General features: G+C 54.8%; 48 protein-coding genes. 25 read left to right on the forward strand and 23 right to left on the reverse strand.

The annotated features are described in order from the left end of the window. The first annotated feature begins 323 nt into the window (after positions 1-323). Together V8L70_RS18455 and V8L70_RS18460 are read left to right on the forward strand one after the other, a co-directional pair. Positions 324-482 carry a hypothetical protein gene (locus tag V8L70_RS18455; protein ID WP_336270327.1) on the forward strand — a complete coding sequence of 53 codons (159 nt, stop codon included), beginning with the start codon at positions 324-326 and terminating at the stop codon, positions 480-482. After that, complete coding sequence (locus tag V8L70_RS18460; protein WP_336270330.1) at positions 479-1,771, forward strand: GGDEF domain-containing protein; 1,293 nt, start codon at positions 479-481, stop codon at positions 1,769-1,771. Before V8L70_RS18455 ends, V8L70_RS18460 begins: the two co-directional genes overlap by 4 nt. Positions 1,772-1,864: 93 nt before the next feature. On the opposite strand, the gene V8L70_RS18465 is transcribed toward V8L70_RS18460, so the two are convergent. Both V8L70_RS18465 and V8L70_RS18470 read right to left on the reverse strand, forming a co-directional pair. Continuing rightward, complete coding sequence (locus V8L70_RS18465; RefSeq protein ID WP_336270332.1) at positions 1,865-2,011, reverse strand: hypothetical protein; 147 nt, start codon at positions 2,009-2,011, stop codon at positions 1,865-1,867. A gap of 78 nt (positions 2,012-2,089) precedes the next feature. Beyond that, on the reverse strand, positions 2,090-3,715 hold the full coding sequence (locus tag V8L70_RS18470) for a BCCT family transporter (protein WP_336270334.1): 1,626 nt from the start codon (positions 3,713-3,715) through the stop codon (positions 2,090-2,092). A 231-nt stretch (positions 3,716-3,946) separates the two neighbouring features. On the opposite strand from V8L70_RS18470, the gene V8L70_RS18475 reads away from it, so the two are divergent. Beyond that, on the forward strand, positions 3,947-4,321 hold the full coding sequence (locus V8L70_RS18475) for a hypothetical protein (RefSeq protein ID WP_176302311.1): 375 nt from the start codon (positions 3,947-3,949) through the stop codon (positions 4,319-4,321). 28 nt (positions 4,322-4,349) lie between these two features. Here V8L70_RS18475 and V8L70_RS18480 read toward each other — a convergent pair whose 3' ends face one another. The 6 genes from V8L70_RS18480 to trmB all read right to left on the reverse strand — a co-directional run bounded on the left by V8L70_RS18480 (position 4,350) and on the right by trmB (position 11,227). Beyond that, positions 4,350-5,243, reverse strand: coding sequence for an AEC family transporter (locus V8L70_RS18480; protein WP_336270338.1), 894 nt, complete (start codon positions 5,241-5,243; stop codon positions 4,350-4,352). A 67-nt stretch (positions 5,244-5,310) separates the two neighbouring features. Then, positions 5,311-8,283 (reverse strand): bifunctional [glutamate--ammonia ligase]-adenylyl-L-tyrosine phosphorylase/[glutamate--ammonia-ligase] adenylyltransferase, encoded by a 2,973-nt coding sequence (glnE, locus tag V8L70_RS18485; protein WP_101147582.1) that lies wholly within the window; start codon positions 8,281-8,283, stop codon positions 5,311-5,313. 49 nt (positions 8,284-8,332) lie between these two features. Continuing rightward, positions 8,333-8,704, reverse strand: a complete 372-nt coding sequence (locus V8L70_RS18490; RefSeq protein WP_008957571.1) for a diacylglycerol kinase — start codon at positions 8,702-8,704, stop codon at positions 8,333-8,335. A gap of 34 nt (positions 8,705-8,738) precedes the next feature. Then, positions 8,739-10,226 (reverse strand): D-alanyl-D-alanine carboxypeptidase/D-alanyl-D-alanine endopeptidase, encoded by a 1,488-nt coding sequence (gene dacB / locus V8L70_RS18495; RefSeq protein ID WP_101147583.1) that lies wholly within the window; start codon positions 10,224-10,226, stop codon positions 8,739-8,741. Between the two features lie 9 nt (positions 10,227-10,235). After that, on the reverse strand, positions 10,236-10,565 hold the full coding sequence (locus V8L70_RS18500) for a DMT family transporter (protein ID WP_101147584.1): 330 nt from the start codon (positions 10,563-10,565) through the stop codon (positions 10,236-10,238). Beyond that, positions 10,562-11,227 (reverse strand): tRNA (guanine(46)-N(7))-methyltransferase TrmB, encoded by a 666-nt coding sequence (trmB, locus tag V8L70_RS18505; RefSeq protein ID WP_101147585.1) that lies wholly within the window; start codon positions 11,225-11,227, stop codon positions 10,562-10,564. Before trmB ends, V8L70_RS18500 begins: the two co-directional genes overlap by 4 nt. A 253-nt stretch (positions 11,228-11,480) precedes the next feature. On the opposite strand from trmB, the gene V8L70_RS18510 reads away from it, so the two are divergent. The 8 genes from V8L70_RS18510 (at position 11,481) to V8L70_RS18545 (ending at position 19,279) form a co-directional block, all read left to right on the forward strand. Beyond that, entirely contained in the window at positions 11,481-13,361 is a 1,881-nt protein-coding gene (locus V8L70_RS18510; RefSeq protein WP_101147616.1) for a beta-ketoacyl synthase, read from the forward strand. Further along, the gene (gene coaD / locus V8L70_RS18515) at positions 13,361-13,855 is read left to right on the forward strand and encodes a pantetheine-phosphate adenylyltransferase (RefSeq protein WP_101147586.1); all 495 of its coding nucleotides are present in this window, start codon (positions 13,361-13,363) and stop codon (positions 13,853-13,855) included. The genes V8L70_RS18510 and coaD overlap by 1 nt, the downstream gene beginning before the upstream one ends. A 72-nt stretch (positions 13,856-13,927) precedes the next feature. Beyond that, on the forward strand, positions 13,928-14,176 hold the full coding sequence (locus V8L70_RS18520) for a YfhL family 4Fe-4S dicluster ferredoxin (RefSeq protein ID WP_008957577.1): 249 nt from the start codon (positions 13,928-13,930) through the stop codon (positions 14,174-14,176). Positions 14,177-14,181: 5 nt separating this feature from the next. Further along, positions 14,182-15,486 (forward strand): MATE family efflux transporter, encoded by a 1,305-nt coding sequence (locus tag V8L70_RS18525; RefSeq protein ID WP_101147587.1) that lies wholly within the window; start codon positions 14,182-14,184, stop codon positions 15,484-15,486. 146 nt (positions 15,487-15,632) lie between these two features. Next, positions 15,633-16,943, forward strand: coding sequence for a short-chain fatty acid transporter (locus V8L70_RS18530; protein WP_101147588.1), 1,311 nt, complete (start codon positions 15,633-15,635; stop codon positions 16,941-16,943). Between the two features lie 93 nt (positions 16,944-17,036). Further along, positions 17,037-17,576 (forward strand): acyl-CoA thioesterase, encoded by a 540-nt coding sequence (locus V8L70_RS18535; protein WP_101147589.1) that lies wholly within the window; start codon positions 17,037-17,039, stop codon positions 17,574-17,576. 34 nt (positions 17,577-17,610) lie between these two features. Continuing rightward, on the forward strand, positions 17,611-18,615 hold the full coding sequence (locus tag V8L70_RS18540) for a hypothetical protein (protein WP_008957581.1): 1,005 nt from the start codon (positions 17,611-17,613) through the stop codon (positions 18,613-18,615). 58 nt (positions 18,616-18,673) lie between these two features. After that, positions 18,674-19,279 (forward strand): LysE family translocator, encoded by a 606-nt coding sequence (locus V8L70_RS18545; RefSeq protein ID WP_008957582.1) that lies wholly within the window; start codon positions 18,674-18,676, stop codon positions 19,277-19,279. A 5-nt stretch (positions 19,280-19,284) separates the two neighbouring features. Here the strand turns inward: V8L70_RS18545 and V8L70_RS18550 are convergent, their stop codons facing one another. Next, a complete protein-coding gene (locus V8L70_RS18550) occupies positions 19,285-19,656 on the reverse strand; it encodes an I78 family peptidase inhibitor (RefSeq protein WP_101147590.1) in 372 nt (123 codons plus the stop codon). A 102-nt stretch (positions 19,657-19,758) separates the two neighbouring features. Then, entirely contained in the window at positions 19,759-19,890 is a 132-nt protein-coding gene (locus V8L70_RS18555) for an entericidin A/B family lipoprotein (protein ID WP_008957584.1), read from the reverse strand. A 174-nt stretch (positions 19,891-20,064) separates the two neighbouring features. On the opposite strand from V8L70_RS18555, the gene V8L70_RS18560 reads away from it, so the two are divergent. After that, positions 20,065-20,484: an HIT domain-containing protein gene (locus V8L70_RS18560; protein WP_101147591.1), complete on the forward strand. Its 420-nt coding sequence runs from the start codon at positions 20,065-20,067 to the stop codon at positions 20,482-20,484. Between the two features lie 8 nt (positions 20,485-20,492). Here V8L70_RS18560 and V8L70_RS18565 read toward each other — a convergent pair whose 3' ends face one another. Genes V8L70_RS18565 through V8L70_RS18580 form a run of 4 tightly spaced genes read right to left on the reverse strand, consistent with a single transcriptional unit; the run spans position 20,493 to position 23,107 of the window. Further along, positions 20,493-21,488, reverse strand: coding sequence for a nickel/cobalt transporter (locus V8L70_RS18565; protein WP_008957586.1), 996 nt, complete (start codon positions 21,486-21,488; stop codon positions 20,493-20,495). A 52-nt stretch (positions 21,489-21,540) separates the two neighbouring features. Further along, positions 21,541-22,200, reverse strand: a complete 660-nt coding sequence (locus tag V8L70_RS18570) for a DUF1007 family protein (RefSeq protein WP_101147592.1) — start codon at positions 22,198-22,200, stop codon at positions 21,541-21,543. Further along, positions 22,197-22,556 (reverse strand): hypothetical protein, encoded by a 360-nt coding sequence (locus tag V8L70_RS18575; RefSeq protein ID WP_008957588.1) that lies wholly within the window; start codon positions 22,554-22,556, stop codon positions 22,197-22,199. Before V8L70_RS18575 ends, V8L70_RS18570 begins: the two co-directional genes overlap by 4 nt. Next, a complete protein-coding gene (locus V8L70_RS18580; RefSeq protein ID WP_101147593.1) occupies positions 22,553-23,107 on the reverse strand; it encodes a hypothetical protein in 555 nt (184 codons plus the stop codon). Before V8L70_RS18580 ends, V8L70_RS18575 begins: the two co-directional genes overlap by 4 nt. Positions 23,108-23,253: 146 nt before the next feature. Here V8L70_RS18580 and V8L70_RS18585 point away from each other — a divergent pair, with 146 nt between their 5' ends. Continuing rightward, on the forward strand, positions 23,254-24,387 hold the full coding sequence (locus tag V8L70_RS18585) for a glycerate kinase (RefSeq protein WP_101147594.1): 1,134 nt from the start codon (positions 23,254-23,256) through the stop codon (positions 24,385-24,387). A gap of 268 nt (positions 24,388-24,655) precedes the next feature. Further along, positions 24,656-25,132: a Dps family protein gene (locus tag V8L70_RS18590; RefSeq protein WP_008957591.1), complete on the forward strand. Its 477-nt coding sequence runs from the start codon at positions 24,656-24,658 to the stop codon at positions 25,130-25,132. 92 nt (positions 25,133-25,224) lie between these two features. Here V8L70_RS18590 and V8L70_RS18595 read toward each other — a convergent pair whose 3' ends face one another. Together V8L70_RS18595 and V8L70_RS18600 are read right to left on the reverse strand one after the other, a co-directional pair. Then, the gene (locus V8L70_RS18595) at positions 25,225-26,691 is read right to left on the reverse strand and encodes an aminoacyl-histidine dipeptidase (protein WP_101147595.1); all 1,467 of its coding nucleotides are present in this window, start codon (positions 26,689-26,691) and stop codon (positions 25,225-25,227) included. A 28-nt stretch (positions 26,692-26,719) separates the two neighbouring features. Further along, the gene (locus V8L70_RS18600) at positions 26,720-28,918 is read right to left on the reverse strand and encodes a tRNA(Met) cytidine acetyltransferase TmcA (protein WP_431313234.1); all 2,199 of its coding nucleotides are present in this window, start codon (positions 28,916-28,918) and stop codon (positions 26,720-26,722) included. A gap of 352 nt (positions 28,919-29,270) precedes the next feature. Here V8L70_RS18600 and dctP point away from each other — a divergent pair, with 352 nt between their 5' ends. The 4 genes from dctP (at position 29,271) to V8L70_RS18620 (ending at position 34,184) form a co-directional block, all read left to right on the forward strand. Further along, positions 29,271-30,374 carry a TRAP transporter substrate-binding protein DctP gene (dctP, locus tag V8L70_RS18605; RefSeq protein ID WP_101147596.1) on the forward strand — a complete coding sequence of 368 codons (1,104 nt, stop codon included), beginning with the start codon at positions 29,271-29,273 and terminating at the stop codon, positions 30,372-30,374. A gap of 65 nt (positions 30,375-30,439) precedes the next feature. After that, positions 30,440-30,943: a TRAP transporter small permease subunit gene (locus V8L70_RS18610; RefSeq protein ID WP_101147597.1), complete on the forward strand. Its 504-nt coding sequence runs from the start codon at positions 30,440-30,442 to the stop codon at positions 30,941-30,943. Next, positions 30,940-32,274: a TRAP transporter large permease gene (locus tag V8L70_RS18615; RefSeq protein ID WP_101147598.1), complete on the forward strand. Its 1,335-nt coding sequence runs from the start codon at positions 30,940-30,942 to the stop codon at positions 32,272-32,274. The genes V8L70_RS18610 and V8L70_RS18615 overlap by 4 nt, the downstream gene beginning before the upstream one ends. 224 nt (positions 32,275-32,498) lie before the next feature. Continuing rightward, a complete protein-coding gene (locus V8L70_RS18620) occupies positions 32,499-34,184 on the forward strand; it encodes an ABC transporter permease (RefSeq protein ID WP_101147599.1) in 1,686 nt (561 codons plus the stop codon). Between the two features lie 17 nt (positions 34,185-34,201). Here the strand turns inward: V8L70_RS18620 and V8L70_RS18625 are convergent, their stop codons facing one another. Further along, positions 34,202-35,305: an ABC transporter ATP-binding protein gene (locus tag V8L70_RS18625; protein WP_101147600.1), complete on the reverse strand. Its 1,104-nt coding sequence runs from the start codon at positions 35,303-35,305 to the stop codon at positions 34,202-34,204. A gap of 229 nt (positions 35,306-35,534) precedes the next feature. On the opposite strand from V8L70_RS18625, the gene V8L70_RS18630 reads away from it, so the two are divergent. Further along, a complete protein-coding gene (locus V8L70_RS18630; protein ID WP_101147601.1) occupies positions 35,535-36,560 on the forward strand; it encodes a Fe(3+) ABC transporter substrate-binding protein in 1,026 nt (341 codons plus the stop codon). 79 nt (positions 36,561-36,639) lie between these two features. On the opposite strand, the gene polA is transcribed toward V8L70_RS18630, so the two are convergent. Then, positions 36,640-39,429, reverse strand: a complete 2,790-nt coding sequence (gene polA, locus V8L70_RS18635; protein ID WP_101147602.1) for a DNA polymerase I — start codon at positions 39,427-39,429, stop codon at positions 36,640-36,642. 196 nt (positions 39,430-39,625) lie between these two features. Here polA and V8L70_RS18640 point away from each other — a divergent pair, with 196 nt between their 5' ends. Together V8L70_RS18640 and speA are read left to right on the forward strand one after the other, a co-directional pair. After that, positions 39,626-40,585, forward strand: coding sequence for a homoserine kinase (locus V8L70_RS18640; protein ID WP_101147603.1), 960 nt, complete (start codon positions 39,626-39,628; stop codon positions 40,583-40,585). Next, on the forward strand, positions 40,582-42,522 hold the full coding sequence (gene speA, locus V8L70_RS18645) for a biosynthetic arginine decarboxylase (RefSeq protein ID WP_101147604.1): 1,941 nt from the start codon (positions 40,582-40,584) through the stop codon (positions 42,520-42,522). Before V8L70_RS18640 ends, speA begins: the two co-directional genes overlap by 4 nt. A gap of 177 nt (positions 42,523-42,699) precedes the next feature. On the opposite strand, the gene V8L70_RS18650 is transcribed toward speA, so the two are convergent. From V8L70_RS18650 to V8L70_RS18665, 4 genes are all read right to left on the reverse strand, one after another. Further along, complete coding sequence (locus tag V8L70_RS18650; RefSeq protein WP_101147605.1) at positions 42,700-43,365, reverse strand: fumarylacetoacetate hydrolase family protein; 666 nt, start codon at positions 43,363-43,365, stop codon at positions 42,700-42,702. Between the two features lie 118 nt (positions 43,366-43,483). Then, a complete protein-coding gene (thpD, locus tag V8L70_RS18655) occupies positions 43,484-44,497 on the reverse strand; it encodes an ectoine hydroxylase (RefSeq protein WP_101147606.1) in 1,014 nt (337 codons plus the stop codon). 172 nt (positions 44,498-44,669) lie between these two features. Continuing rightward, entirely contained in the window at positions 44,670-45,284 is a 615-nt protein-coding gene (locus V8L70_RS18660) for a hypothetical protein (protein WP_157826563.1), read from the reverse strand. A gap of 56 nt (positions 45,285-45,340) precedes the next feature. Then, on the reverse strand, positions 45,341-46,147 hold the full coding sequence (locus V8L70_RS18665; protein WP_101147608.1) for a Crp/Fnr family transcriptional regulator: 807 nt from the start codon (positions 46,145-46,147) through the stop codon (positions 45,341-45,343). A 409-nt stretch (positions 46,148-46,556) separates the two neighbouring features. Between V8L70_RS18665 and V8L70_RS18670 the strand changes: the two genes are divergently transcribed. Together V8L70_RS18670 and V8L70_RS18675 are read left to right on the forward strand one after the other, a co-directional pair. After that, the gene (locus V8L70_RS18670; RefSeq protein WP_101147609.1) at positions 46,557-47,849 is read left to right on the forward strand and encodes an ATP-grasp domain-containing protein; all 1,293 of its coding nucleotides are present in this window, start codon (positions 46,557-46,559) and stop codon (positions 47,847-47,849) included. Positions 47,850-47,866: 17 nt separating this feature from the next. Then, positions 47,867-49,909: a CocE/NonD family hydrolase gene (locus V8L70_RS18675; RefSeq protein WP_101147610.1), complete on the forward strand. Its 2,043-nt coding sequence runs from the start codon at positions 47,867-47,869 to the stop codon at positions 49,907-49,909. Positions 49,910-50,027: 118 nt separating this feature from the next. Here V8L70_RS18675 and V8L70_RS18680 read toward each other — a convergent pair whose 3' ends face one another. Continuing rightward, a complete protein-coding gene (locus tag V8L70_RS18680) occupies positions 50,028-50,375 on the reverse strand; it encodes a c-type cytochrome (protein ID WP_101147611.1) in 348 nt (115 codons plus the stop codon). 172 nt (positions 50,376-50,547) lie between these two features. Between V8L70_RS18680 and V8L70_RS18685 the strand changes: the two genes are divergently transcribed. Together V8L70_RS18685 and V8L70_RS18690 are read left to right on the forward strand one after the other, a co-directional pair. Then, the gene (locus tag V8L70_RS18685; RefSeq protein WP_101147612.1) at positions 50,548-51,387 is read left to right on the forward strand and encodes a cytochrome c oxidase assembly protein; all 840 of its coding nucleotides are present in this window, start codon (positions 50,548-50,550) and stop codon (positions 51,385-51,387) included. 4 nt (positions 51,388-51,391) lie between these two features. Next, on the forward strand, positions 51,392-51,796 hold the full coding sequence (locus V8L70_RS18690; RefSeq protein ID WP_336270348.1) for an SCO family protein: 405 nt from the start codon (positions 51,392-51,394) through the stop codon (positions 51,794-51,796). The last annotated feature ends 81 nt before the right edge of the window (positions 51,797-51,877 follow it).

Raw genomic sequence — 51,877 nt, forward strand, 5'->3', positions numbered from 1 at the left:
GGCGATTCCGGAAAACTGCCCAAAATCGGTCACGATAAAACGGAATGCGCGGTCACCATCATCCAGAACAGACGGTCACGTTCAAACGGAATGGGCGGTCACGATAGGGCGGAATACGCATAGCCGAACGCGAGCTAGATGTTACATCGCTTTCTGAGCTGCGCGACTGGCGTGTAGGAAGCTTTCGGGAAGATGCTGTAGGCGAGTACGTTGCTTCTAGCGGCAGTAATGTTCTACTTGCTCCCTCAGAGCGAGAAAATATCGCGCGCTTAAAGGCGGGCCTGCTTGATGTCATTGTGACAGGCAAAGCAACCGGTGAATTTATGGCACAAGAACAGAACATAGCGCTCGAACATTTGTTTACCTTTCACCGTGCACCGCTTTATCTCGCCTGCCATCCCAGCGTTTCTGAAGCGCTTCTGGCACGTTTGCAAACGCAATTAGATGCCCTGCATCGCGATAGACAGGAGGAGAGCCAGTGATAAGCCCTCGCCCGCGGTTTCCTCTCTCTGCCCCTGGCATCGCGCCTAAAAAAGGCAGCTTAACCACTAAGCAAGCGCTGCTCACCCTGCTGATTGCGTTACTGATTAGTAGCGTGGCGGGCAGTATTGAACTGTTCAGCCACGCCACCAATATGCGCCAAGAAGTGCAACTGCGTGTTGCCCAGCAACTGGCGATTGTTAATGGGGCAGCCGCCGAAGCCGCCTTCCAACTAAACCCCGACCTCGCCCACCAAATCGCTTACGGGCTGATTAGTGATGATGAGGTAGCGTGGGTCTCCATTCGCGACGATTTTGGCCGTGCGCTGGCTGAATTTAACACCCCCGAACAGGCGGATTCGACCTGGCTCAGCCAGTACCTGTTTGGCGATATACTGCATCACCAAACCGCCCTCCAATATTACATGGGCAGTGATATGCCGGAAGCCATTGTCGGCGAAATTGAGCTGATGCTATCAGAAGGCTATTTAACCCAGCAGTTTCTGACGCGGATTTATGCGGTGGTTGGCTTCAGTATTCTGGAAGCGTTTATTCTAAGCATTCTGGTCATCGCATTTTTCCACGTGTTTATTACCCGACCCCTGCTCAAAGTACATGCGGCGATTGCCCAAACCGATCCCAACCGCCCTGGTCAGTGGCCCAAACCAGCGTTACACGGCCACCGCCATGATGAACTGGGACACCTGGTAGATAGTTTGGATCATTTGTTGAAAGCCTTTCAGCAAGGCCTGGAACAACGCGACCAGTTACATCACTTATCCAATATGGATGGCCTAACAGGGGTAGCTAACCGCCGCCACTTCGATGAGTTTTATAAACAACACTGGCTCTTGGCGCAGCAAACGCAGCAGCCGCTATCAGTGATTTTTATCGATATCGATAACTTTAAAGAGTTTAACGACCACTATGGCCATGCCATGGGTGACGAGACGCTGCGTGCGGTCGCCAATGCACTCAATCAGTGTATTGACCCTGCACGGGATTTACTCGCCCGCTATGGCGGCGAGGAGTTTGTTTGTGTACTGCCAGACCAAGACCATGATGACGCGGTAGACGTTGCCAACTGTTTGCGCGAAGCCGTGCTGTCGCTGGCCATTCCTCACGCTTTTTCAAGCACTCATTCAGACCTCACCGTTAGCATGGGTGTTGCTAGTATGTCCGCGGGCGTTTTGATTAGCGCTGAAGCATTGGTTGAACACGCTGACCAGCACCTTTACCGCGCCAAACGGCTGGGCCGGAACCGGGTAGAGACACGCAAACGCCCGGCTTAAAAAAGCCGGGCGTTGTGATACGACCATTGCGAAAAGCTAACTTTGCGAAGAGCTGGCTTTGCAAAGAGCTAACTTAGCAAAGAGCTAGCAGCGTCAGAGCAACCAGTGCGCAGCCACCGCGGCCAAGCCAATGATCATGGCCGTCAGTACGGCTACGGTCACTACCCGGTCGAGCCAACGATCAAAGGCAACCCCTTTGGGCTGCCTTCGCGTTGCGCCATGGCGTCCTTGCCGAGCCATTAGCCTCTTCGCTCCATGTATCGTGCTCCTGAAATAGCAAGCTCCCGCAACACAAAAGCTTGCCTGTTCCTAGCATTGCTAGCTATTAATGCGCCGGTTGACCACATTGGGCGCACGACGAAGACGCTCTTCTTCCCCTAATAGCTCGGCTTCAAAGGCGTCAGCCCCCACTGGAGTTTCCCCATGGCGACGATAAAGCTGCGTCAGCATCGCCTTGCGGTCCGCGCGCAGTTCCTGCACTAAAACAAACACCATCATATACAGAATAAAGGTGAACGGTAGTGCCGATAGCACTGATGCGGACTGCAGCCCCGTTAAGCCACCGGATGCAATCAATGTCAGGCAGATGGCAGCGATCAGCACACCCCAAATGATGCGCTTATAGAGCGGCGGATTGATCGAACCATTATCGGTCATTTGCGCCACAATGTACGAGGCAGAGTCTGCTGAGGTGACCAGAAAAATAAAGATCAGCATCATGGCGACCACTGACAGCACGCCCGAAAATGGCATTAAGTCGAACATCTCGAACAGTGCCACCGTTATATTGTCCTGGGTCGCCGCTGCCAAGCCGACATCCGTACCGTTCAACTCCATCTGAAGTGCCGCCCCACCAAATACGCCAATCCATAAACAGGCGAGTAGCGGCGGTACGAACAGCACCCCAAACACATACTCTTGGATGGTACGTCCGCGGGAAACGCGGGCAATAAATGTACCCACAAACGGCGACCAAGCGATTACCCAGGCCCAGTAGAAAATCGTCCAGCTGCTCGCCCACTCATTATCACTGTACGGCGAAATACGCAGGCTCATACCGATGAAATTCTGCAGGTAATCACCAATCCCCACGGTAATCGTTTCGAGTATCGCAACGGTAGGGCCAGTGAACAGTACGTACAGCATTAACCCAATGCATAGCACCATGTTGAGATTAGAAAGGCGCTTGATGCCTTTGTCCAACCCCGACCAGGTGGATGCCATGTAAGCACAGAACATGACAAACAAAATAATAAACTGCCAAAGACCGTTTTCAGGAAGGCCAAACACGGCATTCAAACCGCCGTTCATTTGCAGGACACCCAAGCCGAGCGAAGTAGCCACCCCCATTACCGTGGCCACCACTGCAAACACGTCCAACCAAGAGGCATAGGGACGTACCTTAGGATTTTTAGCCGTTATTGACGACAACACCGAAGAAACAAGCCCCGCCTGCCCTTTGCGGAACTGAAAATAGGCAATGATCAGCCCCACAATGGAGAAGGCCGCCCACTGGTGTATGCCCCAGTTAAAATAGCTGTATTGAATAGCATAGCGTGCTGCCGCTTCGGATTCGGCGGTTCTATCCCCATAAGGAGGCTCAATATAATGAAACATGGGTTCCGCCATGCCATAGAACACCAGACCGACACCAAAGCCCGCGGCCAGCAGCATGCTTATCCACGAAAAAAATGTATAGCTGGGGCTACTATCCTGTGGCCCCAAGCGAACTTTACCGTATTTACTCAGCGCCAAGCCAAAGAGAAAAATCACAAACCCAAAAACAGAAAATAGATAAAACCACCCAAATAGCTCGGTAACGGTCGTCAGCGCCCCCTCTGCCGCGTTGGCAAATCCTTCAGGAAATGACGCCCCGACAACTACCAAGCCAAAAATAATCACCACTGATGCGATGAATACCGACTTGCCTCCATGATTAGCCATATAACCGTCCTGTTAGATGAGCTCTGTTTAGATAAGCACTGCGTACTAAGCGCATGCTTGTACAGCCAAACTTGTTTTGTACAGCTTAATGGTAACAGTTGGAAAACCTAATCGCACTGTCAGTAGTGCATGGCCCGGCGCCGCCGACGACGCATTGCGTCCTATTGCCATGCAGTGAACTTGCTAGACCAACTGTGTTCCAATGGGTGCGAATAACCGATGGAGGCTCTCATGCCACAGATGAATCGCGACCAACGCAACGCAGCATGGCAAGCGGCAAACCAATGGCGCGCCCGTGCAGCGCAAACCCAACCCACCGGCCTGGCAGGTAGTTTAAAGCTGCTGTTTACGTGGCTGGCCTTTGGCGCGTTGATGATAGTAGGTGTGGTACTCGGCCTGTTTTTCTTATTGATTGGCTGGGCGATGATGCCTTTTGTGCGGCATAAAATGAAAAAACGTATGGAGCAGCTACGTGCCCAGCAGGCGCAGGATATCGGCGGCGGTTATTCTCACTGGAATGCCTCTGCGAACAGCCGTCCAGGGCATCAGGACGCATTAGAAGGTCACTATAAAGTTAAAGACAGTGAAGTCAAAGATGATCGATAAGAACGCAGTCCCTCAATTGCAGCGCCTGTTAAAGAGGCGCATGTACCCAAGTGAATGCCGCGGCTAGCGTAAGCGGCATAACTACCAAGCTCCCCAGATTACCAATCAGTACCAGCGACGCCACTTTCTGTGGCGCAAGCTGGTACTGCTCTGCCACCAAATAATTCAATACCGCGGGGGGTAACGCTGCAAACACCAGCAGCACGGCCATCTGCATGTCATTAAGTGGCAGTAGCCACATTAATGGCAACGCAATCACTAACCCCGACAGCGGACAGAGCACCGCCCCCAGCATCCCCGTGCGCCAATCGCTAAAGTCAATTTCCAGCAGCCGCACCCCTAGCGCAAACAGCATTAAGGGGATACATACTTCACCCAGCATACGCATAGCCTCCAGCAGCCAGCCCGGTAGCGGCAGTCCACTGGTGTTCACTGAAAGCCCCGCCAAGCTCGCCAACACGATAGGCATGCGCAGCATCCGCCATAGCGAAGTACGCGGGTTTAGCATATAAAGCCCTACCGAGAAGTGCAGCAGCATCTCAACAATAAACACCACCACCGCGGCAGGTAGCGCGTCAGGGCCGAATGCGAGTACCAGTAGCGGCACCCCCATATTGCCTGAATTGTTGAACATCATAGGGGGAAGAAAGGTTTTAATATCCAGCTTAAGCCACCTAGCCAGCGGCCACAGCACAATCCCCGACCCCAGCACCACCGCAACAGCCGCTGTAGCAAGCCAGGCGTATTCGGCAAGTGGCGCCTGGCGGTCAGCCAGCACGGCGAATACCAATAGGGGAACGAACAGCTCCATATTGAGTGTATTCAGGCTGCGAATGTCTGGTGTCCGGTAGCGTCCATAGGCCGCGCCACAACCGGTGATTAAAAACACGGGCAATAGCGTGGCCAGGATATTTCCAATCATGCGGGCCACCCCGCCTGACTCCATGGCTTCATTGTTTCTTCCTAGTCAGAGTGCCCCGTTTGCCGGGCTAGTTATTATCAGTGGCTGGTGGCTCAAGAAAGCGCTGCCAGAGCGCGGTGACTATATCGCGATGTTCTCTAAACTCTTCACCATCGGTGAGCGCTTTTTCACCGGTGAGCGCCGCTCGATGGGTAGCGCTGCGATAGGCCAGGTAAGCTTGTCTCAGTCGCTCCGCTTCTTCATAAGGTAAGTGCCCACTCTCTGTCAGGCTCTCTAAAATACGGATATTGTCGCTATACGTCAGTAGCGCGGGGGTTTGGTGAGCAAGTGCTAACACCGCGTATTGGCAGAGAAACTCAATATCCACCATACCGCCCGCATCTTGCTTAATATTAAACGTATCACTGGTCGCTTTGCTGCCCAGATGGTCGCGCATTTTCTGACGCATCTTGACCACTTCTTCGCGCAGTGCGGCTTTATCGCGTTCATTGCCTAAAATATCGCCGCGCAGTTGGGCGAATTTTTCGGCCAGCACATCGCTACCCGCCACGACACGGGCGCGCACCAACGCTTGGTGTTCCCACGTCCAGGCGTTCTGCCGCTGATAGTCTGCAAAGGCTTTAAGCGATGTTACCAATAGCCCTGAATTCCCCGAAGGCCGTAGACGCATATCTACTTCATAGAGCGTGCCGGTGGGGGTTACCGCGGTAAGCAGGTGAATAATACGCTGGCCCAAGCGGGTGAAAAATACGGGTGTATCAATGGGCCGTGGGCCATCCGTCGCGCCTTGGCCATCGCTATCATGCAGGAAAACAAGATCTAAATCGGAACTGTAGCCCAGTTCAATGCCGCCCAGCTTGCCGTAGCCGACAATCAGAAAGGCTGCCTCGCGGGTATTCAGACCCTCAGGAACGCCATGCTTGCGGGTAATATGTTTCCACGCCATGGCCAGTACGGCATCAAGAATAACTTCAGCGATAAACGTTAAGTAATCACTTACTTTCATCAGGTGCCGAGTACCCATGATATCTGACGCCGCGACATGAAGCGTTTGCGCGTGCTTAAAGACACGCAGCGCCTCCAGTTGCGCCTCGTCATCATCCTCTGGCAAGCGGTTCAGCGTTTGGCGCAGCTCATCGGCCAGGCGCGCTTTATCAGCCGGGGTGTAGAGCGTTTCCGGCGTCAGCAGCTCGTCGAGTAGGATGGGATAACGCGCCAGCTGTTCGGCGATCCAGGGGCTGGAAGCACACAAACGCATCAGGTGTTCAAGCGCCTGAGGGTTTTCGCGCAGCAGGGCAAGGTAAGCGGTACGCCGTAAGACGGACTCAATCAGCGGCTGCACCCGCGCAAGCGCCGTATCAGGCGCCTCGTTGTCGGCCACGGCGTCCAGCAGTAGCGGCATCAACGCATCTAATCGTTCAAAGCCAATCCGCTGCATGCTTTGCACTTGCCGGGAGTGGTAAAGACTCTGCAGTCGCTTTAAGGCTTTTTCCGGCTCATTAAAGCCCGCCTCGGCAAGGTGCGCAGTGGCCTCCTCCGCCTCTAGCTCGCCGCGCCAAATCAGTCGCCACTGGGCCAAGCCAAGCTGGCTGTCATCGTTGGCCTCATCCACGTCCTCTTCAGGGTCCGCGATCACTGCATCAAAGTGCTGGCGCACGCGCTCGCGCACTTCATCAAGCTGGGCAATCAGCCCCGGCCAGTCTTCATGGCCCATGGCAAAGGCTACCCGCTCACGGTCGCTGTCATCGCTGGGTAGGGTTTGCGTCTGGCGGTCTTCCAGCGCTTGAAGGGCGTGTTCGACATCGCGCAGAAAAGCGTAATCGGGCAGCAGCTCATCAACCACTTCTTGCGGCAACAGGCCTAGCTCGGGCAAGCGGTTGAGCGCGGTTTTCAGCGATGTCACCTGCAGCTCGGTATCACGGCCGCCGCGAATCAGCTGGAACGCCTGTACCACAAACTCAACCTCGCGAATGCCGCCGGGGCCAAGCTTGATATTGCTCTGCATACCCTTGCGCTTCACTTCGCGGTTAATCATCGCTTTCAACTCACGCAGCGACTCAATCGCGCCGAAATCAAGATATTTGCGATACACAAAGGGGCGTAGCCCGGCGAGCAACTCATCGCCTGCGTCTAAATCACCTGCCACAGGACGCGCTTTCAGCATTGCGTAGCGCTCCCACTCACGGCCTTGATCCTGGTAGTAGCTGGAGAGCATGGAAAAACTGCCCACCAGCGGCCCGCCGTCGCCTAAAGGCCGCAAGCGCATATCAACGCGGAAGGCGAAACCGTCCGCCGTGATAGCATCTAGGGCGCCGATGAGCTTTTGACCAAGCTTGGTAAAGTACTCTTGATGCTCTAAGGGCTTGCGCCCGCCCTGGGTTTCGCCTTTTTCAGGAAAGGCAAAGATCAGATCAATATCGGAGGAGAGATTCAGCTCACCCGCACCCAGTTTGCCCATACCCAGCACAACCAAGCGCTGGGGCGAGCCGTCTTTGCGTGGCGCGGGCTCCCCCCAGCGCGGCGCGTAAAATTGCTCAAGCCAGCTCAACGCGGCTTCCAGGCAGATTTCGGCAAGCTCAGACACCGCCTTGGCGGTATCCCACATAACGTGGCCGGGCGCACGATTAAGGTCACGCCAGATAATGCCGACCATCCGCTTGCGGCGAAAACGTCGAATCACCCGCTGCATGGCCTCTTCGTCGTCGGCGCTCTCAAGCGACTCATTCAGCCAGCTAGCCAGTTCATCCCGCCCGGGGTTTATGTCCAATTCACCGGCAATATCCAACTCAGCCAACCACTGGGGGTAGCGGGCCAGGGCATCCAGCGCGAAGGTTGAAATGGCCAACACTTTAGCAAGCGCCTCACGGCGCTGCTCAGAAAGCCCCAGCCAACTGCTTGAAGGCAGTTCTTGCTGGGTCATCTCAGCAATATTATCGGCTTGGGTCAGCGCCTCAATTAAGCGCTGCCAAGCGGCCTGGGTAGCTTTTTGTAACGACGCTGGCAGCGTCGACAACGGTAAAAAATCGTCGTTCACTTGCATAATTACCTCGCTGTCCAGCGTGTTAAAAATATTTAGCTCTTAAATCAGCTTAGCTATAAAACTTTTCCCAACCTAATAGACCCCAAGTAAGGCCGGCCATCATCAGTGACAGCATAACAGCGGCGGAGCCAATATCCTTGGCCCGGCCAGAAAGCTCGTGATGCTCAGTACCAATGCGATCAACCACGTTTTCAATGGCACTATTAAGTAACTCTACGATCAGCACAAAAAACAGGCTACTTACCAATAGTAGCCAACTGATGATGCTGTCCCCTATCCACCAGGCGAAGGGGAGTAACAACGCAGTAATCACGACTTCTTGGCGAAAGGCTGCCTCGTTTCTAAACGCTGCCTTAAGCCCCTTCCACGAATAGCGCGTGGAGTGGACCAAATGGGTTAAACCGGTATGCCCTGGTTTCATGCAGGTCGCCTCACCTTGTGAGCGTAAAGGGAAATCAGTTCGCTAAAATCATGGCGTCCAGATCCAGTGATAAGGGATCCAGCACCTCAGACCAGCTTAAGTACGGCGTACTGCCGCTACCATTGACCATGACACTAAATACTCCCCAGCGTCCTTGCGCGGTGCGAAAATAGCCCGCCGCGGCGCGCACAGCAAAGGGTTGATTAAGGGTACCGGTTTTTAACATGACATTGTTTTGAAACGTGGTTGAACCACGCCGAATAAAGCGCATAACGCCGTTGGCTGGTGACTGAAAGGCGGCCACAAAGCTTGGAAACAGCGCGCTCTGCCGAAACATGTCTTCCAGCATCACATTAACCCCCTGAGCCGATGTGCGGTTTTCCGTGGTCAGCCCACTGCCGCTATACAACGTTAATGGCCCATGACCGGGAAGATGCTGCACATAAGACTCAATGGCTTGGCCTGCCTGGCGTAACTGCGCCTGGGGCGTCTCGACCAGATCAAGCGCCAGTACATCAGCCATGTAGTTATTGGAGTAGTTCATGATGCGCAGCAATATTTCTTGCAGGGGCTGACTGTCGACGGCGGCCAAGCGCTGCGCCGTGCTGGGCGGCTGGGTCGAACTGACGCGCCATGAGTCGCGCACCTGAATCCCCGCCTGATTTAGCATCCCCATCAGCACTTGTGCGGTTTTCTCGGCCGCATCGCCCGCGCCACGATAAACATCCCGGGCAGTGGCATTAGTCGAAATCTGTCCCGTCAGGCGCATCACATCACCACGTTCATCGGTGATACGTTCAGCGCTAATCTCTGTGCCGCTATTGGCTGGGCGAGTGACGACTTGATTATCAATGGTGATCAGCGAGGTCTGGCTATCGCACAGCCCCACCCGGGCTGGCTCACCTGCGCTAGCAGCGGGGGCGACATTGACACACCAACTGCCGAAATTAACGCCTGCTGACGAAAGCGGCGCGCTGTAGGCGTTGGCGACCCGCGTGAGGGCATCGCAGCGGTCGGTAGTAATACAGTCAACCGGCCCAAACCGCCACTGGCTGATCACCAAAGCGCCATCAATTTCACGCACCCCGGCTAAGTGCAAACGTTGCACCAAGCGCCATAGGTTTTCCGTGGTCAGGCCGGGGTCGCCACCGCCCTCAAACACTAAATCGCCACGCAGCACACCGCCTTCAGCTCTATCCTCAACCCTGCCCGAGCTAACTAGCTGGCTGGTAAAGCGATGCTGAGGACCAAAACGGTTCAGCGCCGCCGCCGCCAGGTATGCCTTGGTAACAGACGCGGGCGATAACTGGCGCTCTGGATTAATGCTGCCCAGCAGCGCATTGGCGCCTGTGTCGGCGTCAAGCAGGCGCGCTTCAGCACTGATCGAGAAACCTTTGTTCTGCAGTTGGCTCAGGCGGCTGAAATCAGCGAACAGGCTGGCACTGGCGCACAGGGCCAGCGAGGCAACCCCGGACACCAGCGACCAGCGCCGCAGACGCTTAACAGTAAAAAAACAACCCATTAAATTACCTCAATGCACGTTCATTTTGGAAAACACTTGCAGCAGAACCACACCCGCCACAATCAGGCTAATCCCCAGTACCGCCGGTAAATCGGGCTTTTCACCAAACACCACAATGCCGACCAAGGTGACCAGCACAATGCCCAGGCCCGCCCAAATCGCATAGGCGACCCCCACCGGCAGCGTGCGCAGCACCAGGCTGAGCAGATAAAAAGCGAGCCCGTAGCCAACCACCACCACAACGCTCGGCAATGGACGTGTAAAGCCCGTAGAAGCCTTTAATGCACTCGTAGCAATGACTTCGGCCACAATCGCCAACACTAAATAAACAAACGTCATTTTCGCTCCAAATCAACCCATAACCGCCACAGCGCTTGGCCACTTTGAGCATACTTCGCCTCAAACGGAGTTAAATAGTCACCTTCAGGTGCAAATTCAGCCACTATCGCCTGCTTGCCGGTTACCTGCGCCACCGCCAAGGCAAACTCTTCAACGTAAAGCGACCAATTTGAGCGCAGCTCAAGGTGCCCGCCAAGCGCCAACAGTGTGGGTAAAACCGCATGGCCATGCCAGCGCATTTTGAGATGCCCTGCTTTGGGGTAAGGATTGGGGTAAAGCAAATAGTGATACTCGGGCGCCCAGCCTGCCTGATAAGCCAAACGCCAGAAATCGACCAGATCCGCGCGCACTAGCAGCGCATTATGTGGCAGTTCGCCGTGATCACGCCCCAAACGATCCTCACTGCGATCAATGCCAATCACGGCATGGCCGGGGAACTGCACCGCCAGTTGGCGTGTCGATACCCCGACGCCACAGCCGGAATCAAGTATCAGCGGCGCCTGACGGCTCGCCAACCATTCGGCCGCCTGCGCAAAGTTGCGCTGCGTGTGTTCGGCGATCGGTTTACGTAATGGGTGCGTGAGCGCTCGGTTGACCCTGCGCGCCAAATCCTGATGCGGGCCTGGCTGATTAGACGTCACTGGTCGAGAATTATGCTGCATGCCATCTCTCGGCTGAAAAGCGTGATTCTATCAGTCTCGAGCGCTTGCGGCATGACGCCGTTGCGTGGCCGGTGCTATGATCACGCATTAGGTACGTATTAAGCGCATCGCTTTGGTCATCATAGAGCTAGTTATAATTGACTTGGTTATAATTTAATTAGCTATAATTGACTTAGAGCGTTGTCAATAATTGTTATTACCACCACCGCATCACGAGGAACCCGGCTTGTCACACTTACCGGTGATTGTCGGCATGGGCGGCATCAACCCTGCTGGCAGAACCTCTGGCCATCAGGCCTTCCGCCGCACTGTGCTTGATGCCCTCCCTGCTGACCAGCAACGCCAGACACTGGAAGGCTTGGCGGCGCTTATGCGCCTAGTAGAGCACTCCGAAAAGGGGTGGCAGGACAGTCAAGGCCAGCCCGTAGACGCCCCGGCTCAGTCGCTGCGTGATCAGGTATTGAACCATACCCTGATCCGTCGCAACGAAGACCCGCGTTTTCTCGCCCCCGGCCTACCGTCTAACCGCCAGGCCAGCATGCAGTTTGCTGAGCCGATGCGCTTTACCCTGCGCCGTCGTCAGCTGCCCGACAACCTGCCGGCCGACTGGCAAGTGCGCGAGATCGATGCCCGCGAGGTAGAGGTCAGCGTGCCCGCAGGCATACTAGAGGTATTGCTGCCCGACGCGCAGGTACCCAAGGTACGCGCAGCGGCGCAGTTGCCTAGCGGTTTTGACCCCGCCAGCCTTTATCGCAGCGTGCATCACCCGCGCGGTCTCTCGCTAGCGGTGTTTGGTGCCAGTGATTGCCTGGGCGCCAGCGGTTTCTCCTGGGAAACACTCCGCCAACAGCTGAATCCAGACCATATTGCCGTGTACGCTGGCAACTCCATCGGCCAGTTGGATGACCAAGGCTGGGGCGGCTTGCTCAAAAGCCTGGTGACCGGCCAGCGCGCTACCTCCAAGCAGATGCCGCTAGGCTATGGCCAGATGCCCGCCGACTTTTTGAATGCCTATGTACTCGGCAGCGTAGGCGGCACCGGCGCGGCGCTAGGCGCCTGCGCCAGCTTTCTCTACAACCTGCGCCTGGGTATTGACGACATTCGTGCAGGGCGTCGCCGCGTGGTGATGGTCGGCACGTCAGATGCGCCAATTACGCCGGAAATCATCGAAGGCTTCCGGGCGATGGGCGCACTGGCTGACGATGCTGGATTAAAAGCGCTGGACGCGCTTGAGCTACTGACTGACAGCGACTACCAGCGCGCCTGCCGCCCGTTTGCCCGCAACTGTGGCTTTACCATGGCGGAAGCCAGCCAGTTTGTACTACTGATGGACGACTCCCTGGCATTGGAGGTCGGTGCCGATATTCTGGGCGCGGTGCCTGAGGTGTTCGTCAACGCCGACGGCTATAAACGCTCGATTTCGGCGCCGGGTATCGGCAACTACATTACCCTCGGCAAGGCCGCCGCTCTGGTGCGCGATATGCTCGGTGAAAAAGCCCTCAAAGAGCGCAGCTTTTTGCACGCCCACGGCACCAGCACACCGAAAAACCGCATTACCGAGTCCCATGTATTCGATGAGATTGCCCGCGCCAACGGCATCAGCGACTGGCCAGTCGTGGCGATTAAAGCGTTTATCGGCCATTCGCAAGGTTCGGCGGCGGGCGATCAGTTGGCCAGTGCCCTGGGCAGCTTTGCCCACGACCTATTGCCGGGCATTCCTACGCTCGATGCCGTAGCCGACGATGTCTATGCCGAGCGGTTACGGTTTTCACAAACCACCCAGGCCTTCCGTGCTGATGCCTCTTTTATCAATGCCAAAGGGTTCGGCGGCAACAATGCCACCGGTGTTGTACTTTCGCCTGCGGTGACCGAACGCTTACTTGCCCAGCGCCATGGCGCAGCGGCGATCAGTGCCTGGAAAGCACGTCGTGAGGCCACCCGCGAAGCAGCGGCAAGCTACCTCGCTAAAGCTGACCATGGCCACTACGCGCCACGCTACCAGTTCGGTGAAGCAGTACTGGAAGGCCCAGAGTTGGATATTCATGCCGACCGGATTCATATACCCGGTTACGACCACGCGGTTTCGCTCACCAGTGACAATCCGTTTGGCCGTTTGGACGAGGAGACATCGTGATGAGCAGCGGCAAAATCAATATCGCCGTCTATCCAGGCACTTTCGACCCGATCACCAATGGCCACTTCGACCTCATTGAGCGAGGCGCGCGCATGTTCGACAAAATCGTTATCGCAGTGGCGGCGAGCCCTGGCAAAAGCCCCAATCTCGACCTGGAAACGCGCATGGAACTGGTCAAAAAGGTCTGTGCGTCGTTACCCAACGTGGAAGTCATCGGCTTTTCCACCCTGCTCACCACCATGATGCATGAGCAGGGGGCGACGATTATTCTGCGTGGCCTGCGCGCGGTCTCCGATTTTGAGTATGAGCTGCAGCTTGCCAACATGAACCGGGCGCAAAATCCAGAGCTGGAAAGCGTGTTTTTAACCCCGGCGGTCGAAAACTCATATATTTCTTCGACCATCGTGCGCGAGATTGCCAAGTTGGGTGGCGATGTTTCTCGCCTGGTGCATCCACAGGTCGCCGAAGCGCTACGTAAGCACTACACTAGCTAGCCAACGCCATTGTTGAGTAAAACACTCGGGTATTAGACAGCCCGAATGTGAACGTATACGCGAGGTATGCCCATGGCCCTGATGATTACCGACGAGTGCATTAACTGCGACGTCTGCGAGCCCGAATGCCCCAATGATGCGATCTCCCCCGGTGAGGAGATCTATGTCATCGACCCCAACCTATGCACCGAGTGCGTGGGCCACTATGACGAACCTCAGTGTCAGCAGGTTTGTCCGGTGGACTGTATCCCGCTTGACCCAGAGCGCCACGAAAGCCAAGAGCAGTTGATGAAGAAGTACCGCATCATCACGGCCGCTTAAGCCTAATGCGTATCTGGGCCCTCGCCTGGCCAATCATTCTTTCTAATATCACCGTTCCGCTACTTGGGTTGGTCGATACCGCCGTGGTCGGGCATCTGCCCGACTCTCGCTATCTGGCAGGCGTCACCCTGGGCGCGACTCTGTTCAGCTTTCTCTATTGGGGCTTTGGTTTCTTGCGCATGGGCACCACGGGATTAGTCGCACAAGCCATGGGCCGCGAGAGCGACACGGATGTGCGCAACCTGCTGGGGCAGTCGCTGATCATGGCGCTGGTGATTGGCTGCCTGCTGATTGTATTTGCCTCGCCGCTGATTACGTTAGGCTTGTGGCTATTGGATGGCAGTGAAGTAGCCACCGATTTAGCGCGTGAGTACGCCCACATCCGCCTCTGGTCTGCGCCCGCGGTACTCGCCAACTACGCCATTTTGGGCTGGTTTTTAGGCCAGCAAAATTCCCGCGTCACGCTAATGATTTTATTGCTGACTAACAGCGTTAATATCGTGCTGGATTTATGGTTTGTGGTGGGCCTGGGGATGACCAGTAACGGCGTGGCCTGGGCCAGCGTCATCGCCGACTACAGTGCATTAGCCTTCGGCAGCTATCTGGTACTGCGCCAATTAGCCAACCTGAACGGCCACTTTTTGCGCGAGCGCCTGCTGGCTCTGGCGGCCTACACCGCGCTGTTTAACGTCAACGCCAACCTCTTTGTGCGCACCCTCGGCCTGCTGTTTGCCATGGCTTTTTTTACCGCCCAGGGTGCCCGTCAGGGCGATACGGTGCTCGCCGCCAACGCTGTACTGCTGCAGTTCATTATGCTCACCAGCTATGCGCTAGATGGGTTTGCCCATGCCGCGGAATCACTGATCGGACGTGCTTATGGGCGCAAAGATTGGCGTGAGTTTGCGACCACCGTGCGCGCCGCTGCCGTTTTTTCATTCTGGACAGCGGGCGCAGCGGCTCTTCTGTTTGCGCTAGGCGGCAACGGCCTTATTGCCCTGCTCACCGGCCTTGAAGAGGTACGCGAGACCGCAGCGCACTATCTGCCGTGGATGGTGGCCATGCCGCTGTTTGCGGTATGGAGCTACCTGCTTGATGGGGTATTTATTGGCACCACCGCCGTGCGTGAAATGCGTAACAGCATCTTTATCGGCCTCGCCGTCTACCTGCCCGCTTGGTGGTTAACCCAGGGGCTGGGCAATCATGGCCTGTGGCTGGCGTTTATGCTCTTTACGCTGGTTCGCTCGGCGGTACTCATTCACTACTATCGTCTTTACTACCACCGCCGCTACCGGTTAAGCCACTGGCGCTAAAACAAACACGTTGAGTAGCAACTGAGCTAATGTGAAATTAAGCGGGAAGCTTCAACGTGAAAAACAGCGCGCTCACCCGTATATTAGCTACGCACCTCCTAGACACTGACTAGGCACTTTCTAATAATGAATAAAGAGAGCATCTCATGCTTAAAATGATCTCAAAACCGGCCGTAAAGCTGGTGGAGCGCTATCTACCCGACCCGTACATTTTCGTTCTGCTGCTGACGTTAATCGCGTCGGTTGCCGCGATCGCCATTGAACGCCAAACACCGCTGGCGGTGCTGCGCTTCTGGGGCGATGGCTTCTGGGGTTTACTTACGTTCTCTATGCAGATGCTGCTGGTGTTAGTTACCGGTTTTATGCTGGCTAGCTCCCCGCCGGTAAAACGTATTCTGCAAAAAATCGCTGGTACGGCTAAAACGCCCGGTGGCGCCATCATTCTGGTGACGCTGGTTTCCTTGGCGGCCAGCTGGATTAACTGGGGGTTTGGTCTTGTGGTCGGCGCGCTGTTTGCTAAAGAGCTGGCCCGGCTGATTCGCGTTGACTATCGGCTCCTCGTTGCCAGTGCCTACTCGGGTTTTGTGGTGTGGCACGGCGGCTTGGCAGGTTCGATACCCTTGACCATCGCCACCGAAGGCCATTTTACCGCTGACCAGATTGGCGTCATTAGCACCGGCTCAACGATTTTCGCTTTCTTCAACCTCGCCATTGTGGTCTGCCTGTTTATCGCCATCCCACTAGTGAACCGTATGATGCTGCCGGATGAGAAGGATAGCGTCTACGTCGACCCCAGTGTGCTGAATGACGAGCCAGAGCCGGTAGGACGTATTACTCGTCCGGCAGAACGTCTTGAAAATAGTCTGACCCTCTCCCTACTCGTAGGGGTGCCTGGGGTACTGTTCTTGCTTGATCACTTTTTGCTGCGCGGCGGCGGCTTGAACCTTAACGTCGTTAACTTCCTGTTTCTGTTCCTGGCTATTGTTCTACATCGTACGCCACGTAATCTTCTCACTAGTTTGAATGAAGCGATTAAAGGCGGCGCGGGGATTGTTATTCAGTTCCCCTTCTACGCTGGCATCATGGCCATCATGGTTCAATCAGGGCTGGCTGAAAGCATGTCTGAGTGGCTGATCTCATTTGCCACCGCCAACTCACTGCCCTTCTGGTCATTTATCAGCGCAGGGATTGTGAACCTGTTTGTCCCTTCTGGCGGCGGCCAATGGGCCGTACAAGCACCGGTGATGCTCCCTGCAGCTCAAGCGTTAGGTGCCGACATTTCACGGGTGGCCATGGCAGTCGCTTGGGGCGATGCCTGGACCAATTTGCTGCAACCCTTCTGGGCGCTACCGGTACTCGCTATTGCCGGGCTGAAGGCAAAAGACATCATGGGCTTCTGCCTTATTCAGCTATTCATTACCGGCATTATCATTTCAGTCGGCCTAGTGTGGTTTTAAAAAAGGTCTGGCTTTAAAAAACAGCCAAGACTGCCCGCCGCCCAGTTTGCCCAGCATCTGGGCGGCGGGCAGCGATAACAGAAGGAACACCGTATGTCCGAGACGGAAACCAGCGCGAGCACCGTTATCAATACTGCCCTGCCTGGGCAACACGAACTCTCCATGACGGTATTAATGACACCTGACATGGCGAATTTCAGCGGCAAAGTGCATGGTGGCGCTATTCTTAAAAAGCTCGATGAAGTCGCGTTTGCCTGTGCCAGCCGTTATTCAGGTCACTACGTGGTGACACTGTCGGTGGATCAAGTGCTGTTTAAACAGCCTATCCATGTAGGGGAACTGGTCACGTTCCTAGCCTGCGTCAATCATGTTGGCCGCTCATCAATGGAAATTGGTATTAAGGTGGTGGCCGAAGATATTCGCAATAAGCTAATCCGCCATACCAACAGCTGCTACCTCACCATGGTCGCGATTGATGCTGAGGGCAAGCCCGCCAGCGTACCGCCACTCACGTTGGCAACACCGCTGCAGAAACTACGCTTTGAAAAAGCAGCGCTGCGCAAAAAGTTACGCAAACAGGCGGAGCGAGAAGAGCTGTTGACCCAACAGCAGCATCAATCACAGGCCCAGTAACAGCTGTTGCAACGTCCCACCATAAGGAGTTCGCATGCCCGCCAGGGAACGCTACCCGCACCTGCCTAAAGCGGTCGAATACGCCCATATCGGTTGGGATTTTTTCATTTTAACGCTGGTGGTGATTAACCTCTCGCTACTGCTGTTTGATTCACTGTTTCTGCTTGGCCCTATCAACCAAGGTATCGCCAGCATCGCGCCTGGCTTTCACGCGTTCTACGATGACACCGTTCATAGCCGCTTTATCGCCATCGACTTGGTGTTTGTAAGCTTTTTTATTGTCGATGTACTGCTTGGCTGGTCCATTGCGATTGCCGAACGGCGCTACCACCGCTGGTTTTTTTACCCCTTCGTGCACTGGTATGACGTGCTGGGCTGTATTCCCCTGGCAGGCTTCCGCCTGTTGCGTATTCTGCGTGTCGTATCGCTGCTCCATCGCCTGCACCGGCTGGGCTTAATTGACGTCACCCGCTGGGATATTTACCTATTTTTTGCCAAGTATTACGACATCTTGCTTGAAGAGCTTTCTGACCGTATCGCCTTAAAACTGCTGGGAAATGTTCAGCACCAGATCCGCGCCAGTGACTCGCTCACCGAACGTGTCATCGACCGAGTGATCATGCCCCGCAAAGCACAGTTAATTCATGAGATCGCCCAGCGGTTAGAGAGCACGATTGGCAAAGCCTACCAGCATAACCGCCACTCTATCATGGCAGCGATCAGCGACTTAGTTAGTCGTACGCTAAGAGAAAGTCCCGAGATTCAGCGCTTGAACCGGCTACCCATGGGGCAGCAGGCCACGAGTGCAATGGAGGCCTCCCTAAGCGGTGTTGCCCAGCGACTAGTCGATGAACTACTGCTTGGCATTCACTCGGATGAGTTTAAGGAATTAGTTGAGCGCACCGCCGACAGCGGCTTTGACACCTGGCTAACGGTTGACGAAGGCAGCAATCGGGTTACCGAACAGATGCTGTATGACATTCTCGAAATGCTTAAGGAGCAGGTCAATCGCCAACGCTGGAAAGACCGCTATGATTAGTCATGGCGCGTTCATTACACAACCACTCAGCACAACCGCCTTGTACGGATACACTTAAATGAACAGCGAATGGTTAATCCTCGGTCCTGCCGCGCTCTATATGATCTCGATGACGCTGACGCCAGGGCCGAACAACGTGATGCTCACCGCCTCTGGCGCCAACTTTGGCTTTAAGCGCACGCTACCGCATATGTGGGGGATTTTAGGCGGCTGCTTTTTGCTGTTTGCGGGCATCGCACTGGGGTTAGGCGTACTGTTCGAGCGCTATCCCGCTATTCAAACTGCGCTTCGCTGGATAGGCAGCGCCTACTTGCTCTATCTGGCATGGAAAATTGCCAGCGCGCCACCGCCTAATTTGAAGGCACGCGAACATAGCGTACCGTTTACGTTTTGGCAGGCGGCAGCGTTTCAGTTTGCCAACCCTAAAGCGTGGGTGATGGGACTTGCGCTAATGGCGGGCTTTTTACCCGAAAGTGGTCAGCCGGTTTTCAATGCGCTGGTGCTCGCAGGCTTTGCTGAGCTGGTAGCACTGCCGTGTATTGCTTTATGGGCGGCCTTTGGCACGGCCATTGGGCAGTGGATCAAAAGCGACGGCGCATGGCGCGCGTTCAATATCACCATGGGAATATTAACCGCCGCCTGCGTCGTGCTGATTTTACGCTAGAGGCATTAGCCGCAGCGCAAGTCTTCAATAACATCTTGATCATCAAGGTGGATATTCAAACGATCCGGACGGTGATCCATCGTGGCTGCATCACCAGGGCTAAGCACACGCACTTGGCGCGCGCGGCTATCGCTTTGTAATTGCGATACCTTCGCATCATCGAATGGCTCGCCGATCGCGTGTTGAATAGCCTCCAGGTCACAGGCAGCCGCCAGCTCATCACTGGAGCCAGTCGGCGCTACCGTGGGCGGCGGTGGTGCTGCGTCTACATCGTCGCTAGCTGGGGAAATCGGCATCTGAGAACTGACGCAGGCGGTCAGCAACATCGTAGAAGCGCTAACTAGGGCGAATTTAGCCAGAGTCATACGGGGCTTCATCCTTGAATCTCCAAATAGCAGATTGTGAATAAATAAGTTCTAAACACCACCGGGCCGGGCGTTTGCCCGGCCCGGTGGAAAACAACACCATGCTAATGCAGCTTAATTGGCTGCATCCTGGACAGCTTGGCCGCCCTCTTCCACATCCTGGCCAGCGCCAGAAATGGTATTACAACCGGTAAGAACACCCGCGGTCATCAGCAGCATAAAGCTCATGGCTAATAATTTTTTCATTTTCCGTTCTCCTTAACGAGTCATTCAACATCGGGAAACTCCACTGGCAACTCTCATTGCCGCTTGGGAGTTTTTTCAGGGTAACAGCGTTTTCATGATCACGCTCGCTTTCCCTACTTCACTTTGCGGCTGCTATGCTAGCACTTATTTAAACTGCTGTCTGGAGCCCATGACTTGAACAATTTCGAGCTAGATGAACGCCTAGCGGCTGATACACTTCCCATCGCCGACCTTCCCCTCAGCCGCGTGCTACTGATGAACGATGCGCGCTATCCGTGGGTTATTCTGGTACCCCGCTACGGCTCTGTCAGCGAAGTGTTTGAGCTTTCCCTCGACGACCAGCAGCAGCTATGGCGGGAAGCCACTCAACTCGGCGACGCCATGAAAACAGCGCTAGAAGGTGACAAAATTAATATTGCCACGCTAGGTAATGTCGTCAGCCAACTGCATGTCCATGTCATTTTACGGCGCCACTCGGATGCCATCTGGCCTGCACCGGTATGGGGCAATGGCTCCCCCGAACCCTACGATCTGGATGGTCAAGCGCAGTTACGTCACCAACTTTTAGCCCTTATTGATGGGCTTGATGTATAGCCTGGGCGTTACCCCGTCAAAGGATGACTTTGCCGAGTGGGTGGCTCATTCAAAAGCGGCCCACTTGCGGGCTGCGCAACGCCCGCGACACTAAGCGAAATACCCAGCGTGACAATCAGCACACCACCGGCCAAGGCCAGCCAGCCGGTGGCCTTTTGTACACTGCGCTGGCTATGCTGTTGCTTGGACAAGCGTCGCTGCGCCCAACCACGGGCGAGAATACTTGCCAGCGCGAGCGCCGAAACGGTAATGCCTGTGCCCAGCGACATCGCCACCACGGATGCCACTCCCACCTCGAACTGGCCCAGCAGGCTAGCAGCCCCCAGCATCAATACCGCCCCGCTACAGGGGCGCATACCAATAGCACCGACCGTTATTATCGCCGTGCGCCAATCTAACGCCTGCTGCGGCTCAATATGATGAGCACCGCCACAACAGTGGCTATGGTCATGATCGTGGCTGTGGCTACGATCATGACCGTGGGCCTGATAGGCTGCGCGTAATTGCTTGACGGCTCGCCAACATAGCCACGCGCCTAATGCCGCTACCAGCAGAAAACTGGCTTGCTCTACCCAAACAACACTGCCCATGGCTTGTCGGGTTATCCAGCCTAGGCCGTATACCAACACCACGACTAATATTATGGCAGTCACACCCTGCAACAAGGAGGCGGCAAACGAGAGCCCTAAGGCACGCTTAACAGCTCCGCCATGCGTCGCCAAATAGGTCGCCAGTACGGCTTTACCATGCCCCGGCCCGGCGGCATGAAACACGCCATAGGCAAAGCTAACGCTCAGCAGAGTCGTCCATGTAGCCATACTGGGAGTACGGGAGAGTTCGGTAATCGCCAGCGTCAGCGAGCGATGCAGATCACGCTGCCAGCCAAGCAGTTGGTAACTAACACCCTGAAACCCACCTTGCCAAACAATGACGAGCACCACCGCGGCTAACAGAAGCCCCAGTATTAATCCTAAGTGGCGTGGAAAAGGCCGCGTTAAGGCCATTTAGTCGCTCCATTGTGTAAAGCTATAAATTAATATTGTTAACAAATAGCGCCTAGCGGCAATCTACTTGGCCGGTCTCGGCAAAGTAGCGCCCCAACCCTGGCTCACCGCTTTCATCTTTATCGAGCAGCGCGGCTTCCATCACCACTTCAGGATCGGGGTCCGCGGGCAGAATAGAGAGCTCACAGGCAGGCTCGCCGTTAAGTATCAGCGCATCATCCCGTGGCTGACCGCCCTCCTCTTCATGGACAACTTCGATGTAGTAGGTGGGGTCAAACACTTGATAGCGAAGCAGAGAATCTACCAACGGCTGGGGCGTCTCCAGCGGCAGAATAAACATAAAGGTCAGCCGACCATCGCGCTCCAGGGCAGTATATTCACTTACCTCGCCCAACGCCTGCGGCTCGTCGTTGATGCGTACTTCGGTTAAATAGTGCTGACCGGAAAGATTATCGCGAATCTCTTTACCAAGCTGATCAAGGCCCTGCTCAAGGCTGGCATTCTGTACCTGCTGCAGTTCTTCAAAAACCACCAGACTGTAAAAAGGGTCCATCCGCCACGTTTGATGCAAGCCACTTACCATGCCCTGGTCATCGGTGATGATCCGCACACTCACGTCGATCCAGCCATGAGGATGGGCACGCGCATCAGGGCTAACCAGCAAACTACTTCCCGCCAAGAAAAACGCCACCGCGATACCCGCCGCCCTCATGGCGCGACTCCCAACTTATGCTGCAAGGCGACAAGCCATGGGTCGAGTAAATAGGGTGGCAACGGCTGGCTACCACTCAAGGCCGATACGCTTACTCGACTACCGTTGCCCTCTTCACTCACCTGCAGTTGCAACCGATACCCCGGCCAGCGGGCAAGCGATGCTTCCGCGCGTCCCAGGGCAATATCTGCATGGCGCACCACATAGCCTTGCTCAACCATCAAGTCTATTGCTTCGCGAAACGTTTCCTCTGTCGGCGTTGTGTAAACTAACTCACGAGGTTCCAAAGGCGCTGTGGTGGCACAGCCAGCCAATCCCGCCAGTAGCCCTATTAATACCCAGTGGCGAAGATTCATAACGGGCTCCCGGCGGCAGGCACGCTCTGCTCGAAAGCGGTTTGAAAACGCTGACAGAAATCATCATTACTGGCGCTATAGGAGTCGCGTAAATCGCCCATATGATCAAAGCGGCGAATATCACGGGAGATGCGTATATGCGCGTCGTTCACAAAAATCGAGACACGTTCTACCTCCACAGGCTGCTGACCTATTCCGCCACCAAAACCTATCCCACCGCCAAAACCGATGCTGGAACCACCACCAATGCCCAAGCCACCGAACATACGCATGCCACTCCCATAGCCATACGCATTATCGTAAGGGTCATAATAACCGTGCAGTTCACGTTCACGACTGGCGCTAATTAAGCCCAATGTGGTATCGGTAGAGGTCAGAGTAAACCCCCACTCGGTCAGGATATCTACGCTGGTTTCAAGCGCCCGCGCATCCGTTGCAGGGAAATAGCACGCAGCAGCAGGCGCTGGTTCGGCTTTAGGCAGGCGACTTGGAGTCACTTGGCAGCCAGCAAGCGCTAACAGGCAGATTAAGCTTATGGGTATCGACTTCATGTTAGATCCTCTAACGGACGAGGCCGCTGGTTTGGCGCAGGCTAGCGCGCTAAGCTCGCCAACGGGGCATACTTAACTGACACTGTAGTGAAGACACTGTATTAAAGACATCGTATTGAAGACACCGTCTTGCGGAGATCGTGCTAATGAATGTTTTGCTTTGCCCCGACAGCTTTAAAGATGCGCTGAGCGCCCAAGACGCCGCCGCCGCCATGGCCCGGGGCGTCAAGCGCGCCATACCAAGTGCCCAAGTGCGGGCCTGCCCGTTGGCTGACGGAGGCGAAGGAAGCCTAGATGCACTGATCGCCGCGACAGGTGCCGAACGCCGCCAGCTGGATGTTCACGACGCCCTGGGGCGCCCGAGAAAAGCCACTTGGGGCTGGCTTAGCGACCAGCGTACCGCGTTTATTGAGCTGGCAGAAGCCAGCGGTTTACAGCACCTTACCGCCGATGAGCGCAATGCATTGCACACCTCCACCTTTGGGGTGGGTGAACTGCTGCTGGCAGCGTTGGATCAAGGCGCTGAAAAAGCGCTGCTGCTACTCGGAGGCAGCGCTACCAATGACGGTGGTGCCGGTATGCTGCAGGCCTTGGGTGCTCGCTTTTTGGATCAAAACGATAAACCGTTACCTCCTGGCGGTGCGGCGCTTAGCCAACTGACCCGTTTAACACTGGATGGGCTAGACCCGCGGTTGGCTGGGCTCGCCCTTGAGGCGGCCGTGGATGTTGATAACCCGTTACTGGGCGTGCGCGGTGCCACCGCAGTATTTGGTCCTCAGAAAGGCGCCTCACCTGAGGAAGTCGAACAGCTAGACCGCGCGCTGGGCCACTTTGCTGATATTAGCGCTCAGGTACTCGGCGAGGACTGCCGAACGCTACCGGGCGCCGGGGCGGCAGGTGGCATGGGGTTTGCGGCCAAGGCCTTTTTAAACGCCACGCTAAAACCCGGTATCGAAATGATTATGCAACAGGCTGACATGGCAACACTCTTGGCTAACGCGGACCTGGTGATTACAGGTGAAGGCCGCCTGGATGGCCAGAGCCTGGCGGGTAAAACGCCCATCGGCGTTTCCCGTGCCGCCAAGCGCCTTAACAAACCCGTTATCGTGCTGGCGGGCAGCCTCGGCGATGGCTGGCAAGCCTGTTTTGATGAAGGCGTCACGGCCGCCTTCGCGTTAGCCGACGGCCCCATGACGCTAGCTGATGCACTACCACGCACCGCCGAGCTACTCGAAGCACGCTGTGAAAATCTGCTGCGGCTGTGGGCGCTTAAACGTTGAGGTACATAAGCACTGAAAAGCATGCAGGCCTTGAAAAGAGCTCTCAGCGCCAGCATTTAAATAGCAGCCAAAGGGTAAGGGCAGGCATCTAATGTCTTAGCACTGTTTAATGTCTAAGCATTATTTAATGTCTCAGCGCTATGGCGGCAATGCAAAAAACTTGTTTTGCATTGCACCAAAGACGCCCTACTCTGTAACACTGTTATTAAGATTTGTGCTGGAAAACGCCTTAACCGCCGCTCATTGCGGCATAAAGAGGGAGCAGGATATGACTGACACTAATAGCATTGGCCTACACGAAGGTAGCGCTAGTCAACTCGCCGAAAAGCTCAACCACCTGCTAGCCAACTACCAAATTTTCTACATGAACGTGCGTGGCTACCACTGGAATGTACGCGGTAGCGACTTTTTTGAGCTGCACGCCAAGTTTGAAGAGTTCTACACCGACCTGCTGACCAAAGTGGACGAAGTGGCCGAGCGTATCCTAACCCTGGGGCACAAACCGGTACACGCTTACAGCGACTACGTCACGCTATCGCGCATTCAGGAAGATAAAGACGTTCACGACGGCACCACCTGCGTTAAAGGCGTGCTGAAAGGCTATCAAACGATCATTGAGCTACAGCGCGAACTACTGGCGCTCGCCTCTGACGCTGATGATGAAGGCACCGCGGCACAAGCCGGTGACTACATTCGCGAGCAGGAAAAAACCGTTTGGATGCTCAATGCCTACTTGAGCAAATAAGTGTTAAGCAGATAAAGGCGTTCGCTTAGTGTAAAAACGGCACCACTTGTTGGGTGCCGTTTTTTTATGCGCGGCCATTCACACGAGGAGGACTAGCGCTGATCGGCAAGATCCTCGATCAACGCCCGCAGCATCGCCCAAAACTCTTCAACCGATTCAAGCTCCACCCGCTCATCCGGCGAGTGAGCACCGCGAATTAGCGGGCCAAACGAGATCATGTCCAGGTGCGGATACTTGCTGCCCAGAATACCGCACTCCAGCCCGGCATGAACCACCTTCACCTCTGGCTCACGGCCCAGCAGCGCCGCATGGCGCGCTTTAAAGGTCGCCAATAACTCGCCATTGGGATTGGGCGCCCAACCTGGGTAGCTGTTTTCCACTTTTACCCGCGCGCCAATCAAGCCAAATAGCGCTTGAAAGCGATCCGCCATAGCGACCACGGCACTGTCGTGCAGCGAGCGAACCAATGCGCAGAGATGCAGCCGCCCATTTTCCAGGCTTAATACGCCCAAGTTATTGGACGTTTCCACCACGCCCGGCACATCGGCACTCATCCGCTCGACCCCGCATGGGGCAGCGTGAAGCGCGGCCAACAACATGACGCTTGCATCCAGCGTTAGCGGTTCTGCTTCAGGCACCTCAGTCAGCTGTTGGGCGCTGATTTTAAGGCCGCTATCGCCACTGCCCAGCTCTCTTAAAAGAATGGTTTCCAGCCCGGCGATGGCCACCAGCGCGGCGTCTACTTCATCGGCAGGCAGCGCCACCTGAGCAAAGGCTTCACGGGGGATTGCATTACGCAACGTGCCGCCGTGGTAGCTGATCAAGCGCGCATCAAAGGCTTCTAACGTCCTTAACACTCTAACCAGTAGCCGGTTGGCATTGCCCAGCGGCTTGTGGATATCGATACCCGAGTGACCGCCTTTCAGGCCAGTCAAGGCAATCTCAATGACCTGTTCGTGGTCGCCAGCAGCGGCGCTCGGCAGCTGGGCATCGACTTCTACATCAGCCCCGCCCGCGCAGCCAATATAGACCTGTCCCCGGTCTTCACTGTCCAGGTTGAGCAGCAACGAGCCTTCCAGCCAGTTCTCAGCCAGGTTCAGCGCGCCGCCCATGGAGGTCTCTTCTTCCAGGGTAAACAGCGCTTCCAGCGGCCCATGGCGCAGCTCCGGATCTTCCAATACGGCGAGAATCGCCGCCACACCTAATCCATTATCAGCCCCTAAGGTGGTGCCTTCGGCGTGCAGCCAACCGTCGGCGACATAGGTGCTGATCGGGTCGCGAGTAAAGTCGTGCGCGTGATCGCTATTAGCCTGGGCCACCATATCCAGGTGGCCCTGAAGCACCACGCCGGGTGCCTGCTCGCAGCCAGGAGAGGCTGGTTTACGGAGTCGTAAATTACCGAAGGTATCACGGTCGTGGGCAAGGCCCTGAGCATCAGCCCAGGCTTCGAGGATGGCGACGAGCGCCGCTTCATGCCCAGAGGGGCGCGGCGTATTACAAAGGGTTCGAAAGTGGCGCCAAACTAAGGAGGGCTCCAGCGCTTCAAGATGTGCGTTCATTAAAGACTCTTCGTTATCGGCAATCGGACTACTTTACCTCAATGAGGTTATTCACGGCGAGGCGCAAGGCCTTCAACGCGTCATTGTGGGCCGTCGCCAGGGGTATATTTTGAAACGCCCACGCCGCAACTTGTCGATGTGACTGCTGTTGCGCTTCCGTTAAGGGGCAGTGGCTGGCTTGCCGGGCCAAGGCTTGCAAGGCCGGGCGAGCGAGAACGGGATCGCGATGGGCGATCGCCACATCTTCAATATCCTGCCAATCGCGCGCACTAAGCGAAATGCTCGGCATCTTACCGAGCAACAGCACGACAACCGAAGCAGGCAACGCCTTCAATTCAAACGCCAACAGGCCCGCTAATGCCGCCTGAAAGCGCGCATTCAGGTCGGCAAGCACCGCTTCACCCTGCGCGTTTAACGCTTTCGCCACCATCACAGCAAACTCACCGGTGGAGGCTTCACGAGTAATACCTAAACGTACCGGCGTAAACCCCAGCGCCAGCCAAAACCGTAACAGCGACGCCTCCGCACCAAAGGTGGCGCCATACAGCGCGACACCCTGCTGCTTGGCGGCGGCCATATCATCATGCAGTAGCGCTTTCCCCAAGCCTTCGCGGCGACGCTCAGGGTGCGTCGCGATCCTCACCACCCGCCGCCAGCGGGCGGTCAACGCCTCACGGCTACCGGCGTGAGTGGCCAGCGACTGCGCCAACAAATGTCCCTGGGGCCGACGTTCACCGCGGGCGACTTGATGGGCAAGGGTGGCCTCAAAACCGCCCTCCTCTCGTGTCACCAAAACCGCCTGAGGCTCGCTCGCCTGCTCGATCACGCGCAATGCCGTACCGGGGCCGTCAAGCAGTTGGCGCAGGTCGTTGGGGGAAGTACGGTAGTGCGACTGCACCAGCAGTCCAAACAGCTTTTCCAATGCCGCGTCTTGCTCGGCAAGCCAGGCACGATCAACCACTTTTGTAGCTACGGCGCTGTCATTCGGTTGAGCCATGGGCAGCGCTGCTTTTAACAGCAGCAGTTGATTGACCAGCGCTTCCAGCGGGTCGCCACCTTGCCAGCGAATGGGCGACTCAAGCGCCAGCGCTTTCCACTGGGGCGTCAGCCGGTCAAGGGTGTCGCGAAAGCGCAGCGCGAATCCGCGACCGGAGCCCTCATAGCCGTGCACCGTCGTGGCAAAGGCAATGCGCGGAAAAGCCACCAGCCACTGCCCCAGAAGCGTAGCGGGAATTGCCGCCGCCTCATCCACCAATAAATAACTGCCATCGCCGCCCTGCACCTGCGCATTGACCTGTTCGGTCAAGTCGTCTGGGGGTAAAAAAATCAGCTCGCGGCCCTCGGCCAGCACAAAGTGATCTTGGGCGACCCGTAGACCTGCCGGGCAGAGCGCAGACAGCCGTTCAAAAACGCTCTCCACCGCACTTAGGTGCGGCGCGGTCAGCACGATGCGCTGGGCTTTGTCCATTAGCAGCCGGGCGCAAGCGATACCCAAGGCGGCGCTTTTGCCGCGCCCACGGTCGGCAGTTATTACCAGCGGGCGACGCCGCTTTAGGCCCACCAATTGCTTTACGGCGACGGCTTGATCTAAGGTCAGGCAGTCGCTATCACCAGCGCTGGGATCACCTGCTCCACGCGAAGCTAATTGAGGCAATTGAGGCAGCTGCAACGCCTGACCAGCACGCCAGCGCACTACCTGAGTTGAGGCCTGCAGTTGACGCGCCAAGCGCGTTAGGTAATGGCAGCTCAGTTGCGACCAGTGCCAGGGGTGATCAGCAAAACGCGCGTAGTCCGAGTCAGGCGCTTCACCCCACGGCTGGGGTGTGAGTAATATCAGTAAGCCACCCGCCGTGATCGTTCCCGCCAGCGCCCCCAGCGCTTCAGGGTCAAACCCTGTGCTGTGTGTATCGATCACGACCAGTTGATGCTCAGCCCCCAGGCGTGCCCGTGCCTTGCGCGGTGAGAGAATAGGCGCGGAAAACTGCAATGCGGTGCTCTCATTGGTCACCCACAGAGGCGCCTGCCAGGAGAAGGATTGCCATATGTCCTGGGCGATTGAGCGACACTGTTCTGCCTCACCGCTTAACCATACCAACTGGCGCCAGCCGCGGCGGTTGAGACGCTGCGCATGATGAACTAACGCTGCCACCCTTCGCGATGGGTGTTGGCTTTCTGACAGCTGATTATTCAGCAAATAATTGCCTACTCCGGCGCGCCTGTTTCCCATCACGTTACCCTATAAAGTGTGCCGCTGAGCCTCTTATGGCGAGCCTTCTGCTTACAACTTTGGTTGAACAATTTAACTACTTTCAACGTTTCTGTACTACTTAACGACTCATCTCAACATTCAAAAACCCTATAACTGTCTGTTTTACTTAAATATATATAATTTACTTAAGAAACTATGGAAGAGATTTCTTACATTACTGATATTGCGCTGCAGCGGGGTTGGTGTGCTAGTTTAGCTCTGTAGCGCTTAAATTAACTTGTTTACGTAAACGTAACGCTGTAGCACTGCACTTTCCTGACTTCAAGTATCCAACACTAACAACGTCACACGCCAAACCAGGAAACACACCATGAAAAAAACGACCAAATTTGCCCTCACTGGCCTTGCCGCTGGTGTTGCTTTCGCAGCCTTCGCGACCACCGCTCAAGCACAAGAAGAGTGGACAATGACCTCTACCTGGCCGGAGAATCTTGATCTTATCAAGATAGACCAGCACTGGGTGGAGCTGGTCAATAAGCTGGCGGGCGAAGAACTACAAATTAATTTCCGCGCGGGCGGCACGCTAATGCCCGGCACCGAAGTATTTGACGCCACAGAAACGGGCAGCATTGAAGCCGCAGGCGACTGGCCAGGCTACTGGGCCGGCTTGAATCCCGCGTTTTCACCACTGGCCACCACTACCAGCCTGTTCAATGGCGTTGACTACCTTAACTGGATTCAGCAGTGGGGTGGCCGCGAGCTGTACGAAGAGATCTACGGCCAGTTCAACATGGTGTATCTGCCCTACGGCATTACCAACAATGAATCGGGCTTTATGGGCCGCACCCCGATCGAAAGCATTGCCGATTTAGAAGGCAAGCGTCTGCGCCTTTCGGGTCGTGACCAGGGCCGCGTGCTTGAAGAGCTGGGCGGCTCCCAGGTCACTCTGGCGGGTGGTGAAGTCTACCAAGCCATTGAACGCGGCGTTATCGATGCGGGTGAGTTTTCAACCCCCGGTGTTGATTTTAACGCCGGTTTTGCCGAAGTGGCTGACTACTGGGCCACGCCGGGCTGGCACCAGTCGGCCAGCGTATTTGGCGTAATGATCAATAAAGATGCGTGGGACGCTCTCTCAGAAGAGACCCAAGAAACCCTGCGTATCGCGGCGGATGCCACCATGGCATGGTCGCTAGCCTGGTCTGAACGTCAGTCCACCGAAGCCACGCAGAAGTTTATTGACGCCGGTGTCACGATCAATCAGTTCTCTGAAGAGGACTTGGCGCGCATTCAGGAAGTCACCAATGACGTCATTCTGCGCGGTGCTTGCGAAGACCCTGACCACGCCAAGGTTTACCAATCCATGATTGCCTACCTTGAGCACTACGCGACGTGGCGCGATGTTTCCGCGCCTTACAACATGAGCCGCGTGATGGATAATCTGCCCTCACTGGAAGAGATCGAAGCCTGCCTGTAAGGCGCTTCTGTGCCGCCTCGGTTTTTACCGGGGCGGTTTTTTTGTGCTGACCGCGGAGATCTTCCATGAATGCGATTGCCAAGGCGATCGATGCTATCAATGAAGCTTTTGGGCGCATCATCGCGCCATTGATTGCCATCATTACCCTGATTGTTCTTTACGACATTGCGTCACGCTTTCTGTTTGGGCGCCCTAGCGACTGGGCGTTTGACGTGACCAAAATGCTGTTTGGCGCCCACTTTATGCTGATGGCGGCTTACGGACTCCGCCACCATGCCCACGTGGAAGTCGACGTATTGAAACGGCTGCTATCGCGTAGGAAGCAAGCCGTGCTTGAAGTGCTCGGTTATCTAATTTTCTTTGTGCCGTTTATCTGGATGCTGATCACCCTGGGCTGGAGCTTTTTTGAACGCGCGTGGAGCCGCGGTGAAACCACTTATGGCATGGTTTCTATCCCGGTCTACCCGATTAAAGGCGTAATTGTGGTCGCCGCTATCCTGATTCTGCTACAGGCAATTGCCATTGTGCTGCGTGCCATCATGCAGCTTCGCGAGGAGACATCAGCATGAACCTAAGTCCTGAAATGCTCACGCTGGTGATGTTTGGCGGCCTGATGGTGGGCCTGTTTATGGGCCATCCGCTGGCATTTGTGCTGGGTGGTGTCGCGGTTATCGGCGCTTTTCTCGGCCCGGGCGAGCGTATCCTCGGCACCCTGATTAACAATATTTTCGGTAACGCCATGGACAACTATGTCCTGGTGGCGATACCGCTGTTCATTTTGATGGCGCGGTTCTTAAACGACTCCGGCGTCACCGAGAAGATGTTTGATGCCATGCGGCTATTGCTGGCGAATCTGCGCGGCGGCCTGGCTCTTACCGTGGTCATCGTGTCGGTGCTGCTCGCCGCCACCACTGGTATTGTCGGTGCCTCAATTGCCGTCATGGGGATGATCGCCCTGGTGCCGATGCTCAAGTATGGCTACAACAAAGAACTGAGCGCGGGCGTCATTATGGCCAGCGGTTGTCTGGGCATTCTGATTCCGCCCAGCATTATGCTGATCCTAATGGCAAGCTATTCGCCGGTATCGGTTGGCGCACTGTTTGCGGGCGCGCTGATTCCCGGTCTGCTGCTTGGTGTTATGTATGCGCTCTACGTATTGATCATCTGCTATCTCAAACCCCACTACGGCCCCAAGGTGCCAGCGGAAGAGCGCGCCGAAGTCAGTACCAAACAGCTGCTGATCATGCTGGCCAAGTATGTGGTTCCCCCCATGTCGTTGATTCTGGGCGTGCTGGGTGCACTGTTTACCGGTATCGCCACGGCGACCGAGGCCTCGGCCATCGGCGTGTTTATCGCGTTCATTCTGTTTTTGATTTTTGGTGATCGCAAAATAAGCACCTGCTTCTGGACGATGATAGAAGCCGGCAAAACCACCACCATGGTCATGCTGGTATTAGTCGGCGCCACCGCCTTTACCGGCGTGTTCTCCCGCGGCGGCGGCATGACCGTGATCAGCGAGCTGGTGCTGGCGATGCCTGGTGGCACGGTGGGCGCGCTGATCCTAATGCTGTTCTTGGTGTTCGTGCTGGGTATGTTCCTGGACTGGACCGGCATCGTACTGCTGAGCTTTCCGATCATGCTGCCCATCGTCGAAACCATGGGCGTCGATATGCTCTGGTTCGTAGTGATGGTAGCAGTAATATTACAGACCTCGTTCCTCACCCCGCCCTTTGGCTATGCACTGTTCTACCTGAAAGGCGTGGCGCCACCGGGGGTAGAAATCGTCGATCTGTACAAAGCGGTCGTGCCTTTCGTCGCCCTGATTCTGCTGGCGTGTACGCTAATGGCGTTCTTCCCGTGGCTGATTACCGGCCTGCCGAGCATGATGCTGGGTTACTAGGCCTTTCCCACCCTAACGCTTAGTGCTTAACGTTCAACCATTATAAGCCCGCTTCGGCGGGCTTATTTTTGCATTGACGACTGGCCTGCAAAGCTGCAGTAGAACAGCGCCAATGCTACTATTCACGCCCGCCAGTGATTCGCATTAGATGTTTGCTGCGCTACTTTCCGGCTTTCCACTATTGCTTTCCGCTATTGCTTTCCACCAATGCAAGGAGTGTTCGCTTGTTCAGATCCAGCTATCGCGGGCTATCCGCTGCCACCTCTTCGCTTAGCCGTCGCGCCAGCCCCTGGTCGATAGCCTTGATCGCGGTGGCGTTCGTGGTTGCTCTGCCAGTGCTGGTGGTGTTTGCCCATATCGTGATGCCGACCGATGGCGTATGGCAGCACCTGGCCAGCACGGTACTGGGTCGCTACCTGAACAATACGTTCTGGCTGGTGGTGATCGTGGGCCTCGGCACGTTGGTCATCGGCACCGGTACCGCCTGGCTGGTGGTGATGTGTCGCTTCCCCGGCAAACGACTATTCGAGTGGGGGCTGCTGCTTCCACTGGCGGTGCCTACCTATGTCATCGCCTACGCCTATACCGACTTCCTCCAATTCGCTGGCCCATTACAGAGTCTGCTACGCGAGACGTTTGGCTGGGAGTATGGCGACTACTACTTTCCCAATGTGCGCTCGCTGGGCGGCGCGGCAACGGTCATTACCCTGGTGCTTTACCCCTACGTCTACCTGCTGGCTCGCGCCTCATTCCTGGAGCAGTCGGTATGTGTGCTGGATGTGGGCCGCACGCTTGGCCGCGGCCCTTGGCGGCTGTTTGCCAGCGTCGCCGTACCGCTGGCTCGTCCGGCGCTGGTGGGCGGAGTGTCACTGGTATTGATGGAGACACTGAACGAGTTTGGCGCCGTGCAGTTCTTTGGCGTCGATACCTTTACTACCGGCATTTACCGCACCTGGTTCGGCATGGGCGAACAAGTCGCGGCGGCGCAACTGGCAGCGTGTCTACTGACTTTCGTGATTGTTTTAGTGCTGCTGGAGCGCTGGTCGCGGGGCAAGCGCCGCTATTTCCATACCACCAACCGCTATCAGCAACTGCCTGAGTATGCGCTGCACGGCTGGCGCGCCGTGGCGGCGACGCTTGCGTGCCTGCTACCGGTGCTGGTGGGCTTCTTACTGCCCAGCGGCATTCTACTTAATCTAGCGCTGCAGGGGGGCGATTCGCTGTGGGGCTCGCGCTTTATCGGCTACGCCTGGAACAGCCTGGGATTGGCAACCGTCGCTGCGCTAATCGCCGTGGGCCTGGCAGTCGTACTGAGCTATGGCGTGCGCATGCACGATACGACGTTTGCGCGGGTGGCTTCCAGGGTCGCCTCCATGGGCTACGCGATTCCCGGCTCGGTTGTCGCAGTGGGTATTCTGATTCCGTTTACCTGGCTGGATAATGCACTGAATACCTGGCTGAATAATCACTACGGCTACATTATCGGCCTGGTGTTCAGTGGTTCGGCGTTTATTCTGCTGTACGCCTATGTGGTGCGCTTTTTGGCTGTCTCGTTCAATGCGGTTGAAGCCAGCTTGGGCAAGGTAACGCCGAGCATGGATGCCGCCTCACGCACCCTAGGCCAGACGGCAGGTGGCACGCTGCGCCATATTCATACGCCGATGATGCGTAGCAGCCTGCTGGCGGCGGGGATTCTGGTCTTTGTCGACGTGATGAAGGAGCTGCCAGCCACGATCATTCTGCGCCCCTTTAACTTCGACACGCTGGCGGTTCGGGCGCACAATTTGGCCTCTGACGAGCGGCTGGCCGAGGCATCGACATCGTCACTGGCGATTGTGGTTGTCGGCATCCTGCCGGTGATTCTGCTTAGCATGGCCATGCGACGTTCGCGCCCCGGCGCTAACTCCTGACGAAACCCTAGTTAGCCCTAGGTAGAGAGCGGAAAAACAAACACCTGGGAAAGATCGAGGTGGATATCCACCGGCTGCCCTTCTGCGGGTAGAAATACTCCCGGGACACGGGCGTGCAGGTGGGCTTCAAGGCCATTCTCGCCATGGGCACACAGGTGCAATAGGCTGGTGCGCCCCAGCAGCTTCGCCATGACCACATGGCTATGGCGATGAGCATCCGCCGGCAGATCGCGTTCCACAATACGTAGTGCCTCGGGGCGAATCATTACCTGAGCATCACTGCCTTCAGCTAGCCCCACCGCAGGCACCCGCCCTACCGGTGTGCTCACCATGCCGTTGTGTACCTTGCCCTGCAGCTCATTCACATCGCCGAAAAAGGTCACCACAAAGGGGTCTTGCGGCGCGCAGTAAAGCTCTCGCGGTGTTCCTGTCTGCACGATTCGCCCATCGCGCATCAGCGCGATGCGGTCTGCCATGAACATGGCCTCTTCAGGGTCATGGGTCACCAGCAGCGTCGCCGCCCCGACCTTTTTCAATACGTGCAGCGTATCGTCGCGGATACGGTCGCGCAGGCGCGCGTCCAGGCTTGAGAAGGGTTCATCCAACAGCATCAGACGCGGTGACGGCGCCAGCGCACGCGCCAGGGCTACCCGCTGCTGTTGGCCGCCCGAGAGCATATGAGGGTAGACATCGACATAACCAGCCATGCCCAGCTGTTCGAGCAGCTGTTTGGCCCGTTCACGGCGCTGACCGGAGGCCAAGTGCTTCAGCCCAAAGGTGACGTTTTCCAGCACGGTGAGATGGGGGAACAGCGCCGAGTCTTGAAACGCTAGCCCTACATTGCGCTTTTCCGGCGGCATGTGGCGCTGGCCCGGCGCAGCAATAGTAATATCTTCCAGCGCTACGCTGCCCTCTTGCAGTACTTCCAGCCCCGCTGCAATGCGCAGCAGCGTGGTCTTGCCGCACCCGGAGGGGCCCAGCAGGCAAACCACTTCACCCGGTGCAACGCTTAAATCCACCCCTTTGACAACCGCATGGCCGTCATAGGCATGGCACACATTGTGAAGGGACAACGCCGTTGTACTGGGCGCCATCGGGGCGACCTTGAGGGTTGCTGTCATATATCACCACAGTTAATTAACACGATTCAGGTACGCAAACCGCGCTTGTCAAAACCTAAACGCGGATTTAATACGTTTGAAAGTTGTTTGCATTCTATTTTTTATTCACTGGTTATGCACGTAACACCTTTTACGTAGACGCTAAGCCTTGACGTCAGGCAGTCAAAACGCTTCAATAACGATGTTAATAATGCAACTTATTATCATTCAATAAATAAGGATGTGCTTGATGAAAACTGTACGCTTTGTTGCTCCAATGGCAGCGATGATGGTGGGCGCTACGTTTGCTGGTCAGGTTGCTGCAGATGAACTCAACCTCTACTCTGCTCGCCACTATGACTCTGACGAACGCCTCTACGATGCGTTCACCGAAGAGACCGGCATCGAAGTCAACATTCTTGAAGGCGACTCCGACCAGTTGATCGAGCGCATTCAGCGCGAAGGCGTGGCAAGCCCTGCAGATGTAATGCTTACCGTCGATGCAGGCCGCCTGTGGCGCGCGGAAGACGAAGGTATTTTCCAGAGCGTCGAGTCCGATGTGCTTAATGAGCGCCTGCCCGAAGCCATGCGCCACCCTGACGGCCTGTGGTTTGGCTTTAGCCAGCGCGCCCGGGCGATTTATTACAACCGCGAAAACTTCGACCCTAGCCAGATTACCAGCTACGAAGATCTTGCCGACCCGCAGTTTGAAGGCAAGGTGTGCATCCGCTCGTCCAATAACATTTACAACCAGTCACTGCTGGCGGCCATGATTGAGCACCACGGCGCAGAGGGTGCTGAAGAGTGGGCCCAGGGCGTGGTGAATAATATGGCGCGCGACCCGGAAGGTGGTGATACCGACCAAATTCTGGGTGTGGCCAGCGGCGAGTGCGATATCGCGGTCGCGAACCACTACTACTATGTGCGCCTGCTGAAATCTGACGACGATGCCGAGCGCGAAGCCGCCCGCAAAGTGGGGATCATTTTCCCCAACCAGGATGACCGCGGCACCCACGTGAACGTAGGCGGCGCCGGGGTTGTGGAAGGCGCGCCTAACCGCGAAAACGCCGTCCGCTTCCTTGAGTACCTGGCCTCTGACACCGCTCAGGAGATCTTTGCTTCCGGCAACAATGAGTTCCCGGTGGTGGAAGGCGTGAAGAAAGATCCGGTGCTGGAATCCTGGGGCAACTTCAAAACGGACGACGTTAACATCAGCGTACTAGGTACCAATAACCCTGAGGCTATCCGCATCTTTGATCGCGTCGGCTGGCGTTAAGCCTAACCAGCCCGATTAGCCCAACCCCGTAGCCACTGGCTGCGGGGTTTTAGTTTATGGCAATAGTTACACTGGGGCGTTAGTGGGCTTCATCCCAGTTGGCACCGCTCTCCGCTTCGACAATCAGTGGCACTTTTAGCGCAGCTGCGCCCTGCATGCGTGTTTGCACCTGCTTGATAAACGCCTCGACCTGCTTCTCCGCCACTTCAAACACCAGTTCATCGTGCACCTGCATCACCATCAGTGCGTCGAACTCGCCCTCTTCCAGCCACGCATCCACGTTGATCATCGCTTGCTTGATGATATCGGCAGCCGTGCCCTGCATCGGCGCGTTGATCGCGGTGCGCTCGGCGCCTTGGCGACGGTTGCGGTTCTGCGACTGAATCTCCGGCAGGTAAAGCCGCCGACCTAGCACGGTTTCAACAAAGCCATCTTCAGCTGCCTGGGAGCGGATGCGCTCCATGTAGCGGGCCACACCAGGGTAGCGATCAAAGTAGCGATCGATGTAGGTCTGGGCCTGATTACGTTCGATACGCAGTTGGCGCGCCAGCCCCCAGGCGCTCATGCCGTAAATCAAGCCAAAGTTGATCGCCTTGGCGCTGCGTCGCTGGTCGCCGGAGACTTTTTCAAGGGAGGTACCGAAGACTTCCGCCGCGGTAGCGGTGTGGATATCGCGCCCTTCGGCAAACGCCTCCAGCAGGCCTTTATCTTCGGAAAGATGCGCCATGATGCGCAGCTCGATCTGCGAGTAGTCGGCGGCGACAATGCGGTAGCCGGGGCGGGCGATAAACGCCTGACGAATTTTGCGTCCCTCTTCGGTACGAATAGGGATGTTCTGCAGGTTCGGGTCTGATGACGATAGCCGCCCGGTGGCGGTAACCGCCTGGTGGTAGCTGGTGTGCACCCGGCCAGTGGCCTTATTGAGCAACCGTGGCAGTTTATCGGTGTAGGTGGATTTAAGCTTGGCAAGGCCACGGTGTTGCATGATGACCTTGGGCAGCGGGTAATCCAGCGCCAGCTCTTCCAGCACCCCTTCAGCGGTGGAGGGCGCGCCTTTAGGTGTTTTCTTGAGCACCGGAATCTTCTGTTCTTCAAACAGAATCTCCCCCAGTTGCTTGGGCGAGCCCAGGTTGAATTCACGCCCGGCGAGTTCAAATGCCTCGCGCTCCAGTTCTCGAATACGCTGATCCAGCTGCTGGCTCTGTTCGTGAAGGCGCTCGGCGTCCACGGCCACACCGTTACGCTCGATGCGCGAAAGCACCTTGATCAACGGCAGCTCGATATGATCCAGCACTTCCGCCAAGCGCCCTTCGTTTTCGACCTGAGGGCGCAGCGTTTGTTGCAGTCGTAGGGTGATATCGACATCTTCGCAGGCGTAAGGCACGGCTTGTTCCAAGGCAATCTGATTAAACGTCAGTTGCTTGGCGCCTTTGCCGGCGATGTCTTCAAAGGAGATGGTCTTTTCGCCCAGATACTTCAGCGCCAGCGAATCCATATCATGGCGCGTGGCGGTGGAGTTGAGCACATAGGATGCCAGCATGGTGTCGGCAAACGGGCCGACGACAGCGATCTCATAGTTCGCCAGCACCGAAATATCGTACTTGAGGTTTTGACCAATCTTGGTTTTGGTTGGCTCTTCCAACAGTGGTTTTAGCGCGGCTAGCACCGCTTTACGGTCAAGCTGCTGGGGCGCATCCAGGTAATCGTGGGCAACCGGAATATAAGCAGCCTCCCCCGCTTCCAGCGACACGCCGATGCCGACAATTTCCGCATCCATGTAGTTGAGGCTGGTGGTTTCAAGGTCGAAGCAGAAGCGCTCGGCACCATGTAGCCGTTCTAGCCAGCGCTCAAATTCCGCTTGTTCGAGAATGACGTGATCTTCGCGAGCAGCCCCTTTAGCAACGGCGCTCGAACCCTCGGCATCGCTCTCTGCCACGTCAGCGCTGGCGGGCGCAGGCTCGCCGCCTTTAACGTCATCGACGCCTTCGTCTTTGCCTTCCAGCAGTTCACCCAACCACTGACGGAACTCCATCTCTTTATACAGCGTCACTAGCGCTTCGCGGTCTGGATGAGCGATATCCAGGTCATCCAGGCCCACCGGCAGATCGCAGTCTATCTTGATGGTCGCCAGCCGATAGGAGAGAAACGCCTGATCGCGATGCTCTTCAAGCTTCTTGGGCAAGGTTTTCGCCCCGCGGAAGGTGAGCGTTTTTACCCGCTCTAAATCGCTATAAATAGTATCCAGCCCGCCGCCCATCCCTTGCAGCAGTCCAATGGCGGTCTTTTCACCCACGCCGGGTACGCCGGGTATGTTATCGACCTTGTCGCCCGTCAAGGCGAGAAAATCGATTATCAGCGCAGGCGGCAGGCCGAATTTTTCCTCCACACCTGCTTCGTCAAGCGTTTCATTCTTCATGGTGTTGACCAGCGTGATGTGGGCATTGACCAGTTGCGCCATGTCCTTATCGCCAGTAGAGATCACCGCATCGCGCCCTGCCTGGGTCGCGTGATGCGCCAGGGTGCCAATCACATCGTCTGCCTCGACGCCTTCAACGCATAGCAGCGGCAGGCCCAGCGCCTTAACACAGGCGTGCAGCGGTGCTATCTGACTACGCAGGTCATCCGGCATCGGCGGGCGATGCGCTTTGTAGTCGCTGTACATGTCATCGCGGAAGGTTTTTCCCGGGGCATCGAATACCACCGCCATCGGGCTTTGCGGGTAATCCTTGATCAGCCGTTTGAGCATGTTCAACACGCCCTTCACCGCGCCGGTAGGCTGACCATTAGAGGTCGTAAGCGGCGGCAGCGCGTGAAACGCACGATAAAGGTAAGAGGAGCCATCGACGAGAACGATCGGAGCGCGAGCCATAACCAAGTTCCATTGTTGAAAAAGTGCTGAAGAGTGTGTCGAAAAGAGTACTGAAAATAGTTGTTCACATAATACGCGTTGCGCGGGCTGACTGCAGGGCCAAACTGGCGCTGCCACATTTACAGTGACAACAACGCTGCCAACTGGGCTACCAAGCCGCTACAATAATGGGCTTAGCAACCTGGGCGAGACATTCATGGCTGTATTCACCCCGCTTAGCGACGCACAGGTCGCCGCGTTCTTAGAAAAATTTGATGTTGGCAGCTTCGTTTCCCTGCAGGGAGTGGCGGGCGGCACAGAAAATTCGACATTTTTTGTGACCACTGACCGTCGCGAGCTGGTTTTGACCCTGTTCGAACAGGGCGAGCATGCAGAGCTGCCGTTCTTTGTGGAACTGCTGGACTATTTAGACGAGCACCGTCTGCCGGTGCCCGGCACGATTCATGACCGCGAAGGCGTTGCCCTGCATAGCCTGGAAGGCAAACCGGCGCTGTTGTTTCCGCGCCTGCCCGGTCGTCATCCGGAAGCGCCCAACCTGGCTCAGTGCCACGCCCTGGGCGATACCCTGGGCCGCCTGCATGTGGTCTCAAAACGCTTTCCCGGCCACCGCCCGAACCCGCGGGATCTCAACTGGCTGCATGTAATGCACCACAAGGTGCTGAGCTATTTAAGCCCGGCAGACCAAACCTTGATGAAGGATCAAGTCGACGATTTTGAGGGCGCCTTTATTCAGCACGATGAACTGCCGCAAGGTGCTCTGCACGGAGACCTTTTCCGCGACAATACCCTCTTTGAGGGTGATCAGTTGGGCGGTATTATCGACTTTTATAACGGTTGCACCGGCGACCTGCTGTTCGACTTGGCGATTGTGATCAACGACTGGGCTTCCAACGACGACGGCACGCTTAACGCAGAGCGCTACGGCACGCTATTGAGCGCCTATCTGGCACGCCGACCATTAACGACGGATGAGCGCGAGCTATGGCCCACCATGCTGCGCATGACAGCGCTGCGTTATTGGTTATCGCGCCTGCTGGTGGTTTACGTTGACCCGCCAGCGCATGATTTAACGCCCCACGACCCGGAGCGTTTCCGTACTATTTTAACGGCGCGCATCGCCCAAGGTGCGCTGCCGCTGCCTGAGGTAACTGCATGAGTGTGACGGCCACAACTAGCCCTGCGCTGCGCGCTCGGCGCACCTGGAATATCGATCAATGGGGCAGCGGCTACTTTGATGTCGATGACCACGGCCAAGCCCTGGTCCGCCCGCTGGGTAGCGATGCAGAAGGCCCGGCGCTGCCGCTGAGTGGGCTGGTGCGTCAACTACAAAGCGCTGGGCTACGCCTCCCGGTGCTGGTTCGCTTTAGCGATATTCTCCATGACCGGGTCGAACAGCTGTGCGGCGCCTTTGATGCCGCCATGAGTGATTGCGACTATCAAGGTGGTTACACCGCCGTTTACCCCATCAAAGTGAACCAGCAGCGCCGCGTAGTGGAAGAGATTCTGGCCACCGCCGAGCGCGGGAGTGGCCGCGTGGGGCTGGAAGCGGGCAGCAAACCGGAACTACTGGCGGTGCTGGCGCTTTCCGATGGCGGCTCCTCGCTGATTGTTTGTAATGGCTACAAAGACCGCGAGTATGTGCGCCTGGCGCTGCTAGGAGAGAAACTCGGCCATAAGGTCTATTTGGTGGTCGAGAAGCTCTCCGAGCTGCAGATGATCCTGGAAGAGGCCCGCGAGCTCGACGTTACCCCGCGTATTGGCCTGCGCGCCCGCCTTGCCTCGGTGGGCAAAGGTAAATGGCAGAATACCGGCGGTGAAAAATCCAAGTTCGGGCTGACCGCCAGCCAAATTCTCGAGGTGGTAGACACCCTTCGTCGTGAGGACGCGCTGGAAAGTTTGCAGTTGGTGCACTTCCACTTGGGCTCCCAGATCGCCAATATTCGCGATATTCAGCGTGGTCTGCGCGAGTGTGCCCGCTTCTATCAAAACCTGATGCAGCTGGGCGCGCCCATCGATACCATGGACGTAGGCGGCGGCTTAGGAATTGACTACGAAGGCACCCGCTCGCGCAGCTTCTGCTCGGCCAACTACTCGATGCGCGAATACGCGCGCAACGTCGTTAATGCCTTTGCCCAGCTATGCCAAGAGGCCGACCTGCCCCAGCCCCATCTCATCAGTGAATCCGGCCGTGCGCTAACCGCCCACCACGCGGTGCTGATCACCAACGTGATTGGCGAAGAGCGTATTGATGACACGCCGCCTGATCGCTATTCCCTAGGAGAGGGCCAAGAAGAGAGCCAGGAAGATGCCCAAGTAGAGCTTCTCTGGCGGGTATTTGAGCAGTTGGCAACGCACCAAGAGCCACGCATGCTAGTGGAAGCCTGGCACGACCTGCTTCAGGCAGTAAGCGAACTGCAGGATCGTTTTGTGATGGGCCTGAGTGACATTACCGCCCGCGCGGAAGGCGAACGTGTCTACATGGCTGCCTGCGCACGGCTGCGTACCCAGCTTGACACCCGCAACCGCGCCCACCGTGAAATTATGGACGAGCTAGCGGAGAAGCTGGCCGACAAGCTGTTCGTCAACTTCTCGCTGTTCCAATCGGTGCCTGACGTGTGGGGCATCGAGCAGATATTCCCGGTGCTGCCCCTTAGCGGACTGGATCAAGCGCCAACGCGCCGAGCAGTGATTCAAGATATTACCTGCGACTCCGATGGCCGCATCGACAGCTACGTCGATGGCCAGGGCGTAGAGAGCACCCTGCCACTGCCCGAGTGGGCATCTGATGACGAGCGCTGGTTAGGCTTCTTTTTGGTAGGCGCCTATCAGGAGATTCTTGGCGATCTGCACAACCTGTTCGGCGATACCGACTCTGTCGATGCCGCGCTTAATGCCGATGGCGAGTGGACACTTTCCAACCCGCTGGCGGGGGATTCAGTGGCCCAAGTGCTCGCCTACGTCAACTTCAATGCCAACGTCCTTAAGCAAAAGCTCACCGACCAGCTAGCCGCCAGCGGCTTTACGGCGGATGAACAAGCCCGCTTTGCGGCAAGCTTGAGCGAAGGGCTAGAAGGCTACACGTATCTTGAGTAACGCGGTTTGAGCCACTTGGCCCTATAGCGAACATTGGCTGCGAACGTTTTTGTCGGCTAAAATAAGAAACGCCACCCTGAATTTGCGGGGTGGCGTTTTCTTTGATCGTCACAATTTACAATAACCTTGGTAATGGCGTACTCAACATATACCTCAATGGTCTCGCCACTTGTTTAACTACTCGACTACGCTGGTTTCAATTTCCAAACCACCGGTCAAGGTTAAGCGCAGTGACGAGCCGCGAACGAGTTTTCCAACGCCTGAGGGCGTACCGGTCAAAATGACATCACCCGGTTCGAGGGTAAAGTGGCGGCTCATTTCGGCCACCAGGGACGGGATAGCAAAAATCATATCAGCCCCCTCGCCGTGCTGGCGCTCTTCACCATCAATCTCCAGCGTGAAAGCCAGCGCATTCCAATTGGGTACCCGACTTAAAGGTAAAAACGACGAAAGCGGGCAGGCGCCATCAAAGGCTTTGGCGATTTCCCAAGGATGGCCCTTCTCTTTAAGCGTCGTCTGCACATCACGTAAGGTTAAATCCATCGCCAAGCCGATACCGACAATCGCCCGCTCGGCTTCATCCATCGTGGCATGGGTTAAAGTTTCGCCCACTAACAGAGCAAGCTCTGCTTCATAATGAACATCGCCCCGTGAAAACGGCGGATCTAAGGGCTTGCTTAGATCCACGACGCTGGTAGCTGGTTTAATAAATAGCAACGGCTCTGTAGGAACTGGATTATCCAACTCTTTCGCATGGTCGGCATAATTGCGGCCGATGCAGACAACTTTGCCCAACGCGTGGGGAAACTCCTGGCCATCGGTGAACTGTAGAACAAAACGCATGGCGGGTATTCTCCTTCTCATTATGCGTGCCGCATTCGCAACGACAGGCGCAACAGTTTACCCCACCTAGACGAAGGTTCCACAACCTTCAGCCATCAATTTGTTCCCCCACCACTCGTTAGCGATACTGCTGCGCCTGCTGGTCAAGGCTGTGAGCCAAGAAGTCAGGGCGCTGCTTAGCTGCTGCATAGGGCGCCTCACAACGGTTATCGCGACGATTAAAAACAAAGAACACGTTGCTACGTGGGTCAGGCGAAAGGTTGGCATTCGACGCATGTAGCGTATTGCAATCGAACAGCAGCAAACCGCCCGCTTTACCCTTCGGCGCTTCAATACCGTGTTCAGCCACTAGCTCGGTTAGCGCTTCAGGGCTTGGCACGCCCACTTCCTGCGCTTTCAGCGAGCTTTTGTGGTTATCCTCCGGCGTTTCCCCCAGGCACGGCACAAACTTGTTGTGTGAACCGGGAATCAGCATTAACGGCCCGTTGAACTCATGGTTGTCGGTCAAGATCAGCGACGCACTCACCGCGTGCATCGCTGGCATGCCATCTTCCGCGTGCCAGGTTTCAAAATCGGAGTGCCAGTTAAAACCCTTACCGGCAAACCCCGGCTTATAATTGATCCGCGACTGATGCACATAGGGGTCGTCGCCAATAATTTGACGCGCAGCGCCCGCTACCCGTTCGTCGCTGGCCAGTTCACCCAAGCGTTCAGAGAGGAAATGCACCGCAAAGAGTGAGCGGATTTCCTGGCTTTCTGGCTCTGTCACGCTGAATTCTTTATTGCGGTACTCATCGTTACTCATCAGCGCCGTCATTTCTTGACGCAGCTCATCAAGCTCCGCGCCTTCAATGAGGTTGGGAATAAACAGAAACCCTTTGCGCTCGAACTCATCAAGCTGCGCCTGGCTTAAGGGGCCAGAAAGCTGACGACCTTTCACGACCGCATCTTGTCGCGGCAGCCAGGTTCTCTCAGGTGTAGTGGTTAAACGCGACGGGTAGGCATCCTGTACCTGTTCGCTTTGAACCTGTTCACTTTGAACCTGTGTACGCTGAACACTAGGGGTATCGGCCATTTCACTATATTGCTTATGGGCGTTTACCGCATTTAGCGGTGTGCTTTTGACTGTCATCTAATCCACTCCTTGTATGATTAGGTTTCAGATCGAATGATGTTGCTGGGGATAGCGTAGACAAACAAAATCAGCATGCAAGGGTTAATAACGCTTTTCATAACGTGTGTTATGTGAAAAAAATTGAAGCTTCCTTTATATGCGCTTATCTGCGATAGTTAAACCTTCTACGTTAGCTAAACCCTGGGTAATCTTCTCTCTCCTGCTTTAAAGTTCGCATTAGCTTTTTCCGCTCATGAACAGTAGACCAAGAGGTTGTATTCCAACTTAACGGGTTAAAAAAATCGCCTGCTGACGATTTAAAAAACTTAAAATGCCGAGAAGCACCTAATAGCCTCTTATCTGCTCCATGAAAAAAGACAACGAATATATTAACGATGTCACCCGGCTCAATTTGAATGACGTCTTGTTGAGTTTCCTCTTCCTTCTTTGAAAGGCAAGGATAAAATATTCCACCCACCTCTAACTTGACACAGTTTCCAGGAAGAATAGTGCCTTGATATTCCCACTTATCGCTACCATCAACTTCTTTTTTAAAAAGCCCTTCTCCATGTAAGTCGTCAAGGTTGTAAACTTTCTTATTTTCACCGCAATCAATACTAAAGAAAACATTTCTTACATAAACAGGCTCAGCCGCCATATTCGTAAATGCAAGCTTCATACTGCTACAATCGTAGCCTTCCGTATGAATAATAAAACGAGCACGCCGCTGGCGCTTAAACGTTAGAAAAAATAGCTGGGCAAAAACCACCCAGATTAAAAAAGTGCCTATTTCAACAAACGCCATCACCAATTCATAATAATTCTTTATCATATTATTCCACTTATTTAAAACAAACAAATTCAAAACAAGCGGAGATGCCCGTAAATAATGTTTTCATCGAAACCAGTATACTCTGCCAACAACTCTGGCTCTAATAGCTTAATACTATTCCTACTCTTCCTAATCAACTTTTTTTGCTCTAAAGAAGTCATGCATCTGCTAACATGAACGCTGGTAATACCTAACAGCTCACCTACTACCTCTTGAGTAATAGGAAAAGAAAATACATTTGAATCAATCAGTTTTTTAAAATTATACCTTGCATATATTTCAAGTAAAAAATGCGCAACGCGCTCTTCAGCCTTATGGTGAGTACAACTTCTAAGCCTTTCAATAGTAATATTGTCATTCACCATGATATAAGACACGACAGCTCTTCTTATATCTGTATTTTCTTTAAATAAATCATGCACCTCGTTAACAGAAACTTTATCTAACTGACAGTTCTGCAACCCCAGTATCGTAATATCATGATTATCGAAAAAACTTTCTCGCAAGCCAACAATATCGCCCGGCATGTAGACGTTACATATATCTTGTCCATGACTTTTAAAAGTATGGCACAAGCTTACCCAGCCTTGTTTTACAACAAATATTTCTGCCCTTCCCTGGCACAAAGAGTATAGCTTTTGGCTTCTTTTCAACTCCATACTTTTAACATTAGCACTCGACAAAAGATCTATAGAGTCAGTCCCAATCTCTGCATAATGGCTGAGTATATTACCAAGGTTGATGTCCTTGGCTTGCAAGCCTGTCACGCTGGGCAACTGAGCATAATGATCGCTCCCTTTAAAAATTTCACTGTGCATATCAATTGCATTGCTCATCTTCTCTACACTCCCTTGTAGTTAGACAAAACTTGATTTACAAAGAAAAATCTTACAATCCACGTACATATAAAGAGTTAATTGAGAGGTAGAATAATAGTTAACATCTCACGCTTCCTCAAGCTAAACCAACATTTTTTAGAGTCATTTATTAACATAAATCAAGTAGCAACATGCAAAAATATTAGCACGCTAAATAAAATGGTAATATAGGGTTAGGGATTGCGGGTATAAGTAAGCATTGATGTTTATTAAATATAAAAACAGCCGAGCCAGTTATAACATATGTTATTGATACTGAAAGAAATGATCTTGAAGCTCTATCATTGCGTCATGCACTCTTTATAACGAATTAGTGCTTAGTTAGATCATTATTTTATTGCTACTTTTAACTTTCAAGGATGCCATCATGAAAAGGAATATTTTTATAGTAGCCTTAGAAGACAAGCAGAAAGCCATGCTTGAAACACTGCGTGAGTCCAAACAGCTGGAAATACACAGTCTGCTCACGGTCGATACAGCGGTTGAAGCAAAACAATTCTCGTTTAATAAAGTACTGGAAGCCGCAAGAGAGCAACTTGCTAGTTTTCCAGGCACTGTAGATGCCATTATTGCACAATGGGACTTTCCTACCAGTGTTTTAGTACCCATTCTATGCAAAGAGCATGGAATTCCCTCACCTTCTGTGACCAGTGTTTTAAAGTGCGAGCATAAACTCTGGAGCCGAATAGAGCAGCAAAAAGTTATTCCAGAAGTAGTGCCTCGCTTTTGCGGTGTTGACCCCTTCGCAGAATCGCCATTTGACCAAGTCACCTTAAACTATCCCTTTTGGATTAAGCCTGTAAAAGCTTTCTCCTCTCACCTCGGCTTTAAAATTGAGAATTTCGAGCAGTTTGAAGCAGCGATAGAAGAGATAAGAGAAAATATTAACCAGCTAGGCGATCCATTTAATGAGGCGCTGGAATACGCTGATACCCCGGAAGAAATCAAACAATTAGGTGGCAATGCATGTATCGCAGAGGAAATCATCAGTGGTGTACAAGGCGCGCCTGAAGGCACCATGTTTCAAGGTGAATTCAATGTGCATGGCATTATTTCACAGCCAAAATCCAAACTGACAGAAACGCTGTTTGACCGCTTAGAGTATCCAAGCAATTTGCCTGAGCATGTGCATCATAAAATGATCGAGTCTTCAAGAAAATTCCTTGAACACATCGGTTACAACAATGGGTGTTTCAACGCTGAATTTATGTGGAATGAGGCAGAAGATAAGCTCTGGTTAGTAGAATTCAATACGCGCATTTCACAGTCGCATAGCGAGATATTCGTGATGGTCGATGGTATGTCGAACCACGAAGTCGCTGTTGATATTGCCTTGGGCAATCGCCCCTCTCTGCTTAATCGCCAGGGCGTAGCACCTGTCGCTGCCAAGTGTTTTATTCCCTATGAACATAAGGATGGCATTGTTAGAAAAATCCCCAGCGATGTAGAGATTAACGAGATCAAATCGCTCTACCCGCACACAGAAGTGAAAATTGATGTCGAAACTGGTCAACGCTTAAGCGACTTAATGCATCAAGACAACTTTTGTTATCGGTTAGGCACGCTTTATTTGGCCGCCGACAATCACGACCAAATTGAGGAGCAGTTTGAGTACTGCTTGAAAGCTCTCAAATTTGACATCGAGCACGTAGACGAATGAGCAAATAAGAGGCGATCATGCAAATAGTAGAATCATTCCCTTATTCAGTCCGTGAAATCGAGAATGTATTCATACCCATGCGGGACGGAAAAAGATTAGCCGCCCGCATTTGGCTGCCCGAGAAAGCGGATACTTCACCGCTACCGGCCATCATGGAATATATTCCTTACCGAAAGCGGGATATCACACGCGCAAGAGACGCGACCAACCATGCTTATTTAGCAGGCAATGGCTATGTTTGTGTACGTGTTGATATGCGCGGCAGTGGCGATTCAGATGGCGTGCTGACAGATGAATATACTCAGCAGGAGCAACAAGACGCCGTTGATGCTATTGAATGGATCGCCAAGCAGGCGTGGTGCAACGGCAAAGTAGGCATGATGGGCATCTCGTGGGGCGGCTTTAATAGCTTGCAAGTGGCGGCCAAACAGCCCGCCGCGCTTAAAGCCATTATCAGCCTTTGCGCCAGCGACGATCTTTACGCGGACAATATGCACTATATGGGCGGCTGCTTGCTGGGCGATAACTTATCCGAAGCAACCGTCATGTTTGCTTTTAATGCGTTGCCACCTGACCCAGAGATTGTCGGCGCTGACTGGCGCGACATGTGGTTTGAGCGCATGGAGAAAAGTGGGTTATGGATTGATCAGTGGCTTAGGCATCAACGTCGCGACGCTTATTGGTCAACCAGCTCGGTGTGTGAATATTACTCCGCTATCCAGTGTCCGGTTTACGCAATCGGCGGGTGGGCCGATGGCTTTACCAATACCGTCTTTAGGTTAATGGAACACCTTGAGGTGCCACGTAAGGGGCTTATTGGCCCTTGGGGCCATAAATATCCGCACCAAGGGCTGCCAGGGCCAGCAATAGGCTTTTTACAAGAAGCCTTGCGCTGGTGGGATTATTGGTTGAAAGATGAGTCAAACGGGATCATGGATGAACCGATGCTACGTGCCTGGCAACAGGATAGCGTGCCTCCCGATAACTCTTATGATGATAGGCCTGGCCGCTGGATAGGCGAGCGCCAATGGCCAAGTAATAATATCCAAGAGCGCAGTTACGCTTTATTGCCGTACCAGTTAATCGCTGAATCCCAAAGCCAGCAAGCGCTTAGTGACGCTCATGAATACGCTTCAATGGAATTACAGTCACCGCTTAGCGTGGGGCTGGAAGCGGGCAAATGGTGCTCTTATTCAGCCACCCCGGACCTTCCTGGCGACCAACGAGAAGAGGATGGCGGCTCGCTTATTTTTAGCAGCCCAAGCTTAATCGAGCCCCTCTGTATCTTCGGTATGCCTGAACTAGCGTTAGAGGTATCAAGTGACAAGCCCCAGGCAATGTTGGCAGTTCGCCTTTCAGACGTAGCCCCTGACGGCAAGGCAACACGAGTTTCCTATGGGTTACTGAACCTTACCCACAGGGATGGCGACTCACACCCAGAACCTCTTGAGCCGCATCGGCGCTACCGTGTTTCCATTCCGCTAAACGGTATCGCTCAGCAATTTCCAGCGGGTCACCAAGTAAGGGTGTCTGTCTCCACCTCTTATTGGCCACTCGCATGGCTGCCGCCTGAGCCTGCCAAGGTCACTGTTCATTTGGAAAACTGTCAGCTAACGCTTCCCGTTAGGGAGCCACAAACGAACGATGCCGATCTTTCGCCTTTTGATACACCACAATCGGCACCTGCGCTTGATACCAAGCTATTGGAACCTAGCGAACATAACTGGCTGTTGCATCGCGACCTGGCAAGCAAAGCGTCCACGCTTGAAGTGATTAACAACCAGGGCCGTTTTCGTATTAATGATATAGGTACCGAAATACATCGCAGCGCCAGCGAGTATTACCGCACCGTTGATGATGATTTCACTTCCGCCCGAGGTGAAACATTCACAGAATCCTGCTTTAAGAGAGGCGACTGGAATACCGAAGTGTACACAAGGACCACGCTAAGCTGCACGACGGAAAATTTCATTGTCCATGCCCAGTTGGATGCTTACGAAAATGAGCATCGCGTGTTTTCTAAAAACTGGGAAAGTGTGATTCCCCGAGACAACGTATGAATTTAAAAGCTGATATTTAAAAACTGATATTTAAAAGCTAATAGCCAGGCTCACAAGCCGTTGCTTTCCCACCTCGCCGCCCGATTACACCCTTAAAGGGCGGCGTAATTTTTTAAGCCTATTCAGTGAGCGTTTCAAGATACGCCGCTATATCCCTGGCGTCCTGCTCCGTGACCTCCAGGTCTGGCATCGCAGTAAGAGGGTCCACTTGGGTGGGATGACGAAGCCAACGCACCATATTATCGTTGTTATTGGAAAGCACCCCTGCGATGTAGCGGCGCTCTCCCATTCCCGCCAAAGGTGGACCAACATCGGCTTGTGGCCCAACTAACCCTGGAATCCGATGGCAGGCAATACAGGCATAACCATACATCGCTAGACGCCCTCGTTCGGCATTGGGAAAAGTGACGCCTATCGCCAACCACCGTTTGTTACCGCGATTGACCCATGGGCCAGCGGCATCCATGGTGATACAGCTCAGTAATAGCAGCCCCAAGTTAATGCTGGGCCATAACAGTTACGGCTTCTCACCCGAGTGCGGCCAAGCTGCGGCATGCGCAGCCAGATACAGGTAGCTGATCGGGAAAGTTTTTCTGTAGTGTCTATCCTTACCACTGTACTGCTATTTAGGAGGTGTAATGGGGGAGTTCGACAGTAGCCTTGCTTTTCTGCTGCCTTGGGAATTCTCCCCTAGCTGGACTCTCGCCTGCCTGGCTGGCGCAGGTCTCTATGTCCGCGGCCTGCTTCATCGGCGGCACTGTGGTCTGCATGAAGGATTCTGGCGCCCTTTCGCCTTTTTCTTGGGTATCGTGGCTATTTATACGGTGTCTCAGACACATTTCGATTATTTAGCGCAGTACATGTTTTTCGTCCACCGCGGCCAGCATCTAGTGCTGCATCATTTAGCGCCATTTCTAATCGCCTTGTCGGCCCCGCTGGCAATACTGACCGCAGGTATACCGCATCGGGTGAGAAATTTGCCAACGGTTACTTTCGCTGCGCAGATGCTCAAGCCCGGTTATCGGCTTTTGCAGCAACCGGTAATCGCTCCACTGCTGTTCGTGGGCCTGATTTACTTCTGGTTAATTCCCCAGGTTCATTTCGACGCGATGCTGAGTCATCGTCTCTACCAGTTGATGAACTGGAGCATGCTGGTTGATGGGCTACTCTTCTGGTGGTTAATACTCGATTCCCGGTCGCCCGCAAGTGGCGGGCTCAGCTATGGCGTACGCATTACCCTGTTGCTTGCCGTGGTGCCGCCCCAGATGTTGCTGGGCGCCTACCTCACCTTCAGCCATAACGTGCTGTTTGACGTGTATGCCGTTTGTGGCCGTGCCTGGCCACTGGCACCATTAACGGACCAGCGGCTCGGCGGCCTGATCACCTGGATCCCAGCGACCATGATGAGTGTGCTGGCGGTGTTGATCATTATCGGTCGTTTGCTTGGTAAACGTTCGTCCATGTATCGCTATGGGTAACGCTATGTATAAGACAGGATGCAAAACCGCGCTGTTGTCAGGGATGCTATGGCTGGTCGGCTGTTCTGACCCAAGCTGGCAAACCAAGGATATTTCCGAGCTTATGCCACCATTGGAGTTCGAGCTAGTCGATGAAGAAGCCCGCTCGGTCACTGAAGCCGACTATGCCGGTGATGTCACCCTGCTCTTCTTCGGATTTACTCATTGCCCGCATATTTGCCCCACCACCCTGGCGAATCTGGCAGCGATTTCGCAGGAATTGGGGGAAGAAGCCCAAAACGACTTGCGAGTACTGTTTGTGTCTGTCGACCCTAACCGCGACGACCCCGCCACGTTGCGAGAGTATACCGACGCATTCGGCCCTGAGTTCTGCGTATTCCGCCCTATCGTGACCGCCCATTCCGTTTGAACGTGACCGTCTGTTCTGGATGATGGTGACCGCGCATTCCGTTTTATCGTGACCGATTTTGGGCAGTTTTCCGGAATCGCC

The sequence above is a fragment of the Vreelandella arctica genome (assembly GCF_037070215.1).
Lineage (GTDB): Bacteria > Pseudomonadota > Gammaproteobacteria > Pseudomonadales > Halomonadaceae > Vreelandella > Vreelandella arctica.

Bases quoted from the DNA above. Each gene is read 5' to 3' on its own strand.
- V8L70_RS18630 (WP_101147601.1), top strand. From the start codon at position 35,535: ATGAAAACTGTACGCTTTGTTGCTCCAATGGCAGCGATGATGGTGGGC.
- V8L70_RS18555 (WP_008957584.1), bottom strand. From the start codon at position 19,890: ATGAAAAAATTATTAGCCATGAGCTTTATGCTGCTGATGACCGCGGGT.
- dacB (WP_101147583.1), bottom strand. From the start codon at position 10,226: ATGGGTTGTTTTTTTACTGTTAAGCGTCTGCGGCGCTGGTCGCTGGTG.
- V8L70_RS18680 (WP_101147611.1), bottom strand. From the start codon at position 50,375: ATGGATGCCGCTGGCCCATGGGTCAATCGCGGTAACAAACGGTGGTTG.
- V8L70_RS18455 (WP_336270327.1), top strand. From the start codon at position 324: ATGGCACAAGAACAGAACATAGCGCTCGAACATTTGTTTACCTTTCAC.
- V8L70_RS18510 (WP_101147616.1), top strand. From the start codon at position 11,481: ATGGGCGGCATCAACCCTGCTGGCAGAACCTCTGGCCATCAGGCCTTC.
- V8L70_RS18600 (WP_431313234.1), bottom strand. From the start codon at position 28,918: ATGGGAAACAGGCGCGCCGGAGTAGGCAATTATTTGCTGAATAATCAG.
- V8L70_RS18520 (WP_008957577.1), top strand. From the start codon at position 13,928: ATGGCCCTGATGATTACCGACGAGTGCATTAACTGCGACGTCTGCGAG.
- V8L70_RS18675 (WP_101147610.1), top strand. From the start codon at position 47,867: ATGCAAATAGTAGAATCATTCCCTTATTCAGTCCGTGAAATCGAGAAT.
- trmB (WP_101147585.1), bottom strand. From the start codon at position 11,227: ATGCAGCATAATTCTCGACCAGTGACGTCTAATCAGCCAGGCCCGCAT.
- V8L70_RS18570 (WP_101147592.1), bottom strand. From the start codon at position 22,200: ATGAGGGCGGCGGGTATCGCGGTGGCGTTTTTCTTGGCGGGAAGTAGT.
- V8L70_RS18550 (WP_101147590.1), bottom strand. From the start codon at position 19,656: ATGAAGCCCCGTATGACTCTGGCTAAATTCGCCCTAGTTAGCGCTTCT.
- V8L70_RS18670 (WP_101147609.1), top strand. From the start codon at position 46,557: ATGAAAAGGAATATTTTTATAGTAGCCTTAGAAGACAAGCAGAAAGCC.
- V8L70_RS18490 (WP_008957571.1), bottom strand. From the start codon at position 8,704: ATGAAACCAGGGCATACCGGTTTAACCCATTTGGTCCACTCCACGCGC.
- V8L70_RS18545 (WP_008957582.1), top strand. From the start codon at position 18,674: ATGAACAGCGAATGGTTAATCCTCGGTCCTGCCGCGCTCTATATGATC.
- V8L70_RS18685 (WP_101147612.1), top strand. From the start codon at position 50,548: ATGGGGGAGTTCGACAGTAGCCTTGCTTTTCTGCTGCCTTGGGAATTC.
- V8L70_RS18500 (WP_101147584.1), bottom strand. From the start codon at position 10,565: ATGACGTTTGTTTATTTAGTGTTGGCGATTGTGGCCGAAGTCATTGCT.
- polA (WP_101147602.1), bottom strand. From the start codon at position 39,429: ATGGCTCGCGCTCCGATCGTTCTCGTCGATGGCTCCTCTTACCTTTAT.
- V8L70_RS18665 (WP_101147608.1), bottom strand. From the start codon at position 46,147: ATGAGCAATGCAATTGATATGCACAGTGAAATTTTTAAAGGGAGCGAT.
- V8L70_RS18615 (WP_101147598.1), top strand. From the start codon at position 30,940: ATGAACCTAAGTCCTGAAATGCTCACGCTGGTGATGTTTGGCGGCCTG.
- V8L70_RS18585 (WP_101147594.1), top strand. From the start codon at position 23,254: ATGAATGTTTTGCTTTGCCCCGACAGCTTTAAAGATGCGCTGAGCGCC.
- V8L70_RS18690 (WP_336270348.1), top strand. From the start codon at position 51,392: ATGTATAAGACAGGATGCAAAACCGCGCTGTTGTCAGGGATGCTATGG.
- V8L70_RS18625 (WP_101147600.1), bottom strand. From the start codon at position 35,305: ATGACAGCAACCCTCAAGGTCGCCCCGATGGCGCCCAGTACAACGGCG.
- coaD (WP_101147586.1), top strand. From the start codon at position 13,361: ATGAGCAGCGGCAAAATCAATATCGCCGTCTATCCAGGCACTTTCGAC.
- V8L70_RS18525 (WP_101147587.1), top strand. From the start codon at position 14,182: ATGCGTATCTGGGCCCTCGCCTGGCCAATCATTCTTTCTAATATCACC.
- V8L70_RS18565 (WP_008957586.1), bottom strand. From the start codon at position 21,488: ATGGCCTTAACGCGGCCTTTTCCACGCCACTTAGGATTAATACTGGGG.
- glnE (WP_101147582.1), bottom strand. From the start codon at position 8,283: ATGCAAGTGAACGACGATTTTTTACCGTTGTCGACGCTGCCAGCGTCG.
- V8L70_RS18575 (WP_008957588.1), bottom strand. From the start codon at position 22,556: ATGAATCTTCGCCACTGGGTATTAATAGGGCTACTGGCGGGATTGGCT.
- V8L70_RS18470 (WP_336270334.1), bottom strand. From the start codon at position 3,715: ATGGCTAATCATGGAGGCAAGTCGGTATTCATCGCATCAGTGGTGATT.
- V8L70_RS18540 (WP_008957581.1), top strand. From the start codon at position 17,611: ATGCCCGCCAGGGAACGCTACCCGCACCTGCCTAAAGCGGTCGAATAC.
- V8L70_RS18640 (WP_101147603.1), top strand. From the start codon at position 39,626: ATGGCTGTATTCACCCCGCTTAGCGACGCACAGGTCGCCGCGTTCTTA.
- V8L70_RS18465 (WP_336270332.1), bottom strand. From the start codon at position 2,011: ATGGCTCGGCAAGGACGCCATGGCGCAACGCGAAGGCAGCCCAAAGGG.
- V8L70_RS18580 (WP_101147593.1), bottom strand. From the start codon at position 23,107: ATGAAGTCGATACCCATAAGCTTAATCTGCCTGTTAGCGCTTGCTGGC.
- thpD (WP_101147606.1), bottom strand. From the start codon at position 44,497: ATGACAGTCAAAAGCACACCGCTAAATGCGGTAAACGCCCATAAGCAA.
- dctP (WP_101147596.1), top strand. From the start codon at position 29,271: ATGAAAAAAACGACCAAATTTGCCCTCACTGGCCTTGCCGCTGGTGTT.
- V8L70_RS18650 (WP_101147605.1), bottom strand. From the start codon at position 43,365: ATGCGTTTTGTTCTACAGTTCACCGATGGCCAGGAGTTTCCCCACGCG.
- V8L70_RS18535 (WP_101147589.1), top strand. From the start codon at position 17,037: ATGTCCGAGACGGAAACCAGCGCGAGCACCGTTATCAATACTGCCCTG.
- speA (WP_101147604.1), top strand. From the start codon at position 40,582: ATGAGTGTGACGGCCACAACTAGCCCTGCGCTGCGCGCTCGGCGCACC.
- V8L70_RS18590 (WP_008957591.1), top strand. From the start codon at position 24,656: ATGACTGACACTAATAGCATTGGCCTACACGAAGGTAGCGCTAGTCAA.
- V8L70_RS18475 (WP_176302311.1), top strand. From the start codon at position 3,947: ATGCCACAGATGAATCGCGACCAACGCAACGCAGCATGGCAAGCGGCA.
- V8L70_RS18610 (WP_101147597.1), top strand. From the start codon at position 30,440: ATGAATGCGATTGCCAAGGCGATCGATGCTATCAATGAAGCTTTTGGG.
- V8L70_RS18595 (WP_101147595.1), bottom strand. From the start codon at position 26,691: ATGAACGCACATCTTGAAGCGCTGGAGCCCTCCTTAGTTTGGCGCCAC.
- V8L70_RS18660 (WP_157826563.1), bottom strand. From the start codon at position 45,284: ATGGCGTTTGTTGAAATAGGCACTTTTTTAATCTGGGTGGTTTTTGCC.
- V8L70_RS18530 (WP_101147588.1), top strand. From the start codon at position 15,633: ATGCTTAAAATGATCTCAAAACCGGCCGTAAAGCTGGTGGAGCGCTAT.
- V8L70_RS18480 (WP_336270338.1), bottom strand. From the start codon at position 5,243: ATGATTGGAAATATCCTGGCCACGCTATTGCCCGTGTTTTTAATCACC.